57 protein-coding genes (2 of these 57 only partly in view) are annotated in these 55,494 nt (G+C 68.1%); 34 read left to right on the top strand and 23 right to left on the bottom strand.

The window, feature by feature from the left end:
• Both ASD42_RS14370 and ASD42_RS14375 read left to right on the top strand, forming a co-directional pair.
• A protein-coding gene (locus ASD42_RS14370) for a phytoene/squalene synthase family protein (RefSeq protein ID WP_056816531.1) crosses the window boundary here: on the top strand, positions 1-712 show its 3' portion. The gene continues 278 nt to the left of window position 1, outside the view; the window shows 712 of its 990 coding nt (coding positions 279-990); its start codon lies off the left edge, out of view; the stop codon is at positions 710-712.
• A 59-nt stretch (positions 713-771) separates the two neighbouring features.
• A complete protein-coding gene (locus ASD42_RS14375) occupies positions 772-1,080 on the top strand; it encodes a PIN domain-containing protein (protein ID WP_056816534.1) in 309 nt (102 codons plus the stop codon).
• 3 nt (positions 1,081-1,083) lie between these two features.
• Here ASD42_RS14375 and ASD42_RS14380 read toward each other — a convergent pair whose 3' ends face one another.
• A complete protein-coding gene (locus ASD42_RS14380; RefSeq protein ID WP_056816842.1) occupies positions 1,084-1,452 on the bottom strand; it encodes an Rv2175c family DNA-binding protein in 369 nt (122 codons plus the stop codon).
• Positions 1,453-1,577: 125 nt separating this feature from the next.
• Between ASD42_RS14380 and pknB the strand changes: the two genes are divergently transcribed.
• Positions 1,578-3,497, top strand: coding sequence for a Stk1 family PASTA domain-containing Ser/Thr kinase (pknB, locus tag ASD42_RS14385; RefSeq protein WP_056816845.1), 1,920 nt, complete (start codon positions 1,578-1,580; stop codon positions 3,495-3,497).
• Positions 3,498-3,757: 260 nt separating this feature from the next.
• Here the strand turns inward: pknB and ASD42_RS14390 are convergent, their stop codons facing one another.
• Positions 3,758-5,143, bottom strand: coding sequence for a class II 3-deoxy-7-phosphoheptulonate synthase (locus ASD42_RS14390; protein WP_056816537.1), 1,386 nt, complete (start codon positions 5,141-5,143; stop codon positions 3,758-3,760).
• A gap of 183 nt (positions 5,144-5,326) precedes the next feature.
• On the opposite strand from ASD42_RS14390, the gene ASD42_RS14395 reads away from it, so the two are divergent.
• On the top strand, positions 5,327-5,824 hold the full coding sequence (locus ASD42_RS14395) for a polyadenylate-specific 3'-exoribonuclease AS (RefSeq protein WP_056816848.1): 498 nt from the start codon (positions 5,327-5,329) through the stop codon (positions 5,822-5,824).
• 60 nt (positions 5,825-5,884) lie between these two features.
• Here the strand turns inward: ASD42_RS14395 and qcrB are convergent, their stop codons facing one another.
• Genes qcrB through ctaE form a run of 4 tightly spaced genes read right to left on the bottom strand, consistent with a single transcriptional unit; the run spans position 5,885 to position 10,169 of the window.
• A complete protein-coding gene (gene qcrB / locus ASD42_RS14400) occupies positions 5,885-7,495 on the bottom strand; it encodes a cytochrome bc1 complex cytochrome b subunit (protein ID WP_056816539.1) in 1,611 nt (536 codons plus the stop codon).
• Entirely contained in the window at positions 7,492-8,631 is a 1,140-nt protein-coding gene (qcrA, locus tag ASD42_RS14405; RefSeq protein WP_056816851.1) for a cytochrome bc1 complex Rieske iron-sulfur subunit, read from the bottom strand. Before qcrA ends, qcrB begins: the two co-directional genes overlap by 4 nt.
• A complete protein-coding gene (gene qcrC / locus ASD42_RS14410; protein ID WP_165610270.1) occupies positions 8,628-9,500 on the bottom strand; it encodes a cytochrome bc1 complex diheme cytochrome c subunit in 873 nt (290 codons plus the stop codon). The genes qcrA and qcrC overlap by 4 nt, the downstream gene beginning before the upstream one ends.
• Positions 9,501-9,557: 57 nt before the next feature.
• Positions 9,558-10,169, bottom strand: coding sequence for an aa3-type cytochrome oxidase subunit III (gene ctaE, locus ASD42_RS14415; RefSeq protein ID WP_056816546.1), 612 nt, complete (start codon positions 10,167-10,169; stop codon positions 9,558-9,560).
• A 179-nt stretch (positions 10,170-10,348) separates the two neighbouring features.
• On the opposite strand from ctaE, the gene ASD42_RS14420 reads away from it, so the two are divergent.
• Complete coding sequence (locus tag ASD42_RS14420; protein WP_056816549.1) at positions 10,349-10,765, top strand: hypothetical protein; 417 nt, start codon at positions 10,349-10,351, stop codon at positions 10,763-10,765.
• An 88-nt stretch (positions 10,766-10,853) separates the two neighbouring features.
• The gene (gene trpD, locus ASD42_RS14425) at positions 10,854-11,915 is read left to right on the top strand and encodes an anthranilate phosphoribosyltransferase (protein ID WP_056816551.1); all 1,062 of its coding nucleotides are present in this window, start codon (positions 10,854-10,856) and stop codon (positions 11,913-11,915) included.
• Between the two features lie 10 nt (positions 11,916-11,925).
• Here trpD and ASD42_RS14430 read toward each other — a convergent pair whose 3' ends face one another.
• The 5 genes from ASD42_RS14430 to ASD42_RS14450 form a co-directional block, all read right to left on the bottom strand.
• A complete protein-coding gene (locus ASD42_RS14430) occupies positions 11,926-12,201 on the bottom strand; it encodes an Lrp/AsnC family transcriptional regulator (RefSeq protein ID WP_056816554.1) in 276 nt (91 codons plus the stop codon).
• 4 nt (positions 12,202-12,205) lie between these two features.
• On the bottom strand, positions 12,206-12,757 hold the full coding sequence (locus ASD42_RS14435) for a phosphoribosylanthranilate isomerase (protein ID WP_056816557.1): 552 nt from the start codon (positions 12,755-12,757) through the stop codon (positions 12,206-12,208).
• Between the two features lie 132 nt (positions 12,758-12,889).
• Complete coding sequence (locus ASD42_RS14440; protein ID WP_056816560.1) at positions 12,890-14,692, bottom strand: DEDD exonuclease domain-containing protein; 1,803 nt, start codon at positions 14,690-14,692, stop codon at positions 12,890-12,892.
• Positions 14,693-14,846: 154 nt separating this feature from the next.
• On the bottom strand, positions 14,847-15,857 hold the full coding sequence (locus ASD42_RS14445; protein ID WP_056816563.1) for a tetratricopeptide repeat protein: 1,011 nt from the start codon (positions 15,855-15,857) through the stop codon (positions 14,847-14,849).
• A gap of 16 nt (positions 15,858-15,873) precedes the next feature.
• Positions 15,874-17,148, bottom strand: coding sequence for an ATP-binding protein (locus ASD42_RS14450; RefSeq protein WP_056816566.1), 1,275 nt, complete (start codon positions 17,146-17,148; stop codon positions 15,874-15,876).
• A gap of 673 nt (positions 17,149-17,821) precedes the next feature.
• On the opposite strand from ASD42_RS14450, the gene ASD42_RS14455 reads away from it, so the two are divergent.
• From ASD42_RS14455 to ASD42_RS14515, 13 genes are all read left to right on the top strand, one after another.
• On the top strand, positions 17,822-18,391 hold the full coding sequence (locus ASD42_RS14455; protein ID WP_056816570.1) for a C40 family peptidase: 570 nt from the start codon (positions 17,822-17,824) through the stop codon (positions 18,389-18,391).
• Between the two features lie 224 nt (positions 18,392-18,615).
• Entirely contained in the window at positions 18,616-19,680 is a 1,065-nt protein-coding gene (locus ASD42_RS14460) for an NlpC/P60 family protein (RefSeq protein WP_082844246.1), read from the top strand.
• Between the two features lie 9 nt (positions 19,681-19,689).
• Complete coding sequence (locus tag ASD42_RS14465; protein WP_056816573.1) at positions 19,690-20,697, top strand: peptidase MA family metallohydrolase; 1,008 nt, start codon at positions 19,690-19,692, stop codon at positions 20,695-20,697.
• A 63-nt stretch (positions 20,698-20,760) separates the two neighbouring features.
• Positions 20,761-21,888 (top strand): glycosyltransferase family 4 protein, encoded by a 1,128-nt coding sequence (locus ASD42_RS14470; protein WP_056816578.1) that lies wholly within the window; start codon positions 20,761-20,763, stop codon positions 21,886-21,888.
• A gap of 43 nt (positions 21,889-21,931) precedes the next feature.
• Positions 21,932-22,321 carry a hypothetical protein gene (locus ASD42_RS14475; RefSeq protein ID WP_056816580.1) on the top strand — a complete coding sequence of 130 codons (390 nt, stop codon included), beginning with the start codon at positions 21,932-21,934 and terminating at the stop codon, positions 22,319-22,321.
• A gap of 104 nt (positions 22,322-22,425) precedes the next feature.
• A complete protein-coding gene (locus ASD42_RS14480; RefSeq protein WP_056816585.1) occupies positions 22,426-22,863 on the top strand; it encodes an SRPBCC family protein in 438 nt (145 codons plus the stop codon).
• Between the two features lie 26 nt (positions 22,864-22,889).
• Positions 22,890-24,140: an ArsA family ATPase gene (locus tag ASD42_RS14485; RefSeq protein WP_082844245.1), complete on the top strand. Its 1,251-nt coding sequence runs from the start codon at positions 22,890-22,892 to the stop codon at positions 24,138-24,140.
• Positions 24,130-24,834, top strand: coding sequence for a hypothetical protein (locus ASD42_RS34915; protein WP_174555380.1), 705 nt, complete (start codon positions 24,130-24,132; stop codon positions 24,832-24,834). The genes ASD42_RS14485 and ASD42_RS34915 overlap by 11 nt, the downstream gene beginning before the upstream one ends.
• Positions 24,831-25,826: an ROK family protein gene (locus ASD42_RS14495; protein ID WP_056816591.1), complete on the top strand. Its 996-nt coding sequence runs from the start codon at positions 24,831-24,833 to the stop codon at positions 25,824-25,826. Before ASD42_RS34915 ends, ASD42_RS14495 begins: the two co-directional genes overlap by 4 nt.
• A 118-nt stretch (positions 25,827-25,944) precedes the next feature.
• On the top strand, positions 25,945-26,673 hold the full coding sequence (locus ASD42_RS14500; RefSeq protein WP_056816594.1) for a lysophospholipid acyltransferase family protein: 729 nt from the start codon (positions 25,945-25,947) through the stop codon (positions 26,671-26,673).
• Between the two features lie 242 nt (positions 26,674-26,915).
• On the top strand, positions 26,916-28,295 hold the full coding sequence (locus ASD42_RS14505; protein WP_056816597.1) for an ABC1 kinase family protein: 1,380 nt from the start codon (positions 26,916-26,918) through the stop codon (positions 28,293-28,295).
• 97 nt (positions 28,296-28,392) lie between these two features.
• Positions 28,393-29,946, top strand: a complete 1,554-nt coding sequence (locus ASD42_RS14510) for an alkaline phosphatase D family protein (protein WP_084787140.1) — start codon at positions 28,393-28,395, stop codon at positions 29,944-29,946.
• A 51-nt stretch (positions 29,947-29,997) separates the two neighbouring features.
• A complete protein-coding gene (locus ASD42_RS14515; protein ID WP_056816601.1) occupies positions 29,998-31,269 on the top strand; it encodes an FAD-binding oxidoreductase in 1,272 nt (423 codons plus the stop codon).
• A gap of 58 nt (positions 31,270-31,327) precedes the next feature.
• On the opposite strand, the gene ASD42_RS14520 is transcribed toward ASD42_RS14515, so the two are convergent.
• Positions 31,328-31,744 carry a cytochrome c oxidase subunit 4 gene (locus ASD42_RS14520; RefSeq protein ID WP_056816603.1) on the bottom strand — a complete coding sequence of 139 codons (417 nt, stop codon included), beginning with the start codon at positions 31,742-31,744 and terminating at the stop codon, positions 31,328-31,330.
• 10 nt (positions 31,745-31,754) lie between these two features.
• Positions 31,755-32,744 (bottom strand): aa3-type cytochrome oxidase subunit II, encoded by a 990-nt coding sequence (gene ctaC, locus ASD42_RS14525; protein WP_371852128.1) that lies wholly within the window; start codon positions 32,742-32,744, stop codon positions 31,755-31,757.
• Positions 32,745-33,227: 483 nt separating this feature from the next.
• Between ctaC and asnB the strand changes: the two genes are divergently transcribed.
• On the top strand, positions 33,228-35,171 hold the full coding sequence (gene asnB, locus ASD42_RS14530) for an asparagine synthase (glutamine-hydrolyzing) (RefSeq protein ID WP_056816862.1): 1,944 nt from the start codon (positions 33,228-33,230) through the stop codon (positions 35,169-35,171).
• A gap of 56 nt (positions 35,172-35,227) precedes the next feature.
• Here asnB and ASD42_RS14535 read toward each other — a convergent pair whose 3' ends face one another.
• Both ASD42_RS14535 and ASD42_RS14540 read right to left on the bottom strand, forming a co-directional pair.
• Positions 35,228-36,154: a carbohydrate kinase family protein gene (locus ASD42_RS14535; RefSeq protein ID WP_371852127.1), complete on the bottom strand. Its 927-nt coding sequence runs from the start codon at positions 36,152-36,154 to the stop codon at positions 35,228-35,230.
• Between the two features lie 221 nt (positions 36,155-36,375).
• Positions 36,376-36,732, bottom strand: coding sequence for a HesB/IscA family protein (locus tag ASD42_RS14540; protein ID WP_056816608.1), 357 nt, complete (start codon positions 36,730-36,732; stop codon positions 36,376-36,378).
• 314 nt (positions 36,733-37,046) lie between these two features.
• Between ASD42_RS14540 and ASD42_RS14545 the strand changes: the two genes are divergently transcribed.
• Positions 37,047-37,646, top strand: a complete 600-nt coding sequence (locus ASD42_RS14545; protein WP_235569551.1) for a DUF3043 domain-containing protein — start codon at positions 37,047-37,049, stop codon at positions 37,644-37,646.
• 58 nt (positions 37,647-37,704) lie between these two features.
• Here ASD42_RS14545 and ASD42_RS34385 read toward each other — a convergent pair whose 3' ends face one another.
• Entirely contained in the window at positions 37,705-37,872 is a 168-nt protein-coding gene (locus tag ASD42_RS34385) for a hypothetical protein (protein ID WP_156677469.1), read from the bottom strand.
• Between the two features lie 85 nt (positions 37,873-37,957).
• Between ASD42_RS34385 and ASD42_RS14550 the strand changes: the two genes are divergently transcribed.
• On the top strand, positions 37,958-38,911 hold the full coding sequence (locus ASD42_RS14550) for a helix-turn-helix domain-containing protein (protein WP_056816610.1): 954 nt from the start codon (positions 37,958-37,960) through the stop codon (positions 38,909-38,911).
• A gap of 8 nt (positions 38,912-38,919) precedes the next feature.
• Here the strand turns inward: ASD42_RS14550 and ASD42_RS14555 are convergent, their stop codons facing one another.
• Both ASD42_RS14555 and ASD42_RS14560 read right to left on the bottom strand, forming a co-directional pair.
• Positions 38,920-39,375 carry a hypothetical protein gene (locus ASD42_RS14555; protein ID WP_056816613.1) on the bottom strand — a complete coding sequence of 152 codons (456 nt, stop codon included), beginning with the start codon at positions 39,373-39,375 and terminating at the stop codon, positions 38,920-38,922.
• Positions 39,372-39,854: a MarR family winged helix-turn-helix transcriptional regulator gene (locus tag ASD42_RS14560; RefSeq protein WP_235569522.1), complete on the bottom strand. Its 483-nt coding sequence runs from the start codon at positions 39,852-39,854 to the stop codon at positions 39,372-39,374. Before ASD42_RS14560 ends, ASD42_RS14555 begins: the two co-directional genes overlap by 4 nt.
• Before the next feature lie 255 nt (positions 39,855-40,109).
• Between ASD42_RS14560 and ASD42_RS14565 the strand changes: the two genes are divergently transcribed.
• From ASD42_RS14565 to ASD42_RS14585, 5 genes are all read left to right on the top strand, one after another.
• Entirely contained in the window at positions 40,110-41,000 is an 891-nt protein-coding gene (locus ASD42_RS14565; protein WP_235569523.1) for an alpha/beta hydrolase, read from the top strand.
• Positions 41,001-41,037: 37 nt separating this feature from the next.
• Entirely contained in the window at positions 41,038-41,559 is a 522-nt protein-coding gene (locus tag ASD42_RS14570; protein ID WP_056816874.1) for a bifunctional adenosylcobinamide kinase/adenosylcobinamide-phosphate guanylyltransferase, read from the top strand.
• 39 nt (positions 41,560-41,598) lie between these two features.
• On the top strand, positions 41,599-42,714 hold the full coding sequence (gene cobT, locus ASD42_RS14575; RefSeq protein WP_056816616.1) for a nicotinate-nucleotide--dimethylbenzimidazole phosphoribosyltransferase: 1,116 nt from the start codon (positions 41,599-41,601) through the stop codon (positions 42,712-42,714).
• Positions 42,715-42,739: 25 nt separating this feature from the next.
• Positions 42,740-43,486, top strand: a complete 747-nt coding sequence (locus ASD42_RS14580; RefSeq protein ID WP_056816618.1) for an adenosylcobinamide-GDP ribazoletransferase — start codon at positions 42,740-42,742, stop codon at positions 43,484-43,486.
• Positions 43,487-43,622: 136 nt separating this feature from the next.
• The gene (locus ASD42_RS14585) at positions 43,623-44,336 is read left to right on the top strand and encodes an MBL fold metallo-hydrolase (protein ID WP_056816620.1); all 714 of its coding nucleotides are present in this window, start codon (positions 43,623-43,625) and stop codon (positions 44,334-44,336) included.
• A gap of 37 nt (positions 44,337-44,373) precedes the next feature.
• On the opposite strand, the gene ASD42_RS14590 is transcribed toward ASD42_RS14585, so the two are convergent.
• Together ASD42_RS14590 and gcvT are read right to left on the bottom strand one after the other, a co-directional pair.
• Complete coding sequence (locus ASD42_RS14590; RefSeq protein ID WP_056816624.1) at positions 44,374-45,471, bottom strand: branched-chain amino acid aminotransferase; 1,098 nt, start codon at positions 45,469-45,471, stop codon at positions 44,374-44,376.
• A gap of 54 nt (positions 45,472-45,525) precedes the next feature.
• A complete protein-coding gene (gcvT, locus tag ASD42_RS14595; protein WP_056816627.1) occupies positions 45,526-46,626 on the bottom strand; it encodes a glycine cleavage system aminomethyltransferase GcvT in 1,101 nt (366 codons plus the stop codon).
• A gap of 111 nt (positions 46,627-46,737) precedes the next feature.
• Between gcvT and ASD42_RS34390 the strand changes: the two genes are divergently transcribed.
• The 3 genes from ASD42_RS34390 (at position 46,738) to ASD42_RS14610 (ending at position 49,373) form a co-directional block, all read left to right on the top strand.
• On the top strand, positions 46,738-46,935 hold the full coding sequence (locus ASD42_RS34390) for a hypothetical protein (protein WP_063056819.1): 198 nt from the start codon (positions 46,738-46,740) through the stop codon (positions 46,933-46,935).
• A 108-nt stretch (positions 46,936-47,043) separates the two neighbouring features.
• Positions 47,044-48,636, top strand: a complete 1,593-nt coding sequence (locus ASD42_RS14605; protein WP_235569525.1) for a bifunctional phosphatase PAP2/diacylglycerol kinase family protein — start codon at positions 47,044-47,046, stop codon at positions 48,634-48,636.
• An 83-nt stretch (positions 48,637-48,719) separates the two neighbouring features.
• A complete protein-coding gene (locus tag ASD42_RS14610) occupies positions 48,720-49,373 on the top strand; it encodes a nucleotidyltransferase domain-containing protein (protein WP_056816632.1) in 654 nt (217 codons plus the stop codon).
• On the opposite strand, the gene ASD42_RS14615 is transcribed toward ASD42_RS14610, so the two are convergent.
• Positions 49,340-50,374, bottom strand: a complete 1,035-nt coding sequence (locus ASD42_RS14615) for a hypothetical protein (protein ID WP_056816636.1) — start codon at positions 50,372-50,374, stop codon at positions 49,340-49,342. The two genes, ASD42_RS14610 and ASD42_RS14615, sit on opposite strands and share 34 nt — an antisense overlap.
• A 115-nt stretch (positions 50,375-50,489) precedes the next feature.
• On the opposite strand from ASD42_RS14615, the gene ASD42_RS14620 reads away from it, so the two are divergent.
• Positions 50,490-50,738, top strand: a complete 249-nt coding sequence (locus tag ASD42_RS14620) for an excalibur calcium-binding domain-containing protein (RefSeq protein WP_056816637.1) — start codon at positions 50,490-50,492, stop codon at positions 50,736-50,738.
• A gap of 54 nt (positions 50,739-50,792) precedes the next feature.
• On the opposite strand, the gene ASD42_RS35270 is transcribed toward ASD42_RS14620, so the two are convergent.
• Both ASD42_RS35270 and msrA read right to left on the bottom strand, forming a co-directional pair.
• Positions 50,793-51,881 (bottom strand): hypothetical protein, encoded by a 1,089-nt coding sequence (locus ASD42_RS35270; RefSeq protein ID WP_063893640.1) that lies wholly within the window; start codon positions 51,879-51,881, stop codon positions 50,793-50,795.
• A 108-nt stretch (positions 51,882-51,989) separates the two neighbouring features.
• Positions 51,990-52,505, bottom strand: a complete 516-nt coding sequence (gene msrA / locus ASD42_RS14630) for a peptide-methionine (S)-S-oxide reductase MsrA (protein WP_056816640.1) — start codon at positions 52,503-52,505, stop codon at positions 51,990-51,992.
• A 168-nt stretch (positions 52,506-52,673) separates the two neighbouring features.
• On the opposite strand from msrA, the gene ASD42_RS14635 reads away from it, so the two are divergent.
• The 3 genes from ASD42_RS14635 to ASD42_RS14645 form a co-directional block, all read left to right on the top strand.
• On the top strand, positions 52,674-53,144 hold the full coding sequence (locus ASD42_RS14635; RefSeq protein WP_131816768.1) for a carboxypeptidase-like regulatory domain-containing protein: 471 nt from the start codon (positions 52,674-52,676) through the stop codon (positions 53,142-53,144).
• Positions 53,145-53,255: 111 nt separating this feature from the next.
• A complete protein-coding gene (locus ASD42_RS14640; protein ID WP_056816645.1) occupies positions 53,256-55,211 on the top strand; it encodes an FAD-dependent oxidoreductase in 1,956 nt (651 codons plus the stop codon).
• Positions 55,212-55,397: 186 nt separating this feature from the next.
• On the top strand, positions 55,398-55,494 hold the beginning of the coding sequence (locus tag ASD42_RS14645; RefSeq protein ID WP_056816650.1) for a MarR family winged helix-turn-helix transcriptional regulator. Its footprint extends 371 nt past the window's final position; only the first 97 of its 468 coding nucleotides appear in the window; the start codon lies at positions 55,398-55,400; the stop codon falls past the right edge of the window.

Here is a 55,494-nt window from a genome sequence, read left to right on the forward strand (position 1 = left end):
CCTCGTCGAGAGACAACTGCGCGCGGCCCTCGAGCACCGTGACGTCGCCACCACCGACGCGCGCCGCCGCCAGATCGTCACCGCGGCCGCCGACACCATCGCCCGCTACGACATCGCGCACACTCACATCTGGACGTTCCTCGACGCCATGCGCATGGACGTCCCCGGCACGGCCACCCACCGCGCCCGCTACGCCACGATGAGCGAGCTCCGCGAGTACATGCGCGGATCCGCTGCCGCTATCGGCCTGCAACTGCTGCCGGTCCTCGGCACCGTCGTCCCCGTCACCGAGGCCGAACCCGCGGCCGCCGCCCTCGGCGAGGCCTTCCAGCTCACCAATTTCCTGCGCGACGTCGCCGAGGACCTCGACCGCGACCGCATCTATCTGCCCACCGACGAACTGCGGGCCTTCGGCGTGGACGAAGCACACCTACGCGCCTGCCACCATCGTGGCCACACCGACGCACCCCTGCGACGCGCGCTGGCTCACCTGATCGCCGTCAACCGCGACATCTATCGGCAAGCCGTGCCCGGCATCGCCCTGCTCGCCCCCCGGGTCCGTCCGGCGATCGCCACCGCGGCCACCCTCTACGCCGAGATCCTCGACCGCATCGAAGCAGCCGACTACCAAGTCTTCACCAGCCGCGCCACGGTCTCCCACCGTCGCCGAATCCTGGTCGCCGCCAAAGGCTTGACCACCGGCCTCCGCTAGTCGCCGGTCGACCGGACCAGCACCGCACACCAGTCGTCGCGCAACCGCACCAACGAGATGTGGTTGAGCGTGATCACGTCGGCGAACTTCGTCGCGGCGTCGCACTGCTACGCGCGCGGCGGGAGAGCGCCCGCGCGGACCGGATCGAGGCTGCCGTCGACGAGATCGAGGGCAGCTACACGCAACGCATTCTGGCTGTCGATGTCCCCGTCATCCATCGATGGGCGCTCATCCCCGCCACCGTCGACGTCAGCGATGGTCTGATCGCGGCAACGGCATTGACACACGGGCACACCGTGGCGACCCGAAATACCAAGCACTTCAAGGGTTCCGGTGCCGCTCTGGTGAACCCGTTCGATCCGGTCTGACGATCAGAAGGGTTCGGCGTGGGCGCGGCGCACTACCTCGCGTGCCAGGTGGCCGTGGAGGGCGTCGACGGGGCGGCCGGGAAGGGAGGGGTCATCGGTAAAGAGCCACTCGAGGATGTCCTCGTTGCTGTACTTGCCGTCACGCATCACGGTGATCACGCCGGGGAGCATGCGGACGATCTCGTCTTCGGAGTCGAAGAAGCGGGAGGGAATGCCGGGGACGCCGTTGCGGCGGATCGCCAGGATCTGGTGGTCACGCAGCAGTTGGTGCACCGAGGTGACCGGGACACCGAGTATGTCGGCCGCCTCGGGGAGCGAGACGATGGTTTCGGTGTCGGGCAGCACGTCGTTGCTGCAGGGAAAGGCACTCACCCGCACAACGGTAGTACGTGTCGGCACGCACGCATCGTCTGGCATGCCCACACCACCCGGTTACCATCGTGGTGGCCGCACACGGCGGCCGGTTGAATGCCGGAGGACATCACTTGATCGGCCAGATGCTGGAAGGGCGCTATCGCATCGATGCGCCGATCGCTCGTGGCGGGATGTCGATGGTCTTCCGCGGGACCGACACCCGGCTCGATCGCCCCGTCGCGATCAAGGTGATGGACCCGAAGTTCGCCGGCGACCCGCAGTTCCTGAGCCGCTTCGAGTTCGAGGCGCGCGCGGTGGCCAAACTCAAGCACGCGTCACTTGTCGCGGTCTACGACCAGGGGGTCGACGGCGAATACCCGTTCCTGATCATGGAATTGGTCGAGGGCGGCACGCTACGTGAGCTCCTGCGCGAACGCGGGCCGATGCCGCCACACGCCGTGCGGGCCGTGGCCGAGCCGGTGCTGCGCGCGATCGGCACCGCGCACGACGCCGGCCTGGTTCACCGCGACGTGAAGCCGGAGAACGTGCTGATCTCCGACGCGGGCGAGGTGAAGATCGCCGACTTCGGCCTGGTCCGCGCCGTGGCCGCGGCCAACACCACCTCCGCGAGCGTGATCCTCGGCACGGCCGCCTACCTCTCCCCCGAGCAGGTCACCACCGGTACCGCGGACGCCCGCAGTGATGTGTACTCCTTCGGCGTCCTGATCTTCGAACTGCTCACCGGGCGGGTGCCGTTCACCGGCGACAACTCGCTGTCGGTGGCGTGTCAACGGGTCGAGAACGACGTGCCCGCGCCGAGCAACTTCATCGGCGGCGTGCCGCCCGAATTCGACGCACTCGTCGCCAAGGCGACCTCCCGCGACCCCGCGCAACGCTTCGCCGACGCCAACGAGATGGCGGCGACACTGCAGTCGATCGCGATGGAGCTGAACCTGCCGCCGTATCGGGTGCCCGCACCCCGGGATTCGGCCGAACATCTCAGCGAGAGCTATCAGACCGGCGCCGCGCATCATCCCGGCGAGCGCCCGATCACCTCGCCGCCGCTGGCCGCGCACCATTCCCCCGCACCAGAGCCACACCACACCAGGGTGGTGACCGCGCCACGCCCACGGCCGGAGGAGTACGCCCCCGCACCGGCGGCGACCGCGTTCGGCACCGGCGACAGCCATGCTCGCCGAACAGGCTTGGTGTGGGTGGGCATCGTCACCGCGCTGACCCTGTTGGTCGGCATCGGCGGCTGGTGGCTCGGGGTCGGGCGCTACAGCTCGGTGCCCCCGATCGCGGGCATGGACTCCGAACGGGCCGTCGCCGTGCTGCAAGAGGCCGGTTTCGACACAGAGCTGCGGCAGAAAGCTTCCGACACCATTCCGGTGGGCGGGGTTGTCGGCACCGATCCGTCGGCCGGGTCGCGGGTGACCAAGAGTTCCACGATCGCGGTACTGATCTCGAACGGCAAACCGCGGGTGCCCGATATCAAGGCGGGCGATCAGATCAGCGCCGTCAACCAGGCGATCCGCGACGGCGGTCTGCAACCGATCGACGCCGGTGAAGCGGCCAGTACCGCACCGAAGGGCTCACTGGCGAAGGTGGAGCCCGCGCCGGGCACGATCCTGCCGATGGGCGGCCAGGTGAAGGTGTACCGCAGCAAGGGATCTCAGCCGGTCAATGTGCCCGATGTGCGTGGCAAGACCGCCGAGGAGGCGGCCAGCGCGCTGACCACCGCGGGCCTGGTCGTTCGCGATACGCGCGTGCAGTTCGACAAGAGCATCGAGGGCGACAAGGCCATCGCCACCGAGCCCGCCGTCGGCGCCACCCTGCAATCGGGCGACACCGTGACACTGATCCTGTCGAACGCGGTGAAGGTGCCCAATGTGATGGGTCAAAGCGTCGGCAGTGCCCGTTCGAAGCTGCAACAGCTCGGTCTACGAGTAGAGGTCAAATCCCTCACCGACTCCGACAGTTCGCTGGTGATCGGCCAGGTTCCCGGTTTCAACTCGAACGTGGAGGCGGGCAGCGTCGTGACGCTCACCGCCCTGCCTTGAAGGGGCAAGGATCCCGAGAAGGACAAAGAAAAACCCGGACGCGGCCCTCGCTGACCACTCCCGGGCTCACCGACCGTACACCTCGAGTCCGCCATGACCGCACTACCAGCCAGTTGCGACCCGACCTCGAGGAGGGTCCGCCGCGCAGCGGCGGTTCGCGGCCGTCCCGCTGTTGCGGTGCCGTTGCGTAGGCGACGAAGGAGCAAGCAACGGTGCCGCAACAGCAGGGCCGCGAACTCGAGCGCGCCAGCGCTCCGAAATTACCGCAGCATCTCCGCGACCAGGAACGACAGCTCCAGGGACTGCTGGGTGTTCAGGCGCGGGTCGCAGGCCGTTTCGTAGCGGCCGCTGAGGTCGAGATCGGAGATGTCCTGGGCGCCGCCGAGGCACTCGGTGACGTTCTCGCCGGTCAGCTCGATGTGCAGGCCACCGGGGTGGGTGCCGAGGGCGTGGTGGACCTCGAAGAAGCCCTGGACCTCGTCGACGATGCGGTCGAAGTGGCGGGTCTTGAACCCGGTGGACGACTCGTGGGTGTTGCCGTGCATCGGGTCGCACTGCCAGATCACCTGATGGCCGGTGGCCTGCACCTTCTCGATGATCTGTGGCAGCACATCGCGCACCTTGCCGTTGCCCATGCGCGCGACCAGGGTGAGCCGGCCCGGCTCGTTGTTCGGGTCGAGCCGCTCGACGTATTCGACAGCCAGATCCGGCGTGGTGGTCGGCCCGATCTTGAGGCCGATCGGGTTCGCGAGGAGTTCGGCCAGCGCGATGTGGGCGCCGTCGAGCTGACGGGTGCGCTCACCGATCCACAGGAAGTGCGCGGACAGGTCGTAGAGCAGCGGTTCGCCGGTTTCGGACTCGCTCAGCCGCAGCATGGCGCGCTCGTAGTCCAGGACGAGTGCCTCGTGCGAGGCGTAGATGCGCGCGGTCTTCAGGCTCGGGTCGTTGACCTGACAGGCGGCCATGAAACGCAGTCCGCGGTCGATCTCCTCGGCGAGGGTCTCGTAGCGCGCACCCGCGGGCGACTGGGCGACGAAATCGCGGTTCCAGTCGTGCAGGCGGTGCAGGTCGGCGGTGCCCGCGCTGGTCAGGGCGCGAACCAGGTTCATCGCGGCGCTGGCGTTGGCGTAGGCGCGGACCAGGCGTGACGGGTCGTGGCGGCGCAGCGCCTCGTCGGCGACAAGGGAATTGACCATGTCACCGCGGTAGGACGTCAGGCCGAGCGCGTCGGTGTCGGACGAGCGCGGCTTGGCGTACTGTCCGGCGATCCGCGCCACCTTCACCACCGGCATACTCGCGCCGTAGGTGAGCACCACGGCCATCTGCAGCAGCGTGCGGATATTGCCGCGGATGTGGGGTTCGGTGTTGTCGGCGAAGGTCTCCGCGCAGTCACCGCCCTGCATGAGGAACGCCTCGCCGCGAGCCACCTGTGCCAGCTGCGCCTTGAGGTCCTCGACCTCGGCGGGCAGGCAGATCGGCGGCACGCTCTCGAGCACGGTCCGCATGGTCGCGGCCTCGTCGGCATCCCACGACGGCTGCTGCAGGGCCGGGCGGGCCAGCGCAGCGTCGAGGCGACCGCGTAGGTCGTCGGGCAGCGGCGGCAGTTCCGGCAGGCGGTCAATGGGTACATCGACGGTCCAGGTCACCAGTTAAGAATACGGCCCCGAGCCACTGGCGTATATCTGGCGCACCTACAGCGGGCACCGCCGACCCGTGCGCGGTACGCGCGACGTACCGACATAAGGTTTCGTCGACCCGTCGTGGGTCTCTCGCCCGCCGCGTCGAGACGGACCCCACGAGCAACCTACCGACACGAAGAGGCGATCTCCCTGCGATATTTCTACGACTCGGAATTCATCGAGGACGGCACGACGATCGACCTGATCTCGATCGGCGTCGTCTGTGAGGACGGGCGCGAGTATTACGCGGTGTCCACCGAATTCGATGCGAAGCGGGCAGGGCCGTGGGTGCGCAAGCACGTGCTGCCGAAGCTGCCGAGTGCCGGGTCGCCGCTGTATCGCACCAGGGAACAGATCCGCGACGACCTGTTCAAGTTCTTCCTTCCCCGGCCGAGTGTGCAGCCCGAGCTGTGGGCCTGGGTCGGCGCGTACGACCACGTGGCGCTGTGCCAACTGTGGGGCGACATGACCGCGCTGCCCAAGGGCATGCCGCGCTACACCAACGAACTGCGCCAGCACTGGGCCGTCAACGGCAGCCCCGCCCTGCCGCCCATCCCCGACGACGCCCACGACGCCCTCGCCGACGCCCGCCACAACCTGGCCAAGTTCGAGGCCATCGAGACATACCGGCGCACCCCGCGGCTGTAGGACGAAGCGAAGGCCCCGAGTCGAATTCGACTCGGGGCCTTCGTGCTTCGTGCGGTTCGGTCAGTGACCGGACGGCTCGCTGTTGTTGGCGATCGCCTGCTGCTCGGCGAGGACGGTGAGCATCCGGTGCTCCTCGTTCTCCTCGATCTCGGCCCAGCTGTCGCCCTCGGCCTTGGGGTCGGCCTTGAGGAAGCTACCGGTGCCCGGCTTGCCCGCCGAACCCAGCTTGTTCATCTTCTTGGGCACCGGGGCGCCCTGGTATTCCAGCGGGATGGCGTGGCCGTGTGCGTCCACACCGCCCAGCGGCTGGTGCACCTCGATGTACTCACCGTGCGGCAGACGCTTGATCACACCGGTTTCGATGCCGTGCTCGAGCACCGCCCGGTCACTGCGCTGCAGACCGATGCAGAACCGGTAGGTGATGAAGTACGCGATCGGCGGCAGCAACAGCAGACCGATACGACCGATCCAGGTGGTCGCGTTCAGCGAGATGTCGAACTTCAGCGCGATGATGTCGTTGACACACGACAGCGTGAGCACCACGTAGAACGCGATGGACATGGCACCGATCGCGGTACGCACCGGCACGTCGCGCGGACGCTGGAGCAGGTTGTGATGCGCCGTGTGGTCGTTGGTGAGGCGCTTCTCGATCCACGGGTAGGCGATCAGCAGCGTGAACACCAGACCCATGACGAGCGCGACCCAGAACGCCGCCGGGATCGTGTATCGACCCAGGTAGAGCTCCCACGGCGGCATCAGACGCGCCATACCGTCGGTCCACATCATGTAGAAGTCGGGCTGTGAACCCGCCGACACCTGTGACGGGTTGTACGGACCGAGGTTCCAGATCGGGTTGATCTGCAGGACGCCGCCCATGATGCCGACGATGCCGAGGGTGAACGCGAAGAACGCGCCCTGGTCGGCGGCGAACACCGGGATGATGCGCGCGCCGACCACGTTGTGCTCGGTGCGGGCCGGCCCGGGGAACTGGGTGTGCTTCTGGTACCAGACCAGCGCGACGTGCGCGCCGATCAGCGCCAGGATGATACCGGGCAGCAGCAGCACGTGCGCGATGTAGAGGCGCGGGATGATGATGTCGCCGGGGAAGTCGCCGCCGAACATCAGCCAGTGCATCCAGGTACCCATGATCGGGACACCGATGGTGATACCCGAGAACGCGGCACGAAGACCGGTACCGGAGAGCAGATCGTCGGGCAGCGAGTAGCCGAAGAAGCCTTCGAACATCGCCAGGATCAGCAGCAGCGAGCCGATCACCCAGTTCGCCTCACGCGGCTTGCGGAACGCGCCGGTGAAGAAGATGCGGAACAGGTGGATGATGATCGACGCCGCGAACAGCAGGGCCGCCCAGTGGTGGATCTGCCGGACGAACAGACCGCCGCGCACCTCGAAGGAGATGTTCAGCGCGGTCTCGTACGCCCGTGACATGCCGACGCCGCGCAGCGGCTGGTAGGCGCCGTCGTAGACCACGTGGGTCATCGACGGGTCGAAGAACAGCGTCAGGTACACACCCGACAGCAGCAGGATGATGAACGCGTACAGCGCGATCTCACCCAGCAGGAACGACCAGTGGGTCGGGAAGACCTTGTTGATCGACCGCTTGACGAACGCGGCGGCGCGATACCGCTCGTCCATCTCGTTTACCTGGCTCATGAACGACGCTCCCAGAAGGCCGGGCCGAGCGGCTCGATGAAGTCGCCCGCGGCGACCAGGAAGCCCTCGGAGTTGACGGTGATCGGCAGCTGAGGCAGTGCACGGGCGGCGGGACCGAAGATCGGCTTGGCCCACTCGGTCGCCAGGAACTGCGACTGGTGGCAGGGGCACAGGATCCGGTTGGTCTGCTGCTCGAACAGCGAGGTGGGGCAGCCGAGATGGGTGCAGATCTTCGAGTAGGCGAAGTAATCGCCGAAGTTGAAGCTCTCCTGGCCTTTGCGCTTGATCGCCTTCTCGGCGTCTTCGGTGCGCAGGCGGATCATCATGACCGCGTTGCGGATACCGCGCAGCGACTGCAGGGTTTCGTGCTCGTCCCCGCGCCACTTCTCTTTCCACGGGAACACGGTTTCCATCGAGCCCGCGTCCAGGTCTTCCGGACGCACCAGCACGATGTCACCGGGGCGACCGGTGTCGCGGCGGATGTAGACGGTCTCGCCCGGGTAGTCCGGGGTCCAGCCCGATACCCACAGCGGCGACTTGTCGCCCTTGGCCCACGGGTTCTTCACCATGCCGCCGATGAACACCAGCGCGGCACCGATACCGAGCACGCCGACACCGGCGCCCGCGGTACCGAGCATCATCTTGCGACGACCGAGGGTGGAGGTGTCGAGCGCGTCCTGCAGCTCGGCCGCCAGGGTACGACGCTCGACCTCGTCCGACGGGCCGTCGTGGCGCTGCTGGATGGAGATCTCGGCCGGGATGAACCTCTTACGGATCAGCACGACCGCGATGCCGATGACCAGCACCGAGATGCCGAAGGTCAGGCCGACGAGCGGGGTGTACAGCGAGTAGGCGGCGTGGCCTTCATCGCCGTAGCCCTTCCACTCCCACGGCCAGAACAGGAAGACACCGATGAGCGCGGCGGCGGCAAGGCCGGAGACGGCGAACCAGAACGTGACCGCACGTTCGGCGCGCTTCTCTGCCTTGGTGCCCGGCACCGGCCACCGCTCGTTGCGGTAGACGACATCGACGTCGTCGCGATTGGTGCCGAGCTCGACCAGCTCGTCACGCGACATCGCGTCCAGTTCGTCTTCGGTGGGTTCGCGACCCATGTCGCTGTGCTCCTGTCCACTCATGATCGGGATCCGATCCACATCGCGGCGCCGACCACGGCGGTGATGCCGATGACCCAGATCGCCAAACCTTCGGTCGCCGGACCGAAACCGCCGAGGTCCCAGCCGCCGGGCGACTTCTCCTCCGCGGAGTTCTTGACGTAGGCGACGATGTCGCGCTTCTCCTCCGGCGTCAGCTGCCGGTCGGAGAACTTCGGCATGTTCTGCGGGCCGGTGATCATCGCGTCGTAGATCTGCTGCTCGTTGGCCTCGGCCAGCGGCGGCGCGAACTTACCGCCGGAGAGCGCACCACCGCGACCGGTGAAGTTGTGGCAGGAGGCGCAGTTCATGCGGAACAGCTCCGAACCACGGGCGATGTCGTCGCCGCGCAGCGATTCCTGGGCGATCTCACCGTTGGCGTCACGGATCACCGAGGGGCCACCACCGTTGGCGGCGACGAAGGCGCCGATCGCATCGGTCTGGTGCGCGTCGAACTTCTCCGGCTTGCGCACCGCCTGGGCGCCGTTGACGGCCATCGGCATACGACCGGAGGAGACCTGGAAGTAGACCGCGGCCTCGCCGACACCGATCAGGCTCGGACCACGATCGGCGACACCCTGCAGGTTTGCGCCGTGGCACGTGACGCAGGAGGTCTCGTAGAGCTGCTTGCCCTCGCGAATGAGCGCGGACTGGTCCTCGTGCGCGGTCGCGACCTGGGCCTGCGGGGTGAGCGCGGTGGCCAGGAAGCCGGCTCCGACCAAGCCGATCATCAGCGCGAGAGCACCCGCGATACGACGGCGGGCGCGGCGCTGCTTACGCGCCTTGGCGGCCTGTGCGTCCTGCCCGGCGCCGGGGCCGGCGGGCTCTTGGGCCGACGGGGGAGATGAACTCATCTGTGTCCCTTTGGAGTAGACGGAACCGACTTGTGCAAATGCTGTGCGCGCCGCGCGCTAACGGACGAAGTAGATCGTGGCGAACAGCCCGATCCAGACGATGTCGACGAAGTGCCAGTAGTACGACACCACGATCGCGGCGGTGGCCTGGGCGGGGGTGAACTTGCTCAGCGTGGTGCGGACGAGCAGGAACACGAACGCGATCAGACCGCCGATCACGTGCAGACCGTGGAAGCCGGTGGTGATGTAGAAAACCGAGCCGTACGAGCTGCCGGCGATCGAAGTTCCCTCCTCCACCAGGTGGTAGTACTCGTAGCCCTGCCCGGCGACGAAGAACGCGCCCATTATCAGGGTGATCGTGTACCAGCGGCGAAGGCCGAACACGTCGCCCTTCTCCGCGGCGAACACACCCATCTGGCAGGTGAACGAGGACGCGATCAGGACGGCCGTCACCGGAATCGCGAGCTTCATGTTCAGCTCGGTCGGCTCCGGGGGCCAGTTCCCGTGCGCCTGCGCGCGAGCAACGAAGTACATGGCGAACAGGCCGGCGAAGAACATCAGCTCGCTGGACAGCCAGATGATGGTTCCGACGCTGACCATGTTGGGCCGGTTCAGCGAATGCACACGCTGAGTAATGGCCGATCCTGGGGTGCCTACTGCGGTCGTCACGGGGTAAGTATGACTCTTCGTAGTACGACACATGTACCCGGGTACGAAAGTTTGTGGCGCAAGTCGGAAAACCCACGCACAGAGGGGGTCTACGACATCCGTCGGCGTGTTGGCGACGATCGCGCGACAACCCATTGTGACAGCGTTGGATGTGGATAGGCTGAGACGAGGAGGCGACGATGGTCGTGGTGCGGATGTGGCGGCGACTGTTCGGTGGGTCGACGCGGAAGTTGGACCCGGAGCGCGACGATCTCGTCGTGGTCGCATCGAGTTTCGACGATGTCGAGGCTTGTTCGACCGCGCTGGACCGCGCCGGTGAGCTGGACCGGGAGGCCGACGCGGTGTTGCGCCATCATCTGCGGCTACCCGTCGGCCAGATCGAGGCCGCGTGCGAGATCGCCGGATACGACGGATACGAACGCGCCGAGGCCACCGCTACCGCGCCGGACCTGGTTCCGATCATCTTGCAGCGGGTACAACGGCTCGATCCGCTGACCTGTTCGCAGGAACGCTCGCGGATGGCCGGGCTCGCCCAGCGTCACGACGGCGTCGCCGACGGTTGGGACGCGCTGCAACCGCCGCGCACCGCCCCGTAAACTTGCCCGACGGCGCAAATATCCTTGCGCCCCCTCCGCCTGCCCGATCTACTGTGGCGCAACGGTGTCGTTTAAGGAGAAGCAGCAGATGAGCGTGCGCAGCTGGCCCCAGGTGCTCGGAACCCTCGCCGACGGTGGCGACCTGGCCGCGGACGACACCACCTGGGTGATCGACGAGATCTTCACCGACAACGCCACCGCCGCCCAGATCGCGGCGTTCGGCGTCGCCATGAAGATCAAGGGCCCCACGCCGACCGAACTGGCGGGCATGGTGGCCGGGATGCTCGGGCACGCGCGCCTGGTTCGCATCGACGGGGACGCGGTCGATGTCGTCGGTACCGGCGGCGACCGTTCGGGGTCGGTGAACATCTCGACCATGTCCTCGGTGGTCGTGGCCGCGGCCGGGGTGCCGGTGGTCAAGCACGGGAACCGGGCGGCTTCGTCGAAGGCCGGTGGCGCCGATGTGCTCGAAGCGCTGGGGGTCAAGCTCGCGCTCGGACCCGAGTCGGTGGCGCGGTCGGTGCGCGAGACCGGGATCGGATTCTGTTTCGCGCCGCTGTTCCATTCCGGACTGCGTTTCGCCGGGGCCGCGCGCAAGGAGATCGGCATCCCGACCGTGTTCAACGTGCTGGGGCCGCTGACCAATCCGGCGCAGCCGCGGGCCGGGCTGATCGGGTGCGCGTTCGCCGATCTCGCGCCCGTGATCGCGGGGGTGTTCGCGGCGCGTGGGGCGAGTGCGCTGGTCGTGCGTGGACGTGACGGGCTCGACGAGATCACCACCTCCGACCTCACGGATGTGTGGGTGGTCAGTGGTGGGCGGATTCGTCAGACGGTGCTCGACCCGACGCGGCTCGGCATCGTCAGGGTGGATCTGGACGACCTGCGCGGCGGGGATGCCGAGGCCAACGCCCGCGTCGCACGCGATGTGTTCGCGGGAACGCCGGGGCCGGTTCGTGATGCGGTGTTGTTGAACTCGGCCGCGGCGATCGTGGCCTACGACCTGTCCCGCGGGGTCGGCGATGTCGATTCCGATCTCGACGCGGCGCTGGTCGGCGGGCTCGAGCGCGCCGCCGCCGCGGTGGACAGCGGGGCGGCGGCCAAATTGCTGCAGAGCTGGGCCGAACTCACCCAGGTGCTCGACGAGCGCTGAGCCCGAGGGCTCACTCCCCCAGCGAGAATCCGGCTTCCACGTCGGCGCTGGAATAGGACTTGAAGGCGATGTGGGTGGTGGTGCGAACCACGCCGTCCACCTTGTCGATGCCCGAGGTGACCACCTCCGCGATGTGCGCGTGGTCGCGGACGCGCACGATCGCGATCAGGTCCACGTCGCCCGCGCAGGAGTACACCTCGGCGACTCCTTCGGTATCGGCGAGGGCCTGCGCGGTCTCGGGGATGCGAGAGTTCTGCGCCTGGATCATCACGATCGCGGTAATCATGGGATCACTCTAGAACTTCCGGCCCCTCGGTGGCCGCTTTGAACCGTCGCATCAGGTCATAGCTCTTCACACCGGGCGCCGATTCCACCGAACTGGACACGTCGACACCGTAGGGCCGATGCCGGGCGATCACGGCGGCGACGTTGTCCGGGTCGAGGCCGCCCGCCAGCACGACTCGGCCCGGCTGCGCGCGCACCCAGTCGGGGAACTCCTCGAACACGCCGGAGCCCGCGCTGGCGTCGTAGAAGAAATATTCGCTGGCCTGCTCAGATGCGGGCGGGTTCGAGGAGCAGAAGGCCAGGTTCGGCAGGTCGGCCCACTGGTAGAGCTGCACGACGTCGAACGCGTCGGCCACCTCGGCGACCTCGCGTGCCTCGAGGGCGACGGCGAAGGTCGTGATGCGACCGCGTGCGTAGTCGGCGAGGGCGCGCGCCTGCGCGGGGGTGCGGTAGCGCTTGCTCTTTGCCGTCACCATGACGCCGATCGCGGAGTACCCGAGCTCGATCGCCCAGTCGATCTGCTCCTCGGTGGTCAGACCGCACACCTTCACGAACATCCGCCGCTACTCCTTCATTCATAGGACCCGCCACACGGAATCCCGGTCCATGATCCCAGGACGCCGGAGCGCACCCGCCGAGTAGTGCCTCGACCGGGCCGAGTCGTCCATCGAGCGGGCGATCTCGCTTCGTCATCGTTCGGCGAGGTACTGCTCCTGTTCGCTCCTGGTGGTCGCGGCGGTTCGCGCGAGCTGCGCCCAGCCCACCCACCGCGCGGCGCCGTGCAGCGGTTCGCGGTAGCCGTCGCTGGTTCGCACGATCCGGGCACCGGGTTTGGCAAGCCAGCGAGCGATGACGCCGATTTCCTCCGGTGGGGCTCCGCGCAGGGGTGGGATGTGGTCGTCGGCCTCGCCCAGTGGAGGCTGGGTCCCACTCCCCGACGACGCGATGCCCAGGTCGGGAACAACTGTTTCGGCGGCGGCGACGATCTGATCGACAACGGCCATCGGTGGAGTGCCGCGGGCAGCGGTGGCCGCGGCGGCGAGGCGGCCGTAGCGGATGACGGAGAATTCCCAGCCGCCCGCGCCGTCGGGCAGCGCGATGATGAGTTCGGCGAGGCGAGCCAGGGCCGCGAGACGCTGGGTGCGGTGCAGTTTTGTGACAACGGTGGCGGTGCGGTCACGCAAGCGCGCAGCTGCCTCGAAATGCTCTGCGGTGGAATGGGATTCGATTCGATCGATCATCGCGCGGAGCAGGGTGTCGGCGCGTCCGGTGAACAGGTCACGCACCGCTTCGACGGCCGGAGCGTAGCTCGTCGCGTCGTGGTCACCGTCGTGGCGGGCGGCGGGGCAGCCGCCGACGACCGCGGGTGGGCAGGTGTGTTTCGCCGTGCGGGTGAGGCGAGTGGCACAGGTTCGCATCCCGGCGAATTCGGCGATCGTCGACGCCACGTCGACCGCATCGATCCGAGAGTTGAACGGTCCCAACGCTGTTCGGGTCGGAGTGCGCACGGCTACCAGCCGAGGGAAGGCCTCGTCGCTCAGCGTGAGCCACCACCCACGCCGGGGAAACTTCGAGCGACGGTTGTACGGCGGGGCGTGTGCGGCGAGCAACCGGAGCTCGCGCACACCCGCTTCGAGGCCGTGCGCGCACACCACATGGTCGACCCGAATCGCCAGTGCCACCATCTCTTTCATGCGGCCACGGGTCTCCGAACCGGTGAAGTAATTGCGCACGCGACGGCGCAGATTCACCGCCGTCCCTATATAGAGGACTTCCTCCGACGGCCCACGGAAGAGATAGACCCCGGGCGCGGCGGGCAGGTCGGTCGCGAAAGTGCGCTTGGCACGCTGGGTTCCGGTGACGCCGGGCAGATAGTCGAGCAGTTCGGACAGGCTGTGCACGCCCTGATTGCCGACCCGCCCGATCAACGCGTGCAGGACGTCGACGGTGGCGCGGGCATCATCGAGCGCGCGGTGCGTCGGTGTGGTCGACGCACCGAGGATCTGCGCGAGCACCCCGAGCCGCGCCGACGGGGCTTCGTCGCGCGTGAGCACCCGCCGCGCCAGCTTCACGGTGCACAACACCTGCGGATTGGGCCACGCGATGTCCTGACGCGCCGCGGCCGCTTTGAGAAACGCGGTGTCGAATCGCGCGTTGTGCGCCACCAGCACCGCCCCCGCCGCGAACTCGAAGAACCCCGGCAACACCCCCTCGATCCGCGGCGCGTCGTACACCATCGCCGTGGTGATCCCGGTGATCTGCACGATGGCGGGCGGAATCGCGTAGCCCGGATTCACCAGTGTCGCGAACTCTCCCAGTACCTCTCCCCCGCGCACCTTCACCGCCCCGATCTCGGTGATCGCGTCCCGATCAGCGCTCGTCCCGGTCGTTTCGAGGTCGACGACGACGAAAGTGGTGGCATACAGCGGGGTATCGAGCTCATCGAAGGCCAACTGCCGAGCGGCAGCCGGGAGCGGAACGGGATCGGGCACGGCGAGCAGCGTAGGACGAGGGTCCGACAAGCTCGCCGCGTCGAATCACTACCCACCCGACGGCTACCGGTTCTGCTGGGGTTCAGGCGAGCCGCGCCACCGTGCGACGGCACGGACTCCGCGGTGCGCGAGAGGACGTGTCGGCACAGCCGATTCAGCCGCCCTGCGGCGGAGGCAGCGGCGCGGGCGTGAGGTACTGACGCGGTGGCGTCGGCCAGGGTTTTCCGGTCGGCCAACGGTCCGACGGAAATCTCGGCGGAGTCGGCAGCGGCAGTTGCTGAAAGTAGCTGGGCGGCGGCCGGTAATACGACGGCAGTGTCGGTGCGGGGGTCCGACGTGAGGGCGCCGCCGGATCCGACTCCTCGCCGAACACTGCCGACAGCATCACCGACACGACGATGACGGCCGCGATCGCCCACCCGGCACTCACCCGGCCACGGCCTGGCTTGCCGAGGTATTCGGCACGCCACGCGGATTCGCGCGAGAGCAGTTCGCGCACCTGCGGACCATAGGTAGGATTCAGTTCCGCTGCCCGGCGCAGCAGCCGACGAGCCTCGGCCCAGCGCGAGTTGCGCACCGCGTCGAACCCGAGGAGATAGAGCGCCTCGGCGCTGCCTGGATCGATGCGCAGCGCGTGCGCGAAGGCCGCACGTGCCGACTCGGTCGGTCGTGACGCGGCGGACGCGTCGTCCCACAGCACTTCGCCGCGCATCAGATGCAGGTCGACGTTCTCAGGATCGAGCGCCAGCGCGTGGTCGAGCACCGCGAGGGCCGCGCGCCGGTCGCGATAGCGCAGCACCGTCGCGCGTAGCCGATGGCACTCCGCGGACATCGGATCCAGGTCGACACACCGGTCCGCGGCCCACAGGGCGCGATCACTGTGCGCGGCGGCGATCTCCCTGTTCGCGGCCGCCGCACCGAGCTGGTTCTCGGCCAGCACAGTGACCTTCCACGCGAACAGGTTGACCGGCTCGATCCGCAGCGCGGTGCGCGCCGCCTCGGCAGCGCGCACCGCCTCGCCCTCACGCGCCCAGGCGTAGGCGAGCAGCGCCCAAGCCGTCCCGTTGTCGGGTTCGGCGGCCAGCAGCGGACCGAGCAGGTCACGGGCGGCTGCCTCGCGACGGAGATCGATGAGGATCTCTGCCTTGTGGAGCTGGTCGCTCATCGGAGGTCGAACGCGCTCAGCGCTTCCTCATCCCCTTCAGATATCGCGCCAGCTCGTCGTAGCTACCGTCCCCGTTGGCGAATTCGACCACATTGCGGGCGGATTCGAACCATGCCCCGGTGCTCGGCCTGGTCCGGGCCAGTGCCGCCTCGACATCGGCCATACCGACCGGGCGCACCTCCCCCGACCGCATCGAGTCGGCCATGGCCAGCTGGGTGGCCGAGGTGCAGACGTGGGCGAGGTCGGCGCCGGAGAGGCCGTCGGTGTGGGTGGCGAGCGCGTCGAGGTCGATGCCCGCCACGGGGCGGTCGCGCAGGTGGTAGTGCAGGATCGACTTGCGGGCGGCGAGGTCGGGCAGGCCGACGAAGATCATGCGGTCGAAGCGGCCGGGCCTGCGCAGCGCGACGTCGACATCCCACGGGTGGTTGGTCGCGCCGAGCACGAACACCCCTTCATTGCTGTGGGTGGCCGAATCCATTTCGGTGAGCAGTTGGTTCACCACCGTGCGCATGGTCGCCGACGCCTGCATCTGGCTGCGTTTGTGGCCGAGCGCGTCGACCTCGTCGAGGAACAGCACGCACGGAGCGTTGCGACGGGCCATCTCGAAGATGCTGTGCACATTGCGTTCGCTGGCGCCGGTGTAGATGTCGAGGATGTCGGTGATCTCGATCGGATAGAAGTTGGCGCCGAGTTCGCCCGCGACCGCTGAGGCGATGAAGGTCTTGCCGCAACCGGGTGGGCCGTAGAGCAGCAGGCCGCCGCGCGCGGAGGTACCGAACGCCTTGGCCAGTTCCGGATTGCGCAGCGGGCCGAGCAGGGTGAGGTCGAGTTGCTGTTTCACCTCGGACATCCCGCCGACATCGGCCAGGCGCAGGGTCGGGCGTTCGACGGTGGCGGCGTCGTCGTCGGTGACGAACTCGGTGGGGACGCCGTGCACGAACGCCGGTTCGATGATGTCGCCGACCTCGTCCTCGGCGGCGGCCCAGTCGAAGTCCGGCTTCGCCGCGGCGGGTGCGCCGTCGGAACCGGGCGAGGGAGTGCCGGGGACGGGCGCCGGGGTGGCAGCAGGCACGGGAGAACCGCCGGACAACGCTGCCGTGCACCGCGTCATCAACCCCAGGACCTGGGCATTCCCCGAATCCTGGCCGAGCGCGGTGCCGCAGTGGGCGAGCGCGTCGGCATAACGCCGCCGCTCGATCAGCAGCTCGATGACGCACACGCGCAGCGCGAGCACCCCCGGACTGCGATCCAGCATCGTCAGCATGTCGGTCAAAACCTGGTCGTCGGCCACCCGCGCCCCCTTCGAACTGCGAACATTCGGCCGTACCCTAACCGCCACAACAGCTTTCCCGCCAAGCGGCGAGCATGCGAATACCACGAAACGGCCCGTCCCGCGACTCGGCACAACGTGGACCCGCGAACTCCGAAGCCGACAATTCGGCGCGAGACTTTCGTTCTGATGCGAACAAAATGACCGAGAGCAAACACAATAGTGACTGGGCTCACATACTTATCGAATTCACATGAGTTCATCAGATTTCAACGGGTAAGTGGCCTTACCAATCTGCGCGCGCCGCAGCTTACGGCGCGCCGCCCGCGAGGCGAACCTCGCGGCGAACCGGCGATCATCACCACGAGCACGCACCACCTGCGGATTTGCCGTTTCGAGAGGCGAAAACCACCGCGCGGGCCCTATTGGCGACGCGCCGGTAGCACTCGAAATCGAGATCGGCGCGACCTGGCGTTATCGTTTCGTGATCGAGTGTGACCCAGCTCGCACACTTTCCCCGGTGATATCGCCTCAAACCCCCATTGGACCGATGTCCGACTTTACAAACCCCCGTGATGTCTTCGTAACCTTTTTGAGACCTCACGGAGTCCCGCCGATCGGAAACGGTCAGCGAGACGAAGCCCGCCGCGTCAAACGGACACGGCGTCGTGGGGCAGATTGGAAGTTCCGCATCATGGCGAACAACACCGTCAAGCGTCAGGCGCAGCGTGCCGTTGCCGTCGGAGCCGTCGGCGCTGCCACCATCGGCGCGTTCCTCCTGCCGGCCGCCCCGGCATCGGCCACGCCGGTGACCGTGCCCGGCATCGGCACGTTCGAGGTTCCGAACGAGATTCCGCTGCCCCAGGGTGTGCCCGGTATCGAGATCCCGGCCGCACCGCAGGTCTTCACCGCACCGCGCGCCACCGCCGCCGACATCGCCCTCGATGCCGCGCTGAGCAAGATCGGCTCGCCCTACGTCTACGGCGCCGCGGGCCCGAACGCCTTCGACTGCTCAGGTCTGGTCCAGTGGGCCTACTCCCAGGCGGGCATGGACATCCCACGCACCAGTGACGCCCAGCTGAGCGCCGGCGCCCCGGTCTCGATCGACGAGCTCCAGCCCGGCGACATGGTGTCGTTCTACGGCGGCGGCCACTCCGGCCTGTACGCGGGCGACGGCAACGTCGTGCACGCCTCCACCGCGGGCACCCCGGTCCAGATCGCGTCGCTGTCGTCGATGCCGTTCGCGGGTGCTCGCCGCTTCTGATCTGTCGGGCACGGTGCGTCGTTCACGGGGAAGGGCGCACCGAAGCCGCAGTGATCGTCCGGGTATATGCGCCGTCCACTGGGTTGGACGGCGCACGTACCTTTTACTGGACACGCATGCATGCGGTTCCGTAACCTGATCGAGACCTTCTCGGCTGACGAGGAGATCGCGCTCAGGTATTGCGCTATATCGGCGGACAACGAGAGAACGGGGCACGGGCCACTGTGACTGCACACCACCGGAATTCGCACGCTACGCGTGGTTTCGCCGGAACCCTGTCCGCCGCGATCCTGGTGTGCGCGATCTACACCGCCGGTCCCTCCGGCGCCGACCCTGTCGCCCTGCCGACCACCGCGACCGACGCGATCTCCCGGATGGTCGACCTTTCGCGCCAGTCCGAACAGCTCAACCAACAAGCGCTCACCGCGCAGATCGACCTCGACGCCAAGCTCGCGCTGCAACGCGACGCCGACGACAAGGTCGCAGCCACCTCCGCGGTCGTCGAGGCCGCCCGCGCCGAGGTGCGCAAGTTCCAGCCGATGATCGACCGCACCGCTGTGGCCGCCTACACCGGCGTGCGCACCAACAGCATGTTCGCCGTGCTGTCGAGCGGTTCACCGCAGCAGTTGCTGGACAAGATGTCGACGCTGGACGTGCTGGCCCAGCAGACCACCGAGACGGTCCGCCAGTTCAAACAGGCCGCCGACGCCGCCACCGCGGCCGACACCGTCGCCCGCACCGCCGCCGAGGGCGCGCATGCCGCGACCACCGCCGCCGACGCGGTGCGCGCCGATGTCGAACGCAAACGCCAGGATCTCGCCGCGTCGACCACCTCCGTGGTCGAGGCGTGGAGCCAGCTCTCGGCCAGGGACAAGTCGACCCTGGCCGGTTCGCCGTTCCCACCCGGCTTCGACCGTGATTCGTTGCTGGCGGGCCTGGTTCCCGGCAGCGGCACCAGCGCGCTGGCCGCCGCGCTCACCCGCGTCGGCGATCCGTATGTCTGGGGCGCCACCGGGCCCGACCAGTTCGACTGCTCCGGCCTCGTGCAGTGGGCGTTCAAGCAGGTCGGCAAGAACGTGCCGCGTACCAGTTCCCAGCAGGCGGGCTACGGCACGCCGGTGTCCAAGGACGAACTGCTGCCCGGCGATGTGATCCTGTTCTATCCCGACATCACCCACGTCGGCATCTACGCGGGCAACGGAATGATGGTGCACGCGTCCACTTTCGGTGTGCCGGTCGCTGTCGCGCCGATCAACACCACCCCGTATCACTCGGCCCGGCGATACTGAGCCGGACCGGTGACCGATCCGTTCCCCCGTGCGGGCCTGCGTTCGTGGTTCTCGTCGAACGGCCGCCTCGAATTCTGCATCACGCTCGCCTCGGTCACGCTGCTGACCGGAGCGTGCGTCGCACTGATCCTGCTGCCGCGCAACGCGGGCTCGTTACAGCTGGCCACCGACGAGGCCGAGGTGCTCGACACCTCCGAGGGCCTCGACAATCCGCGTCTGAGCCCGGTGCGCCGCGAGCTACAGCCCTACGGCCCGATCCTGGTCCGTGAAGTCGCCGACGGTGCCGCCTCCCCGGCACTGCTGGTGGCGCATCCCAGCCATCGCGCCGACCTCGATGTTCTCGAACATCAACTGGGCCGAGCTATTTCGGATGTGAGCGCGGTGTGGGGCACCGACTGGAATCGCGCGCCCGTCGTGGTCGTGGCGAGCACGCCCGCCGAATTCACCGCGCTCACCAGGTCCGCGGGCGCCACCGGCACCGACGTGGCCGCCGTGTCGCTCACCGGGTCCTACGCTCCGGGCACCCAGCCCACCGACCAGCGCATCGTGTTCAACCCCGACGCGCGGCGGCGCGTCGGCACCGAGGGTCTGGCCACGCTGCTGCGCCACGAGCTCACCCACCTCGCCACCAGGGCCGACACCACCGACGGCGCACCGTTGTGGATGCTGGAAGGCTTCGCCGAGTACGTCGCCCAGCGCGATCAGAAAACCACCTTCTCCCAGATCGCGCCCACGCTGACCACTCGGTTGCGTGCGGGCACCGTGCCCACCGAACTCGTCGCCGATGCCGACTTCACCGGTGTCGACGCGGCCTACGCCTACGAAAGCGCGTGGAGTACCTGCGCGTTCCTCGCCGACCGCTACGGCACCACCGCCCTCACCACGTTGTACAAGCGGCTGGCTACCGGCCCGCAGTCCCCCGCGGCGCAGGACGCCGCGTTCACCGCCGTGCTCGGGGCCTCGCGCGCCGAGGTGCTCGACGGGTGGCGGGCCTGGCTGCGCGGTCGCGCTGCATGACGAGCGCGGGTACGCCTGACCACGTCCGCCCACCTGTCAGCCGACCGATTAGGTTGTTCTCTTATGGCCCGAACTCTGCTGGTTACCAACGATTTCCCGCCTCGGCCGGGCGGAATCCAGTCGTATCTGCAGGCACTGTCGAATCAGCTGCCGCCCGAGGACCTGGTGGTGTACGCACCGCGCTGGCGCGGTGACAGCCACGAGAAGTTCGACGCCGCGCAGAAGTTCCAGGTGGTGCGTCATCCGACCACGCTGATGCTGCCGACCCCCGCGGTCATCAAGCGAGCGAGCGCGCTGCTGCGCGAACACCGTTGCGACACAGTGTGGTTCGGTGCGGCCGCACCCCTGGCAGTGATGGCGCCGATACTGCGACGCGCGGGCGCCGAGCGCATCCTGGCCAGCACCCACGGTCACGAAGTGGGCTGGTCGATGCTGCCGGGATCGCGCCAGGTGCTGCGTTCGATCGGCGAGCACACCGATGTGGTGACCTATGTCAGCAAGTACACCCGTGGCCGCTTCGCCTCGGCCTTCGGTCCGCGCGCGGCGCTGGAGCACCTGCCGCCGGGCGTCGACCCCACCGAATTCCGGCCCGACCCGGCGGCCAGGGAAGAGCTGCGCGCCCGCTACGGACTCGGCGAGCGCCCGACCGTGCTCTGCCTGTCGAGGCTGGTCCCGCGCAAGGGCCAGGACATGCTGATCGTGGCGATGAGCGAGATCCGCGAGCGCGTCGACGGCGCGGTGCTGGTGATCGCGGGCGGTGGACCCTACGAGACACGGCTGCGCGCGCTGGCCGAGGCCCTCGGCGTGCAGGACAGTGTGGTGTTCACCGGGCGGGTGCCCTCGGGCGAGCTGGCCGCCCATCACACGATCGCCGACGTGTTCGCGATGCCGTGCCGCACGCGCGGGGCGGGCCTCGACGTCGAGGGTCTGGGGATCGTGTTCCTCGAGGCGTCGGCCTCCGGGGTCCCGGTCGTGGCCGGCGATTCCGGTGGCGCCCCCGAGACCGTGCGCGAGGGCGAGACCGGCATCGTGGTGCACGGCCGGTCGGTCTCGCAGATCAGCGACGCCATCGTCGAGCTGCTCACCGACCGGGACAAGGCCGCCCAGATGGGCGCCGCGGGCCGGGCCTGGGTGGAGCAGAACTGGCATTGGGACCGTCAGGGCGCCCGCTTGCGGGAACTGCTGCGGTGACACCCTGCCCGGACCCGGTGTGGCGTCCACTACGCTCAGCCGGGTGAGCAGTATCCAGGTCGCTGATCAGACCTTCCTCGCCGCACCGGGCGCCGCGATCGCCGAGGTGCTGAGCGCCGCGAACAACTGGCGCCGCTGGTGGCCCGATCTGCGCCTCGACGTGCGCGAGGATCGCGGCGACAAAGGCATCCGCTGGACGGTGGCAGGCGCGTTGACCGGCACCATGGAGGTATGGCTCGAGGCAGTCCCCGAGGGGGCGATCCTGCACTACTTCCTGCACGCCGAACCCGCGGCCGAACCGAAGTCGGCGCGCGTGCTGGCCGCGGCCAATCGGTCCCGCCGGGTCGCGGGCCGCGCCATGGCGTTCGAACTCAAGGCACGGCTCGAAGCCGGTCGACCCGCGGGCGTCGCACCCGCGGTCGCCGCCCCCTGACGCACGTTCTCGGCGCGCCTTCGCCGATGGACCGACCGGCACGGGTGCGACAAAGGAGAACCGCGGCACCAGCCGCCATAAACAGAGAAGAGGGCTTGGGCGCCATGGCTGACCGGACTCAGAGATCGATCCTGATCGACGCACCGTCGCAGCAGGTGATGGCCGTCATCGCGGATCTGGAGTCCTATCCGGAGTGGGTGGCTGCCGCGAAGTCGGTGGAGGTCATCGAGCGGGACGCGCAGGACCGCGCGGCCACCGCCCGGTTCGTGCTCGACGCGGGCGTCGTCAAGGACACCTACGTGCTGTCCTACACCTGGCGGGCCGACGGCAAAGCCGTGTCATGGCGTCTGCTCAGCGGTGACCTGCAGAAAGCCCAGGACGGCAGCTACGAACTGCTCGACCGGCCAGGCGGCGGCACCGAGGTGGTCTACGAACTCACCGTCGATCTGAACATCCCGATGATCGGCATGTTCAAACGCAAAGCAGAGAAGGTCATCACCGATACCGCGCTCAACGAGCTGAAGAAGCGGGTCGAAGGCTGAGCGCCCCGGGCGGTACCCGCGTCGAACTGTTCGTCGGCAAGGGTGGTGTCGGGAAGACGACGCTGGCCTGCGCGACGAGTATGGCCTATGCCCGCTCGGGTCAGCGCGTGCTGATCGCCTCGCTGGATCAGGCCCATTCGCTCGGTGACGCGCTCGGTTTCCGTTTCCCGCACGATCCGGGCACCGTCGCCGGAGTGGCCAGGGTGGCGCCCGGTATCGAAGTGATCGAGATCGACTCCCTCGCCCTGCTCGAAGACCGTTTCCGCGATGTGGTGGCCATGCTGGCCACGGGCGGCGGCCACGATCACGGCTTCGACCTGGCGGCGCTCGACCCGGCCGAGCTCACCGGACTACCCGGTGTGCAGGAACTGTTGATGCTGGTCGAGATCGGCCAGTACGCCGAGGAGAACGACTGGGACGTCATCGTCGTCGATTGCCCGCCCTCGGCCGACATGCTGCGCATCGTCACCGCTCCCGACACGCTGCTCAACTACCTCGAACGGCTCTGGCCCAAGCACGCGCGCACGATGAGCGCGATCGGGCTCGACCTGCGTAAGGCGGTGCTCGCGGCGGCGGTCGAACGGATCGTGGTGGCGGTGACCCAGGTTCGCGACCTGCTCGCCGACCGCACTCGCACCAGCGCCCGCCTGATCACCGGCCCCGAACAGGTCGCCGTCGCCGAGGCGCGACGGGTGCGCTCGGCGGCCGCGCTGCTCGGCCTGCGGATGGACGCGGTGGTGGTGAACAAGGTGCTGGCCCCGGTGCCGCCGCCCGGCGACAACGCCCACCCGGCCGTGCACTGGTATCTCAACCGCCGGGCCGAGCAACTCGAGGTGGTGGCCCGGCTCCACGAACAACTCACCGATGTCCCGATTCTGATCGCCCAGCACGCCGGTGCCGAACCGGTGGGGGTGAATTCGCTGTCGGCGTTCTCGCATTCGGTCGACACGCCGCCCGCCCCACACGCGCAGGGCACGGAATCAGGCGAACCGGTGGTTCGATGGGAGTCCGGCTCCGGTGTCGACTCCGTGTACGCGATGCGGATGCGGCTACCGGTGGTCGATCCCGGCACCTTGCGGCTGGGCCGAGTGGAGGACGATCTGATCGTGGGAGCCGACGGGGTACGCACTCGCGTACGGCTCGCGCCGGTGCTGCGACGCTGCACGGTAGCGGGCGCCGAACTCGACACCGGTCACCTCGTGGTCCGCTTCCGGCCCGATCCGCGGGTGTGGCCCGCCGATCCGAACTACACGAAGGCCACCGCAGATGAGCACTGACTCCCAGTCCGAGCGCCACGGCCACGACGGCTTCGCCGAGTTCACCGAGGAACTGCGCCTACTCTCCGAAGTCCTGCTCGCCCGAGTCGAACCGGTGCTGCGCCGCACCGCCGCCGACGGCCGAGCCGACCTGGGCGGCTGCGCCTGGTGCCCGGTCTGCGCGGCCGCGGCCCTGGTGCGCGGCGACCACCACGACGTCGTCGCGGCCCTCGCCGAACACGGCACCTCCCTGGTGACGGTCCTGCGCGAAGCCCTCGCGGGCATCCCCGTGGAACCGGTCATGCCCCCGGAGTGGGCCGATCACGCTGCGGGCCACCCGGATTCGACCGACGGTCCCGGTACCCCAGAACATGCGGCACACCCCGATTCCGACCCCACCGCAGCCGGTCCCACGGGTGCGGACCCCGTCTCCCCGCAGCAGCGCACCGCCGCCGCGCAGGCCGACGCCGAAGGCGGTCCGAGGTGGGGCACATCCCGCAAGAACGCCGCCGCCCCGCGCCCCCGCCGGGTCGACGAGTACTCCGCGCCACGCACCTCCCGCACACCGCAGGCCCCCCGCATCGCCCCCGAATCGGCCGATACCGCCGCGAACGCTTCGGGCACGGGCGCTTTCGCCACCACCGAGGATCGCTCGGCCACCGCTCGCGCGCCACGCTCGCACTATGTCGACATCCCGGTGACGATCCGGGGATGACCAGCCGGATCGACCCTCAACACCTGCTCACCGTCGGCATCGACGTGGGTGGCACGAACATTCGCGCCTCGGTGGTCGACGCCGAGGGCGAGGTGCTCGACACCGTGCAGGCGCCGACCCCGCATTCGGCGCGTGCGCTCGAGGACGCGATCGACCGCTCGGTGCGCGAGCTGGCCCGGCGCCATCCGATCGCGGCGGTCGGGCTCGCCGTCGCCGGTTTCATCTCCACGGATCAATCGACGGTCCTGTTCGCGCCGCACCTGCCGTGGCAGAACGCCCCCGTCGCGCAACGGCTCACCGCGCGTCTGGGCCTGCCGGTGATCCTCGAACACGACGCGAACGCCGCGGGCTGGGCCGAGTACCGCTTCGGCGCGGCGGCGGGCGGGCAGACGGTGGTGCTCGTCGCGATCGGCACCGGCATCGGCGCCGCGCTGCTCATCGACGGTCGGCTCTATCGCGGCAGCCACGGCATCGCCCCCGAACTCGGCCATCTCCAGGTCGTCCCCGAGGGCCGCGCGTGCCCCTGCGGCAAACACGGTTGCTGGGAGCGCTACTGCAGTGGAACGGCACTGGCCGACACCGCCATCGAAATGCTCGCCACCGACCCCGTGCGCTCGGTGCTGGCCCGTGACGTGATCCGTGATCCCGGCTCGCTCACCGGCCGACGGGTCGCGAACGCGGCCCAGGACGGCGACCCACTCGCGGTCCGGGTGATGGCCGACTTCGCCCGCTGGCTCGGACTCGGCCTCGCTTTCGTCAGCGATCTGTTCGATCCCGACCTCGTGGTGATCGCGGGTGGCGTGAGCAGTTCGGCGCCGTTGTTCCTCGACGAGGCGCGCGAACACTACGCGAGCGCGGTCACCGGATCCGGGCATCGGCCGCTGGCCAGACTGCGTACCACCCTGCTCGGAGAGGCCGCGGGAATGATCGGCGCCGCGGAGTTGGCCAGGGTGTCGATCGACACGCCGGTGGCCGGTCGCGCGGCGAGATAAGGGTCACAGCCATGTGTGCCAGCTACCATCCTGGGTTGGTTGTGACCTGCGACCAGCGGTAAAGTCGTTGTCCGACGAGGCTCTACACAATTATCCCGGTCCCTGGGGAAAGGACGCCATGTTCTACTGGCTGCTCAAGTTCGTTCTCGTGGGACCGTTCATGCACATGTACAACCGGCCCGAGGTCGAAGGGGTCGAGAACATCCCGACCGACGGCCCGGCCATCATGGCGGGTAATCACCTCTCCTTCTCCGACTGGCTCTTCGCTCCTCTGCTGAGCCCGCGCCGGATCAACTACCTGGCCAAGGCCGAGTACTTCACCACCCCCGGTTTCAAGGGCCGCCTGCAGAAGTTCTTCTTCAGCGGCACCGGCCAGTACCCGATCGACCGCAGCGGCGCCTCGGCCGCCGAGGACGCGCTCAACGCGGCCACCAAGCTCCTCGACGAGGGCCGTCTCGTCGGCCTGTACCCCGAGGGCACCCGCTCCCCCGACGGCCGCCTGTACAAGGGCAAGACCGGCATGGCGCGACTCGCGCTCGAGACCGGCGTCCCGGTGATCCCGGTCGCGGTGATCGGCACCGATAAGGTGAGCCCGCCCGGACCGTTCAAGTGGCGTCGTCAGAAGGTCACCCTGAAGTTCGGTGCGCCCCTCGATTTCTCGCGCTACGAGGGGATGAGCGGCAACCGCTTCGTCGAGCGCGCCGTCACCGACGAGGTGATGTACGAACTGATGCGCCTCACCGGCCAGGAATACGTCGACGTCTACGCGCACAGCCTCAAGAAGGGCGTCGCCCCGACCGACAATCAGCTCGACGCCACCCGGATCCCCGAAACCAAGGCGAGCTGAGCCGAAACCTGTTCCGCCGCATGATGAACTGACGCACGGGGCAGCACGCTCGCGAGCGCGAGCGATTGCCGGTAGGCACCGGGACACCATCGCACTGTTCACGCGCTGATCGACTGGACGTCTGCGCATCCACGGTCGTTGCCCGGACGCTCGCGCGCCCGATTGGTACCCTGTGCCAGGCACGGGCCGATGGGCGGGCAGGCCACCAGAGGTGGCGGGCGTCGGCGGACAGCGAGGTAGGCATGGCCGGAGGCGAATCCGACGAGGGTCGCGTCATGGCGTTCACCCGCCGTACGACACCGCGCGACGGTAATCCACCCACCGGCCGAGTAGTACGCAGCGCCCGCCTGGCCGCGGTACCGGTCGCCTACGCGGGCCGGCGCATCGCAGGCTTCGGCAAGCGCGCCGCGGGCCGCGACCCCGCCGACGTAGACCGCGACATCCGCGTGCGCACCGCCGAACACCTCTTCCAAGTGCTCGGCGAACTCAAGGGCTGCGTCGCGAAGCTGGGCCAACTCCTCGGCCTGCTCGAACTCGGGCTGGCTCCCGATCTGGCCGAGCCGTACCGCCAAGCCCTCGCTCGCTTGCACGATTCGGCACCCGCCATGCTGCCCGGCGCGGTCCACGCGGAACTCGCCGCCCATCTGGGCCCGCACTGGCGCTCACTGTTCCTCGAATTCGAGGACCGCGCCTCCGCCGCCGCCTCGGTCGGCCAGGTCCACCGCGCCCGCTGGCACGACGGCACCCAGGTGGCGGTCAAGGTGATGTATCCCGGTTCCCGCCGCGCGGTACTGGCCGATCTCCAAGCTCTGCGTCGCGCGACCCCGCTGTTCACCGCGCTGCTGCCCGGCGCCGATACCCGCCCGGTGGTGGAGGCGCTGTGCGACGAGATCCGCGACGAACTCGACTACGCCCGTGAGGCCGTGAACCAGCGCGCCTTCGCCACCGCTTTCGCCGACGACCCCGACGTGGTGGTGAGCCGGGTGATCGCCCAGCACGGCGACGTCCTGGTCACCGAATGGCTCGACGGCGTTCCCCTGTCCCGGTTGATCGTTCGCGGCAACGCCGACGAACTCGATCGCCTCGGCGTGCTGATCATGCGCTTCCTGTTCTCCGCCCCCGCCCGCGCCGCCCTGGTCTACGGCGACCCCCACCCCGGCAACTTCCTTCGCATGCCCGACGGCCGCCTCGGTGTCGTCGACTTCGGCGCCTGCACCCCCTGGCCCGCCACGTTCCTCGACGTGGCGAGCGACATCGGCGCCGCCGTCATCGCCGACTCCCCCGCCGACCTCGAGGCAGCCATGCGCCGCCACGGCTTCGTGGCCCCCGACCGCGAGCTCGACATCGCCACCGTCGCCGCCCGCCTGCAACCGGTCCGCGAAGCCCTCCTCGCCCCGACCTACCCCCTCTCGGCCGACTGGCTCCGCGAACAAGTCCGCCTGGCCACCGACCTGCGCCTGTCCAACGTCCTACGCCAACTGACGATGCCCCCCGGCCACACCCCCATCCTCCGCTCCTTCCTCGGCGGCGTAGCGGTCCTGTGCCAACTCCACACCGCCGTCCCCCTCCGCGCCGAATGCACCCGCTGGTACCCCGAAACCGCCGCCGCCGCAGGGCTCTAGACGCGTCAGCCGAGTTCGGCCCGTCGTACGGCATCGTTCATGTTCCGTTGCCTTGCTAACGACCGGGTGTTACGACCGGTGGCGCACCGTGAGGCTCATGGCTGTCTCGGATTTCGCGATGTCTCGGCGCACGCTGCTGCGCGCAACCGCACTCGGTGTGGTGACTGCTCCTGCCCTGGTGGCCTGCGGTGATGACGGGCCCGCGCTCGTGCGGGCCAGGCCCGCACTCACACACGGGATCGCCGTCGGTGATCCGCGCAGCGACGGCGCGCTGATCTGGGCCCGGTCGGATCGGCCTGCCACGCTGGTGGTGGAGACCTCGGCGACCGAGAAGTTCAGCGACGTCAAGCGATTCACCGGGCCGCTGCTCACCCCGGCCACCGACGGCACCGGGCGCGTGCGAGTGAACGGTCTGCCCGCGGGGCAACTCGTGCACTACCGGGTGCGCCTCGACGGGGAAGACGGGGCGAGCTCGGAGACTCTCACCGGTGTCTTCCGCACGGCGCCGACCGCGCCCTCCGACATCTCGCTGCTGTGGTCCGGTGACGTCGCGGGCCAGGGTTTCGGCATCAACCCCGACCTCGGCGGTATGAAGGTGTTCTCCACCATGGCCGCCCGCGACCCGCACCTGTTCCTGCACTCCGGCGACTGCATCTACGCCGACAACGCGCTCAAAGAGTCCGTAACGCTACCCGACGGCCGGGTCTGGAAGAACATCACCGCCGAGGCGAAGAACGCTCCCGCGGAAACCCTCGACCAGTTCCGCGGCAACTACGCCTACAACCTCACCGACGACAACTATCGCCGGTTCAACGCCGCCGTCGCCCAGATCGTCCAATGGGACGACCACGAGACGACCAACAACTGGTCGCCCGGCGGCACGGTCGCCGCCGACAAGGGCTACACCGAGCGCAGCATGGACACCCTCGCGACACGTTCCTGGCAGGCCTTCCACGAGTGGATGCCCCTGGAGCCGAAGGAGGCCGTCGACGGCCGTCTCTACCGCAAGATCTCCTACGGCCCACTGCTCGACGTGTTCGTCCTGGACATGCGCGCCTACAAAGACGCCAACACGGCCAATACCGCGCCCCAGGGCCAGATCCTCGGCGCCGCCCAGATCAAGTGGCTCACCGAGGGCCTGAAGGACTCAAAGGCCACCTGGAAGATCGTGGCCGCCGATCTGCCGCTCGGCGTTGTCGTCCCCGATGGCAAGACCGCCTTCGAAGGCCCCGCCAATGCCGCCCCCGGCGCACCCTCCGGCCGCGAAACCGAGATCGCCCAGGTGCTCTCGGCGATCAAGGCGAACAGGGTCGTCGACGTCGTGTGGCTCACCGCCGACGTCCACTACACCGCCGCGCACCACTACTCCCCCACCCGCGCCGCCTTCACTGATTTCGACGAGTTCTGGGAGTTCGTCTCGGGCCCGCTCAACGCCGGCGCGTTCGGCCCCAACCCCCTCGACCCCACCTTCGGACCCGAAGCGGTCTACGTCCACGCGCCGCCCACACCCAACGCCTCCCCGCTTGACCCGGAGTACCAGCACTTCGGTGAGGTGAAAATCGACGGACGCACCGGAGAAATGACCGTCAACTTGTGCGACGCGACCGGAAAAGTCCTGTTCACCAAGCAACTCGCGCCCACGCGGAAATAGGTGCGAAGTACCCTGCGCAAGAACCGCCCACCTGTGGTTAGCTATGCGGTCATGGGCACGCCGCATACCGTCATCTCCGAAGAATATCTCCCCACCGACACGGCGGATGTCGTTCGCACTGTGCGTGATTCACGCGGCCGGTCGGAACGGTTGACGGTGCGCGGCGGTGAACAGACCGAAGAGTCCTACGGTCTGGCCGATCAGCGCGGCGTGCTCTCGCTGCGCAAGATGAACTCGGTGCTCGACATCAACCTGGGCAGGCGCACCGTGCGGGTGCAGGCGGGCGCGAAGCTGTCCGAGATCGACCGCCGCCTCGGCGCGCACAGTCTCGGTCTGCCGGTGGTCGGCGATCATCGCGACATCACCGCGGGCGGCTTCGCCTCCGTCGGCGGGGTGAGCACCGCCTCGCACCGCTACGGCATGTTCATCGACCAGATCGTCGACCTCGAGTACGTCGACCCCGACGGCCGGATCGGCACCTGCGGGCGTGGCCATCACACCGAGCGTTTCCACCGCATTCTCGGCGCGGGCGGTCGCGCGGGCATCATCACCGCCCTCACCCTCGATGTGGTCGAGGTCGACAAAGACCACACCATGCTCACCACCGACGCCGACCGGTTCCTCGACTTCGACTCCTTCGTCGAGCACGCCACCAACGAGATCACCAACCCCGGCAGCGCGGCGCTCCAGGTCGGCCGCTGGGTCGATACCGCCCCGCTGAAGGTGGCGCGCCCCGTCGGCGCGGGCCAGGTGACCCTCGGCGCCGTGCGCTTCGGTCAGTGGTCGAGTCTGTACCCCACCGCCCCCACCCGTGGCCTGCGGGCTCGGCGTGAGGTCGGCACCCGTACCCGGAAGTCGTTGGGCGCCATCGCGTCCGCGGCGGGCGGGCGCGCGGGCATGCCGGTCCGCAACGCGGCGGCGGGCGCGCTGATGTTCGCGCCGAAGGTGCTCACGATGCGCGACGCCGAGTACCTGGCCGACACCGTCATCAACTCCTCCGAGCGCGGCCCCGCCTACCGCGTGGGCGTGTTCGCTCCCCTGGCCAACTACGGTTCGGTCTTCTACGGCCTGCACGACCTGTTCTCGGCCCACCGTGAACGCTCGGGCTGCTTCACCGTCATCTCCGCGATGACCTACGGCGTGCGCTCGGAGTACCTGCGCGCCGAAGCCGCCGCCCGCGGCCTCACCCCCGCCGACTACGGCCTGATCACCTTCACCTGCCGCCTGCGCCCCTCAGCCCTGCCCTCGGAGCAGCTGCGCGAGATCGTCTCCGGCATCGACGACATCTGCCGCTCCGAACAGGCCCTGCGCTATAGCGTCTAGACAGCCGAAAAGGAAGGCCCCCACCGAATCCCGGTGGGGGCCTTCCTTGTGCTCGATGTCAGTGCTTTTCGGCGCCGAGGTAGTACTCGAACACCAGGCCGGCTGCGGCGGCGAGCACGAGCACCACGCCGAGACCGATCAGCCAGAACTGGAAGAACGCCAGGCCCAGCGCGGTGACCGAACCAGCGCCGGCCAGCAGGATGGGCCAGAAGCTACCGGGCGAGAAGAAGCCCAGGTCACCGGCGCCGTCCACGATCTCGGCCTCTTCGTAGTCCTCGGGCCGCAGGTCGATGCGGCGCGCGACGAACCGGAAGTAGGTGCCGATGATCAGCGACAGGCCTGCGGTCAGCACGATCGCGGTGGTGCCTGCCCACTCGATGCCGGTGCGCGACTGCGCGGTGAAGAACCCGTAGACGATGCCCACCAGGATGAAGAAGGCCGTGAGCAGTTCGAAGATCCGCGCTTCGATCCTCATATCAGAATCCTCACTTGCTCTCGTTCACCGAAGCGCTCTTGGCATCGCGCTTGGTGTTGAAGGGGTACGTGGAGGTGGCCACCGGCGACTCGCCGATCGATGCCAGCGCCTCACCATTGGTCTTGCCCTCGATGCGCGCCTGCATGTACTTGGCGTACTTCTCCGGCGAGACCGCGCGGACCTCGAAGTTCATCATCGAGTGGTAGGTGCCGCACATCTCGGCGCAGCGGCCGACGAACGCGCCTTCCTTCTCGATCTCGGAGATCTGGAAGACGTTGTCGGACTGGTTTTCCTTCGGGTTCGGCATCACGTCGCGCTTGAACAGGAACTCCGGCACCCAGAAGGCGTGGATCACGTCCGCGGCGGCGAGCTGGAACTCGATGCGCTTACCGGTCGGCAGCACCAGCACCGGAATCTCTTCGCTGGAGCCGAAGGTCTCGACCTTGTCGTAGTGCAGGTACGAGAGGATGTCGTTGGCTGGCTTGCCGTGCAACGGACCCGGCTGCGGGTGACCCTTGTCGTTCTTCAGCTCTCGGTACTCGGCGAGCTGCTCTTCGTTCAGCAGCTCTTTCTCGGTGTCGATGCCGTTCCAGGTGAGACCGCCGACATTGTTGATGTTGCGGTAACCGAACTTCCAGTTCCACTGGAAGGCGGTCACGTCGACGGTGACATCCGGGTTGTCGGTCTTCTCGTGCACGTAGTTCTGCACGACCACGGTGAAGTAGAACAGCACCGCGATGATCACGAACGGGATCGCCGTGTAGGTCAGCTCGAGCGACACGTTGTACCCGGTCTGACGCGGGAACTCCGGGGAGTTCTTGCGCTTGCGGTGGAAGATGATCGTCCAGAAGGTCAGACCCCAGACCAGCACGCCCATGGCGAGCGCGGCCAGCACCGACCAGGTCCACAGCTCGCGCATCCGGGTGGCCTGCGGGGTGATACCCGATGGCCAGCCGAACCGGAGCCAAACATTGTCGATCGAGCAGCCCGAGACGAGCATCGCGGTGATCCCCAAGGACACCGCCAGCCCGGCCCGCCGAAGGATCCGGCCCTGCCGACCCTTAACGGGTCGTGCCCCGATCTCTTCGCTCGCCTTGTGCGCCACGCTCACGCCTTCCTGGTCGCCACACATTCCGACACATTGCGTCGTTCGGGCGGCGATTCGCCCGTCCGACACCTCTTCAAAGCAGTTTCAGGCCGTCCCGAAGTATTGCCGCTGTGACGCCTGCACACCTGAGAAGGACCTGAGTACTACGCAGCGTAGACCAAAGCGGGCACTGTCTTGTCGCGGGGTCACTTTCGACACTCCGCCGTGACCGCCCGGATCGTCGCGACCTGCGGTTTGACTCCCGTCCGGTTGCCGCGCACCCCGAGCGAACGGGCGAGCGCGGCGTGTCGGGCAGGTGTGCGGCATACTCGGACACAGCGTTTCGGCCCGTTTGTGGCCACCCCATCATCGAACGAGAGAAGGTTGGGCGACACCGTGTGCGGACTGCTCGGATTCCTGACAGCTGACACCGCGACGACCGCGGTGGTCGATCAGGTGTACGACGCGCTGCACTGCCAGCGGCATCGTGGCCCGGACGAGAAGGGCACTTGGCACGACGATCACATGATCTTCGGGTTCAACCGGCTGTCCATCATCGATATCGAGCACTCGCACCAGCCGTTGCGCTGGGGCCCCGCGGACAACCCGCAGCGCTACGCGATGACCTTCAACGGCGAGATCTACAACTACCTCGAACTGCGTGAGCAGTTGGCCGCCGAGCACGGCGCCGCATTCCCCGATGGCAAGATCTTCGCCACCGACGGTGACGGCGAGGCCATCGTGGCCGCCTTCCACTTCTGGGGTCCCGAGGCCGTGCGCAAGCTGCGCGGCATGTTCGCCTTCGCGATCTGGGATACCGAGACCTCGGAACTGTTCCTCGCGCGCGATCCGTTCGGCATCAAGCCACTGTTCATCGCGACCGGCCCCGGCGGCACCGCCTTCGCCAGCGAGAAGAAGAGCCTGCTGGAACTGCTGAGCCCGCTCGGGGTGTCCGACGAGCTCGACCCGCGCGCGCTCGAGCACTACACGGTGCTGCAGTACGTGCCGGAGCCCGAGTCGCTGCACCGCAACATCCGCCGCCTCGAATCCGGCAACTACGCCACGGTGAAGGTCGGCCAGGAGCCGGTCGCGACCCGCTACTTCCGCCCCGACTTCCGGGTCCGCCCGTTCGCCGGGGGGTCGGAGAAGGCCCGCTACGCCGAGATCGCCGCGGCGCTCGAGGACTCGGTCGCCAAGCACATGCGCGCCGACGTCACCGTCGGTTCGTTCCTGTCCGGCGGCATCGACTCCACCGCCATCGCCGCGCTGGCCATGCGCCACAACCCGAAGCTCATCACTTTCACCACCGGCTTCGAGCGCGAGGGGTACTCCGAGGTCGACGTGGCCGCCGAGAGCGCCGAGCTGATCGGCGCCCGCCACATCGTCAAGGTGGTCTCCCCCGCCGAGTTCGCCGCCGCGATTCCCGAGATCGTCTGGTACCTCGACGATCCGGTCGCCGACCCCGCCCTTGTCCCGCTGTACTTCGTGGCCAAGGAAGCCCGCAAGCACGTCAAGGTGGTGCTCTCGGGCGAGGGTGCCGACGAACTGTTCGGCGGCTACACGATCTACCGGGAACCGTTGTCGCTCAAGCCCTTCGAGTACCTGCCCGCCGGTGCGCGCAAGCTGCTCGGCAAGCTCGGTGACAAGATCCCCGACGGCAAGCGCGGCAAGTCGCTGTTGCAGCGCGGTTCGCTCAGCCTCGAAGACCGCTACTACGGCAATGCCCGCAGCTTCAACGACGCCCAGTTGCGCGCGGTCCTGCGCGACTTCCGTCCCGAGTGGACCCACCAGGACGTCACCGCCCCGATCTACGCCCAGTCCGCGGGCTGGGACCCGGTCGCGCGCATGCAGCACCTGGACCTGTTCACCTGGCTGCGCGGCGACATCCTGGTCAAGGCCGACAAGATGACCATGGCCAACTCCCTGGAACTGCGCGTGCCGTTCCTGGACAGCGAGGTCCTGCGCGTCGCCGAGGGCATCCCGTTCGACCAGAAGATCACCAAGGAAACCTCGAAGTACGCGCTGCGCCAGGCCCTGGACGGGATCGTGCCCGATCATGTCCTCAACCGCGCCAAGCTCGGCTTCCCGGTCCCCCTGCGCCACTGGCTGCGCGGCACCGAACTCTACGACTGGGCCGAAACCCAGATCGCCGAGTCCCAGACCGACCACCTGCTGAACAAGCCGGCCATCCTCCAGATGCTCCGCGACCACAAGGCGGGCCTGTCCGATCACAGCCGCCGCCTCTGGACCGTTCTGGTCTTCATGGTCTGGCACGGCATCTTCGTCGAGGACCGGATCAAGCCCGAGATCCAAGAGCCGGTCTACCCGGTCTCGCTGTAACCCACGAAAAACGCCCCCTGGATCGAAAGATCCAGGGGGCGTTCGTGTTCCGCAGGTCAGAGCAGTGCAGCCAGTTCGTCGGCGGCGTCGCTGCCGTAGGCCTTGGTGAGGCGCTCGAGCGCGTCTTCGGTGTTGAGAGTCCACTCCTGGGTGCCGGTGGTCTCCAGGATGAGCACGGCGACGAGGGAGCCGAGCTGGGCGGCGCGTTCCAGGCTCAGGCCGGCGCGGTGGGCGGTGAGGAAGCCCGCGCGGAAACCGTCGCCGACGCCGGTCGGGTCGACCTTGGCCACCTCGGGCACCACGCCGACGCGGACCTCGGTGCCGTCGGCGTCGACCACCAGCACCCCTTCGGAGCCCAGCGTGGTGACGCGGATGCCGACCTTGGCGGTGATGTCGGCTTCGCTCAGACCGGTCTTCTGCTGCAGCAGGGCCCACTCGTACTTGTTGGTGAACAGGTAGGCCGCGCCGTCGATCAGTTCGCTCGCCTGCTCGCCGTCGAGGCGGGCCAGCTGCTGGGACGGATCAGCGGCGTAGGCGATGCCCTGCGCCTTGGCCTGGCGGGTGTGGGCCACCATCGCATCGGGATCGTTCGCCCCGACCAGCACCAAGTCGACGTCGTGCGCGGCGGCGATCGCGGCGATGTCGATATCGCGCGCCTCACTCATCGCACCCGGATAGAACGACGCGATCTGCGCCATCGTCTCATCGGTGGTGCACACGAACCGCGCGGTGTGCGACGTCGCGGAGACATGCACCGCGGAGCAGTCGACGCCGCTGTTCTCCAGCCACTGCCGGTACTCGGCGAAATCGGCGCCGACGGCGCCGACGAGCACCGGGCGCTGCTTCAGCAGACCCATCGCGTAGGCGATGTTGCCCGCCACTCCGCCACGGCGGATCTGCAGATCGTCGACGAGGAAGCTCAGGGACACATGATCGAGTTGATCAGCGAGCAGCGCATCGGCGAACCGGCCGGGAAAGCGCATGAGGTGGTCGGTGGCGATGGATGCGGACACGGCAACAGGCACGAGGCAGGGCCCCTTCGACGCTAGAGGTAGGAAAACACAGAAGTCCGGGATCACCGGATCCCGGACTTCAACGTTAGCAAGCGCTACCGCCTGTGGTTCACCTGTTCGCTACCTCGCCACGCAACGACAATGTTCCCGGGCGTGGCACGGAAAGCACGGCTAACTCGCAGCTCCGTACGTCAGTTGAAGCTGTCGCCGCAGGCGCAGGAGCCCGTGGCTTGCGGGTTGTCGATGGTGAAACCCTGCTTCTCGATGGTGTCGACGAAGTCGATCGAGGCGCCGTCGATGTACGGGGCGCTCATGCGGTCGACGGCCAGCTTCACGCCGGAGAACTCGACGACGATGTCACCGTCGAGGATGCGATCGTCGAAGAACAGCTGGTAGCGCAGACCGGCACAGCCACCGGGCTGCACGGCGATCCGCAGGGCAAGGTCGTCGCGACCCTCTTGGTCGAGCAGCGCCTTCGCCTTGATGGCGGCAGCGTCGGTCAACGTCGCACCGTGGGTCTCGGTGGCGGTCTCGTTCTGCACAGTCATGGACACTCCTAGTTCGACTCAGCCCGTCAACGGACCTCAGGTGCACAGCGCACGACTGATTTCAACGCTGTCGCAGCAACTGCTATTCCTATTTTGCCACCCTCGGCGCAGCCAGTAGACGCCACCTGGGTGCTTGTGCCCACACTACGCCCTGTGACGGCGTGATCTGTGTCGTAGCCCGCGCGAGATGAGACCGGGCTCACCGCTGAGCGGACCGCATTTCCCGATGCTCGGCATCATCGAATAGCCTGGTGAACGTGAAATTGTTTCGTCGTGACGAGTCCAGCACCATCGACGAGTCCGTCGACCCGTCGGTGTCCGGCTCCGAACAGGCCGCCACTACCGCTTCGACCACACCCGGTAAGGGCAGGCCGACGCCGAAAAGGCGTGAGGCCGAAGGCAAGCGGCGCGGCCCGGTCGCACCCGCCCCGCTGACCGCCAAGGAAGCCCGCGCCCGCCGCAAGGCTGTCAAGGGCACCAAACAGGACCGCAAGGCCGCCGCCGCCGACCGCCGCGCCGCCGTGCAGGACCGCCGCGCGCGCATGTTGGCCGGCGAGGACAAGTACCTGCTGCCCCGCGATCAGGGCCCGGTCCGCGCGTACGTGCGCGACCTGGTGGACGCCCGCCGCAACCTGGTCGGGCTGTTCATGCCGATGGCGCTGGTGCTGATCCTGTCGATGTTCGTGGCCCCCGGCCTGCAGACCATCGTCACGCTCGCGATGCTGGTGATGATGGTCTTCATGATCATCGAGGGCTTCGTCCTCGGCAAGATCGTGAGCAACCGGGTGATCGAACGCTTCCCCGACACCACCGATACCGGTTTCAAGCTCGGCTGGTACGCCTTCGTGCGCGCCTCCCAGATCCGCAAGATGCGCGCTCCGAAGCCCCGGGTCGGCCCCGGCGACGCGGTCTGAGTTCTTCCCGACTCCGCAATGCCGTCTCATCCCTCCGGATGGGGCGGCATTCGCGCTTTCAGTGGTGAATGGGGCGGATGTAGTCGGCATAGCCCGCGATGGCCTTGAGCTCGGTGTCCATGCGCTGGGCGTCACGGTCGACGATTCCGGTGGATCCGGCGGTGCCGCGACCGATCAGTACGGCGAGTCCGATGATGACGGCGAGGACGATCAGAAAAGTAAGCATGGCAGTAATTTTGCGCTCGATGATTTTCAGCCGAAAGTGGCTGTTCCGTCATTGTGCGTAAAGATTCAGCCAGCTACGATGAGGCATGCTCTCGAAGGTTGCCGTGGTCCTCAGCGACCGGCTCGCCATGTTCGAATTCGGCGTGGTCTGTGAGGTTTTCGGCCTCGACCGCACCGCCGACGGCCTGCCCGGCTTCGACTTCCGGGTCTGCGGCGCCGACCCCGGCACGCCGCTGCGCTCCACCACCCCCGGCATCTCCGTCACCCCCGAGTTCGGCCTCGACCAACTAGCCAAGGCCGACCTGGTGGCCATCCCCGCCTCCCCGATCGACCAGTACGACGACCGGGTGCTCGACGCGGTGCGCGGCGCCGCCGCCGCCGGCGCGACCGTGCTCACCGTCTGCTCGGGCGCCTTCCTGGCCGGTGCGGCCGGCCTGCTCGACGGCCGCAAGTGCACCACCCACTGGCGTTATGTCGACCGACTCGCCGCGATGTTCCCCGAAGCCACCGTCGACCCCGACGTCCTGTTCGTCGACGAGGGCAACCTGATCACCAGCGCGGGCACCGCCGCGGGCATCGACGCCTGCCTGCACCTGGTCCGCCGCGAGATCGGCACCGCCGCCGCCAACGGCATCGCGCGCCGTATGGTCGTCCCGCCGCAGCGCGACGGCGGTCAGCGCCAGTTCATCGAACAGCCGGTCCCCGAGTGCAGCTCCATCGGCCTGTCCACCACCCTGGCGTGGCTCACCGAGAACCTCGCCCACCCGCACACCGTCGACGAACTCGCGGCCCGCTCCAGCATGTCCACCCGCACCTTCGCCCGCCGCTTCGCCGCCGAGACCGGCACCACCCCGGTCAAGTGGCTCACCACCCAGCGCGTCCTGTTCGCCAAGCACCTGCTCGAAACCACCGACATGGCCCTGGAGCGGATCGCCGACGAGTCCGGCTTCGGCTCCGGTGCCCTCCTACGCCACCACTTCCAGCGCCAGGTCGGCCTCGCCCCCACCGAATACCGTCGCCGCTTCGGCGCGGCCGGTTGAGCCGACGTTCACTCCGTCACGGAACTCCGCTTTCCGAGGCGGCCGGTGACGCGCAATCCATCACGAGCATTGAGTGACATGAGCACGATATTGGTCGCACCGGCGAGCAATTCCAGCGTCTGCACGCCGTAGAACAGCGGCCCGAACTCGTCACGGCCGGCGAGCACCGCCAGGGTGATCGCCGAGGGGATCAGCACGAGTAATCCGTTACCCGCGATGAAGGGCATCCGTCGCTTCTTGGCGAGAAGGTCAGGCATCGCCGAATCCCCGGCCGACCGGAAGCCGGTGGCGCCGGTGACGGCGAGCGCGAGGATTAGAATCGGCAGGGCCCACGGGATGGCCTGCTTCACCGCGATGATCGCGGCCTTGGATCCACTGAGCTCGCTCACCACCGTCGAGGTCCAGAAGATGACAACGGTGAGCAATCCGACCCCACCCGCGATGGGATGGATCCGAGAAGTCATGATGTACCCCTTTTCGACGATCCCGCTCCACGATGGGCCTCGAGGTTGCCGATCGACTGTCGAACCATGCGGATGAGTTCGTCACCGTCCACGTCGGAAAAACCTTCGGTAGCAAGGTCGTTCACCTCGCGGGCGGCCGTGGTGAGCGCGGCGCGCAGTGCTCGGGATCGGTCGGTGAGGTAGATCAGTGTCCGCCTGCCGTCGCGCGGGTCGGCGATGCGCTGAACGAGGCCGTCCCGCTCCATCCGTTTGAGCGTATGGGCCATCGTCGACTGGTCGATGCGTACCTTCTCGCAGAGCTGCAGCTGCGAGATCCCCTCCTCCTCGTACAGCGCGAGCAGTTGGGCGAATTGCCCCGGCACCACCCCGTGCTCGGCGATGCGATCGCGCAGCGCCTGTTCCATGAGCCGGGCGAGGTGATTGATCACGTAACCCAGCGAGTCGCTCCGACCCATCGGAAGCCGCTCGATCTGTTCCATCCCCGACCTCCGTCGTCGTTTCTGCCGCCGAACCCATATTACATGGCAAGCCATGTAATATGGGCCGCCCGGACGGGTTGGTGCGGCGCGGCGCGGCACTGTCGGGATGCTGTGAAGCCGCACAATCGGCTTGACTCGATCGACGGAAACTGGTCGGCTAGCAGGGTGTTCGATGCTGGGTGGGGTAGTTTTCGTCGGCTGAGCAGAGCTCTCTCGATAGTCGCGGCGGCCGTGGTCGTGTCATCGTCGGTCGGCATGTCCACGGCCGTTGCCGTGCCGATCGCGGCGCCGGTGATGCGGACGCCCGCGGGCGGTGTCGAGGATCTGATCGTTCCGTCGAGCATGGGTCCGATCAAGGTCCAGGTGCAGTGGGCGGCGCGCGGCGGCAGTTCCGCGCTGTATCTGCTCGACGGTCTGCGCGCACCCGCCGACCACAGCCAGTGGACCACCGACACCGACGCACTGCGCCAATTCGCCGGTGACGACGTCACTCTGGTGTTCCCGATCGGCGGCAACTCCAGCTTCTACACCGACTGGTACCGGCCGAGCAGCACCAATGGTCAATCGACGACCTACAAGTGGGAAACGTTCCTCACCCGCGAACTGCCCGACTTCCTGGCCGGATACGGCGTCTCCCGCACGAACAACGGCATCGTCGGCGTCTCCATGGGCGGCAATGCCGCCATGACACTGGCCGCCCACCATCGTGACCAGTTCCGCTTCGCCGGATCGTTCTCCGGGTTCCTCAACCCGGCGGCCCCGATGTGGAACCAGGTGATGCGCGCGGCCATGTTCGATGAGGGTCGCTTCAATATCGATGACATGTGGGGCGGCGCGGGCGATCCTGCGTGGAATCGCAACGACGCCATCGTCCAGGCCGAACTGCTGCGCGGCCTACCGCTGTACGTGACCAGCGGCAACGGTGTCCCCGGCCCCCTCGACCTCCCGAGCGGCGTCGGTAACACGGTCAACGCGGCGGCGATCGAGGCCTTCGCCGTGATCACGGCGAGCACTTTCCGCGACCGCACCGCCGCCCTCGGTATCCCCGCCCGCGTCGACTTCACCAACGGCACCCACACCTGGCCGTACTGGCAACGGTCGCTCGCTACCGCCCGCCCGATGATCCTGGAAGCTCTTTCCGCCTGATGTTCCTGCGAAATCAATGGGCGGCTACGGTGCTCGGATGTCCACTCGCATCCTCGTTCTCGGCGGTGCGCGGTCCGGCAAGTCGGCCTATGCCGAGGCCCTGCTGACCGACGCACCCGCGGTCCGCTATCTGGCTACCGCTGTTCTCGACGCCGCCGATCTCGACTTCGCCGACCGGATCGCCGTCCACCGTGATCGTCGTCCCGCGCACTGGACCACCGTCGAGAACACCGAACCCGCAACGGTTCTCGCCACCGAGACTCCCGCGACACTGCTCGACGACATCGGCACCTGGATCACTGCCCGCCTCGATGCTCGCATGGCGTGGGATGCTCCGCGCGGCACCGTGGCCCCGGACTGCGACGAGCTCGTCGCGGCTGTCGCGGCGTATCGGCAGCGGCTGGTGATCGTATCGCCCGAGGTCGGGATGGGCGTCATCCCCGCGACCCGCTCGGGGCGACTGTTCCGCGACGAGATCGGCACCCTCAACCAGCGTCTCGCGCAGGCCTGTGATGAGGCGTATCTCATCGTCGCCGGGCTGCCGATTCGATTGAAATGAGCCGGGTCGGTCGGCGCCGCGCACCGTGATCCGGGCAAGATGAGCGTCGAACACCATGTACCACCTCCGAAAGGCTTGCCAGTGACTCACGGATTCGACCCGGTCGCGGCCCCGGACGCGCAGGTGCGCGCGGCGGCCGAGCAGCGCCAGACGCAGCTCACCAAACCGGCCGGATCGCTGGGACGGCTCGAGGAACTCGGCAACTGGGTCGCCGCGTGCCAGGGCGTGTGCCCGCCCGCGCAGTTCGAACGCGCAAGGGTGGTGCTGTTCGCGGGCGATCACGGCGTGGCCGCGCACGGCGTTTCGGCGTACCCGAGTGAGGTCACCGCGCAGATGGTGGCCAATTTCCTGGCGGGCGGCGCGGCCGTGAACGCACTGGCCGCCGTGGCGGGCGCGACCGTGCGGGTCGTCGATATCGCCGTCGACGGCGACACCGAGCCCTCGGTGTCCCAGCACAAGGTGCGCCGCGCGAGCGGTTCGATCGACCGCGAGGACGCCCTCACCGAGGCCGAGGTCACCGCCGCGCTGGCCGCGGGCCGCGCGATCGCCGACGAGGAGATCGACGCGGGCGCCGACCTGCTCATCGCCGGTGACATGGGTATCGGCAACACCACCCCCGCCACCGTTCTCATCGCCATCCTCACCGGCACCGAACCCGTCGCCGCCGTCGGCCGCGGCACCGGCGTCGACGACCAGGGCTGGATTCGCAAGGTCGCCGCGATCCGCGACGGCATGCGCCGCGCCCGCCCGGTGGCCACCGACCCCGTCGACCTGCTCCGCGTCGCCGCGGGCGCCGACTTCGCCGCCATGGCCGGTTTCCTCGCCCAAGCCGCCATCCGCCGCACCCCCGTCCTGCTCGACGGCGTCGTGGTGACCGCCGCCGCCCTGGTCGCCGAAGACCTCGCCGCGGGCGCGAAGGCCTGGTGGCTGCCTGCCCACCGCTCCACCGAACCCGCCCACGACCTGGCCTTGAAGCACCTGCGCCTGACCCCGCTGATCGACCTGGAGATGCGCCTCGGCGAAGGCTCCGGCGCCCTCACCGCGCTGCCGATCCTGCGGGCGGCCGTCGCCACCCTCGCCGAGATGTCGACGTTCGCCGACGCGGGCGTGAGCACCTCGGCCGAGGAATCGGACACCGTCGACCTGGCCAAGTGAGCGAACCGAACGTGGGCGGATCCTCGTGAACGCGCTACGGCTGGCCGTCTCCTGGCTGACCGTCGTCCCGGTCCGAGGCCCGGCGGCGGTCGACCGGCGCACAGCCGGCCACGCGATCACGCTCGCCCCGGTGATCGGCCTCGCACTCGGGGCCTTCGCGGCTGCTGCCCTCTGGCTGCTGGTCAGCGCGGATCTGACCACCCTGCTCGCAGGTCTGCTCGTCGTCGGCCTCCTCGCGCTGCTCACCCGGGGCATGCATCTCGACGGCTTGGCCGATACCGTCGACGGCCTCGGCAGCTACGGCCCGCCCCAGCGCGCCCGCGAGATCATGAAGTCCGGCGGTGCCGGCCCGTTCGGCGTCGCCGCTCTCGTTTTCGCCGTCGCCATCCAATCGGTGGCGTTCGCAACGCTGGCCGATCAGCACCGCTGGCTCGCGATCGTCCTCGCCGTCACCGCGGGCCGGGTCGCCGTCGTCCTCGCCTGCCGCAGCGGCATCCCCGCCGCCCCCGACGCGGGTTTCGGCGCATTGGTCGCGGGCACCCAGCCACGCACCGCGGTGTTGATCTGGCCGGCGATCGCCGTGATCACCGCTGTCTGGGCGACACCAGACAACCTCTGGCTCGGCCCGGTTGTGGTGATCGCCGCCCTCGCGCTGACCGTAGCGATCACCCGCCACTGCGTCCGGCGTTTCGAGGGCCTCTCCGGCGATATTCTCGGCACTGTCGTGGAAATCACGGTTTCGATTGCCGCAGTAGGCTTCTCACTGGGGTGATAGCTGCTCGCACGGTTACAGCAAACTCGGACTGGTCACAAGTCCAAGATATCGGCGATTGTGTGCTCCCACAGACCGTCCGGTCAACGGTACTCGGGTGCGTCGCCAGCACACCGGTGGCAATACAGTGGACCGCATGTCATCCGAGCGCCTCTACTTCCGCCAGCTGCTGTCCGGCCGGGACTACGCCGTCGGCGATCCGATCGCCACGCAGATGCGCAACTTCGCGTATCTGATCGGCGACCGGGAGACCGGCGAGACCCTCCTGGTCGACCCCGCCTATCAGGCAGCCGACCTCGTCGACGTCGCGGAGGCCGACGGCATGCGCGTGTCCGGCGTGCTCGCCACCCATCACCATCCCGACCATGTCGGTGGCACCATGCTCGGTTTCACCCTCGGCGGTGTGGCCGAACTGCTCGAGAAGACCAACGTCCCGGTGCACGTCAACAAGCACGAACTCGAGTGGGTCGCCCAGACCACCGGCATCGCCCCCGGCGACCTGACCGGCCACGACCACGGCGACAAGGTGACGGTCGGCGCGTTCGACATCGAGTTACTCCACACACCCGGCCACACGCCGGGCAGTCAGTGCTTCCTGTTCGACGGCCGCCTCATCTCCGGCGACACCCTGTTCGTCGACGGCTGCGGCCGCACCGACTTCCCCGGCGGCGACTCCGACGAGATGTTCCGCAGCCTGCGCCGACTCGCCGCCCTCGACGGCAACCCGGTCGTCTACCCCGGCCACTGGTACTCCGAAGCACCGAGCGGCGCACTGGCTTCCCTGCGTGACAGCAACTACGTCCTGCGCCCGAAGTCCCTCGGCGAGTGGCAAGCACTGATGCCGGGCTAGCCCCCGAAGGGGCCCGCCCGAGCGCCAGCGCTCCGGGTTAGAGCGTCCGCATCCAACCGTGCGTATCGGCGAACGTACCGCGCTGGATTCCGGTCAAGGTGTCGCGCAGCGCCATCGTCACCTCACCGGGTTCCCCACCGCCGATGGTGAATTCACCGTCACCGGACTTCACCCAGCCGACCGGCGTGATCACCGCGGCGGTCCCGCACGCGAAGACCTCACTGATCTCACCGGATTCGGCGCCCTTGCGCCATTCCTCCACCGAGATCTTGCGCTCCTCCACCGGGTAGCCGGAATCGGCGGCCAGGGTGAGCAACGAGTCGCGGGTGATACCGGGCAGCAGCGAACCGGACAGTTCGGGAGTCACCAGGCGTGCTTCGGAGCCGGTGCCGAACACGAAGAACAGGTTGTTGGTGCCCATCTCCTCGACATAGCGACGCTCGCAGGCGTCCAGCCAGACAACCTGGTCACAACCCTGGTCGGTGGCCTGCGCCTGCGCGAGCAGCGACGAGGCGTAGTTGCCCGCCACCTTCGCCTCGCCGGTGCCGCCGGGGGCCGCGCGCACATATTCGGTCGACAGCCACACCCGCACCGGCTTCACACCGCGCGGGAAGTAGGCGCCGGCGGGCGAGGCGAGCAGCAGGTACTTGTACGCCGAGGCAGGCTTCACGCCGAGGCCCGCTTCGGTGGAGAACATGAACGGCCGCAGGTACAGCGAGTCCTCGCCCCCGGCGGCAGGCACCCAGTCGGCGTCGACGTCGAGCAGCTGGCGCACGGATTCGATGAACAGTTCCTCGGGTAGCTCCGCCATCGCCATGCGCGCGGCCGAGCGGCGGAAGCGCGCGGCGTTGGCATCGATGCGGAAGGTCGCGATCGCGCCGTCGGGCTGGCGGTAGGCCTTGAGCCCTTCGAAGATCGCCTGACCGTAGTGGAACACCATCGTCGCCGGGTCCATCGAGAGCGGGCCGTACGGTTCGACGCGCGCGTTGCCCCACTGGCCGTCTGCATAGTCGATCGAGACCATGTGATCGGTGAAGAACCGTCCGAAACCGGGGGCCGCCAGTACCTCTGTCCGCTGCTGCGCCGAAATGGGCGCGGGGTGCGGAATACGGGTGAACTGTGCGGCGACTGTCATGGTGCGATCCTATCCGGGCAGATTCGGTGCTGTCTCGCCCCCACTACGGGGGAGTTACTTGGTCTTGGTGTCGACGAACGGCGGCTTCACGACCGTGGCGCGCAGTTTGCGTCCGCGCACGTCGACCTCCACCTCGTCGCCGGGTTCCAGCTTCGCGTCGGTGTCGAGCAGCGCCAGCGCGATGCCGACCTTCAGCGACGGTGAGAACGTCCCCGAGGTGGTCTCGCCGACCGGCGCGCCATCGCGCAGCACCGTCTGGCCTTGGCGCAGCACGCCGCGATCCAGGGCCCTGAGCCCCATCAGCGTGCGGCGCGGGCCGTCGGCCTTCTCCTGCTCGAGTGCTGCCTTGCCCCAGAATTCCGGCTTCTTCCAGCCGACGGCCCACCCGGTGCGGGCCTGGTTCGGGGTGATGTCGAGGGAGAGTTCGTGCCCGTGCAGCGGGTAGCCCATCTCGGTGCGCAGGGTGTCGCGCGCGCCGAGTCCGGCCGCCTGGCCGCCGGCCGCCTCGACCTCGGTGATCAGCGCCCGGAACACCGGCTCCGCGTCCGCCCACTTCGGCAGCAGCTCGTAGCCGTGCTCACCGGTGTAACCGGTGCGGCACACGCGCACCGGGCGGCCCTCCCACTCGGCGTCGGCGTAGGCCATGTACTCCATCTCGGTGGGCAGGCCGAGGGCGGTCAGCACCTCGGTGGCCTTCGGCCCCTGCACCGCGAACACCGCGTAGTCGCGATGCTGGTCGGTCACCGTGATCCCCGCGGGCGCCGCCTTCCGCAGCTCCGCGACGACCGCCGCCGTGTTCGCCGCGTTCGGCACGAGGAACACCTCGTCGTCGCCGACGTAGTAGGCGATCAGGTCATCGATCACGCCGCCGTCTTCGGCACAGCACAGCGTGTACTGCGCCTTTCCCGGCTGGATCCGGCCCAGATCGTTGGTCAATGCCGAGTTCACGAACGCCGCGGCGCCGGGTCCCGACACCGTCGCCTTGCCCAGATGGCTCACATCGAACAGCCCGACCGTGGTGCGGACCGCGGTGTGCTCGCCGACCGTGCCGCCGTACTGCACCGGCATCTCCCACCCGCCGAACGGCGCGAAGGTGGCTCCGAGCTCGACATGGACGGCGTGGATGGGGCCCTCGAGCAGCGCGGTGTCGGTCATGGGCCGAAGTTTATCGGTCGCGTGCAGCCGGTCGAATCGGCACCATGCCCCTGCAATTGGGGGGCGGTCCGCGGGGTTCGATTTCCGCGCTTCGGTGCGAAGATCGACGGCATGATCGTTCGCACAATCACCGCAGGCACCCTGTTGGTCGCCGCTTCCTTGTTCGTCGCCACACCCGTCGTGCAGGCCGCCGAGACCGGCAGCGGCAATTCGGCTTCCTCCTCGATCAACATCGGCTGCCTCATCCAGGCGCTCCAGGGGATTCCGCCCACCGCCGACTGCAACCCGCCCTCGATTCCGGCGCAGTAATACGGCGTCCTTCCACCGACAGCGCGCCGCGCCTGCCATCGAGGGGTGCAGGGGTGGCGCGGTTCGAGTCCAAAGAGTGTGATGCCCAACGGCTGTAGGGTTCATACTGTGAGTGAGTTGCCCCGAGCTCGGTTCGGCCATGTCGCCCGGATGGACGACACGATGAGCCGCGCGGTATCGCGTATCCCGGAAACCGCAGTCGATCGCGGCATGCTGCGGTTGACCCGATCCGCCAACACCGGTGGCCTATGGCTCGCGGTCGCGGCGGCGCTCGCGGTGAAGCCGGGTCCCCCACGCCGCGCCGCGCTGCGCGGTGTCATCGCACTGGGTGGCAGCAGCTTCGTCGTGAACCTCGTGCTCAAGACGCTGATCCCGCGCCGGCGGCCACCGGCCGAACTGATGCCGCTGGGCCGCAGGCTGGTCGCCGCACCGGTGTCGTCGTCCTTCCCATCCGGCCACAGTGCCAATGCCGCCGCCTTCGCCACTGCCGTCGCCCTGGAGAGCCCGCGCGCCGCGCTCGCCATCGCACCGGTGGCCGCGGCCGTCGCCTATTCCCGCATCCACACCGGCGCGCACTGGCCGTCCGACGTGCTGGTCGGCGCTGGCGTCGGCACCGCTATCGCGCTGACTACCCGCCGCTGGTGGCCGATCCGCGAATCCGACGAGGCCGACGCGCACGTCGTGCACGGCGCACCGATCCTCGCCGACGGCAAAGGCCTTCTGCTACTGGTGAATCCGCGCTCGGGCGACTCCAGCTACGACCCCACCGACGACATCGCCGAGGCACTGCCCGCCGCGACGCTGGTGCGCACCGAACCCGGTCGTGACGCCGTCGAACTCCTGCAAGAAGCCCTCGACGCCGCTGTCGGCGGCGCGGCCGACGACGCTGCCACCGACCGCACCACGGTCCTCGCGGTCGGTGCCGCGGGCGGCGACGGCACGATCGCCGCGGCGGCCGCCGTCGCGGTCGGCAACGACCTGCCCCTGGTCGTCATCCCCGCGGGCACCCTGAACCACTTCGCCCGCGATCTCGGCGTCTACGACCTGCGCGAGGTGGCCGACGCCACCGGCACCGGCGAAGCCGTCGAAGTCGATATCGCCGCAGTCGGATTCGACACCCCCGACGGCCCGTACACCCACCACTTGATCAACACCGCGAGCATCGGCGCCTACCCGGAGCTGGTGCGCCTGCGGGAGAAGTGGGAAGACCGCTGGGGCAAGTGGCCCGCCTTCGCCGCGGCACTCGTCGTCACCCTGCGTCGCGCGGAGCCGATCCACATCCGGCTCGACGACCGCTGGCACGACATGTGGTTCCTGTTCATCGGCAACGGCCCCTACCACCCGCACGGCGCCGTCCCCGCCTTCCGTTCGCGCCTCGACGAGGGCCTGCTCGACGTCCGCTGGCTCCGCGCCGACGTCCGCTTCTCGCGCACCCGCGCTGTCATCGCCCTGATGCTCGCCGCTATCGGCCACAGCCGCGTCTACGGAGAACGCCAGATGCACGAACTCACCGTCACCTCGCGAACTCCTGTCGCCGTGGCCGCCGACGGCGAAGTGGTCGGCATCGCAACCACTTTCCGATTCTCCGTCGCAGGTCGGATCCCGGTCTACCGCCGCAACGAGGACAACCCCCGCTGGGAAAACCGCCCGCGACCGCACCACCGCCGCCCCCTGGCCTGGCTCACCGACCGCCGACGCTGACTTCTTCACAAACCCGTCTCGTCTCGATCACCATCGCCCACAACAACCTTGCGCCCCGGGCCACCGGTGCCGAGGATGGATGGATGAGCTCGCCGGACGGTGGACGTCCGATCACCGCAACCGAAGCCGATCGTCGCTGGGACCCGTGGACCCCGAGTGTGGTCGCCGCTCGCCTGGCGACCTGTCCCGCGCCGTGGGCCGTCGCCGGCGGCTGGGCCCTCGACCTGTTCGCCGGTGGCATCTCCCGCGCCCACGACGACATCGAAATCACTGTCCCCCGAGCAGATTTCCCCCATATCGCGGCCGAATTTCCCGAGTACGAGTGGGACATCGTCGGTGACGGCGAGCTGTGGCCCTATCCCCTGGCCGAGACCCGCCTCGACCTCCACCAGACCTGGCTCCGCGATCCCTTCACCGGCGCCTTCCACCTCGACGTGTTCCGCGAGCCGCACGACGGCGATACCTGGATCTGCCGCCGCGACCCCACCATCACCCTCCCGTACACCGAACTCATCCGCACCACCACCAACGGGATCCCGTATCTGATTCCCGAGGTCGTGCTGCTGTTCAAGGCGAAAGCCAACCGCCCCAAGGACTACAGCGACTTCCACCGCGTCGTCGGGCTGCTCCCGGAGCACCGGCTCGCCCGCCTGAACTCCTGGCTGACCGTGCTCTACCCGGACCACCCGTGGTCGACCGAGATTCAGTCGGCCATCCGACACCAATCTCTTCGATAGTCGGCCCAATCCTGGGGTGTGGCGGCGAAATCCACGTACATCGCCACACCGAAGTCCACCCGATCCACGTCGGTCCGAGTCAGACCGAGTCGGATGCCCCGCACCGCCGCGGCGACGGTCTCGGCGGCTCCGCGATGTCCTCGATCGTCGGCCCAGAACGCGGGAGCTCCCATCAGCAGGTCGACGCCATCGGGTGTCACCTCGGCGGCCAGCTCGGTCTGTTGCGCCACATACCCGCTGTACAACGCTCGCGTCGGCATCGCCGTGTCGTAGGACATCACCGCCACCTGATCGGATCGCCGCGCCACCTCGGCAAAATAGGCCTGGCTCCACCATTTTCCGTGATCGGCCACCGCCGAGCCCAGCGAATGCAGACCCGGAAGTGGATCGATCACCGGCGCCGACACCGACAGCCGCACCCGCGCTGCGGAAGTCACCGACCGCGTCGCGTCGAGCAGCGCGAGAAATCCCGGCGATCCCGATCGAATGGGTTCGAGGTCGTAGTGCACGCCGTCGAACCCGTAGTCGAGTACGCGCAGCGCCGACGCCACTACTCGCGCACGCGAGGCCGCCGATTCCACATCCAGCCCGTCGAATTCGGGCCGCACGATATCGCCCAGCCACGATTGCACCCGAATTCCCGGTAGTCGCGCGTGCACCGCCTCGACGAACCATCGCGCACGCGGAGCCAGATCGTCGCGCAGACTCCCGTCGTGCTCCAACGGACCCGTGTGGACAAACAGATCCCGAACGCCGGTACCTGCCAGCAACTTCCCGAGCCCGTCGATATCGGCATCGGTCTTGCGCCCGTCCACCCAGGCATGCCCGAGCCAGACCGCGTCCTTGCCCCGGGTCCGCGCCTGGTCGGACTGATCGCCGATGTTGTGCACCAGCAAGGCCGTGACCACCCCCGCCACCGGCAGCGACACGACGACGACCACCACGAGCGCGATCACCGCACCCCGCGCCCACCACGACCACGCCCGCCATCTCCCCCGCATCACTCCCCCTTGTTCGAGATGCCCCGATACTACTGACACGTACCGACAAGCAAACTTCCGACAAATCCCCCACCCGTGAAACACTGTGCGCCGCTGAACAATTGAATGGAGCACAATGAAATACGTCGCAACCCTCGCTTCCGCCGCCATCGCGGCCTTCGCGTTCGCGATCGCCACGCCGACCGTGGCCGCCGCGCAGCCCTCGAAGTGCCACGGCTCGTACACCCCGTGCCTGCCCATCGTCAGTGATGTCGACTGCGAAGGCGGCAGCGGCAACGGGCCCGTCTACACCGGCCGCGTCACGGTGATCGGACCCGACGACTACGGCCTCGATCGTGACGGGGACGGCATCGGCTGCGAGTGAACAGCACGAGGGGCGTGCGATGAACGACATCGCACGCCCCTCGGGATCAACTGCTCAGCGGTTGCCTTCAGGTCCCCAGCCCTGGTCACCGGGCTTGCCCAGATCAGGACCATCGGGGTGACCGGGACCACCCGAACCCGGACCACCCGAACCCGGACCACCAGAGCCCGGACCTCCGTAGCCGGGGCCACCAGCGCCCGGACCGCCGTAACCCGGTCCACCAGCGCCCGGACCGCCGTAACCCGGTCCACCAGCGGGTCCGCCGTAACCCGGTCCACCAGCGGGTCCGCCATAACCCGGACCGCCGTAACCCTGTCCACCTTCGGGACCGCCGTAACCGGGGCCGCCGTAACCCTGTCCGCCTTCCGGACCGCCGTACCCCGGCTGCCCACCGAATCCACCTGCGGGCCCGCCGTATTGCTGCGGGTAGCCCGGCTCAGGAGCCTTCGCCGCGCCGGCGACCGGCCCACCGGTGACGACCCGGTACGCATAGGTCGAGGCGATGATCGTCAACGGGATGGTGACGAGCAGGCCGATGCCGCAGAGCAGCGCACCGACGACGTTGATGCCGAACAGCGCCAGTGCCAGCAGCAGCAGCGGGCCCGCGTTGCTCGAGATCGCCGCGAAGCTCGACTTGATCGCGGTGACACCGTCCTGGTCGCGGTCGATCACGAATTGCATTGTCCACCAAGTGAAGAACGCGATGACCAGGCCGGGAAGAATGCACAGCAGCAGGCCGATGCCGGTCGCCAGACCGACCAGCAGGCCGGCCACGATCACCGCACCCACATTGGTGAACTGGAAGAACGCCCCGAATCCGGGCTTGTTCCCATCCGTTTCGTGCAGCGCGCCACGCACGAATGCCGCCGAGATCAGATATCCGATCACGGTGCTCACGATGGTGCCGATGATCTGCCAGAGCCCGAACCCGAAACTGACACCGCCGTCATAGTCGGTGTCGGTGTTGTTGCCGAGGCCGAACAGGAAGCTGATCACCGCCTGGATCAGGAAGGAGACGACCACCATCCCGATCCAGACGAGCGCGTTGTCTTTGAATTTCGTCCACCCGTACCCGATGGCGTCACCGACACTGAGCGTCGGTCCCGCCGGGGGATAACCGGGTTGCTGCTGTCCATATGTCATCCGAATCGCTTCCCCTCATCGTTCGAGACGGCCGATGCCGCTCATATGAGTACTCCGATCCGACGTCACGGTCACGCCGACACAGCCGATCATGACATATGGAAAACGCTACTTGTCGGTGTTCTCGCGCTTCGGGAGTTTCCAGCCGGGGCGCGGAAAATGGCAGGTGTAGCCATCGGGGTAGCGAATCAGGTAGTCCTGGTGCTCGGGCTCGGCATCCCAGAACGCACTCGCCGGGGTCACCTCGGTGACGACCTTGCCCGGCCACAGGCCGGAGGCGTCCACATCCGCGATGGTGTCGAGCGCGATACGGCGCTGATCGTCGTCGAGATAGAAGATCGCGGAACGGTAACTGTCACCGAGATCGTTGCCCTGCCGATCCTTGGTGGTCGGATCGTGGATCTGGAACAGGAACTCGAGCAGCGCGCGGTAGTCGGTCTGCGCCGGGTCGTATTCGATCTCCACGGCCTCGGCGTGGCCCGGATGATTGCGGTAGGTCGGATTGTCGTTGGTTCCGCCGGTGTAGCCGACCCTGGTGGCCAGCACGCCGGGCTGACGACGGATCAGATCCTGCATCCCCCAGAAGCATCCACCGGCCAGAATTGCCTTACGAGTGTCGCTCACACATCCTCCTTCATGAGTGCTCAACGGTCGCACAAATCGGCCACAACCGCCTCTATGGAACACCGGTTTCAGCGACAGAATTCCCGTCAGTATTGTTCCGCCCGAGCGTTACCTCAGCAATGTCCACGTGCACTTTCATGTCAGGCGAAGCAGGAGGAATACGGCGCAATGCCACGGTTTGTCATTTCCCAGTGTTTGGCGATCGGATTGGCGGCAACAGCTCTGATGGGCACGGCGGTGGGCAGCGCGGGGGCGCATCCCGGTGCCGACGACACGATCGCGCAGAACGCGGCGCCCTGCGAGGAGTTACGACAGGCACGTCAGAACAACCAGGGAGTCCGCGCGGCGACCCCGGCTGCGGGCCAGATCGACGCGGTGTTGATCACCGCGACGACCCGTACGCCGATCGCGGGCGGAAGGATCGTCCTCACCGGCATCGACGCGTGCGGCGACAAGATCCACCGGCACATGTCCACCGGCGCCACCGGCCAGGTGAGTTTCCGCGGACTGCTACCCGGCCGCTACCAGCTCACCGCATACCGCAACGACTCGTCGGCGAAGTCGATCACCAGGGCCGATGTCGACCTGTCGACGCCCTCGCTCAAAACGATCCAGTTCACCGCGGGCTCCGCCGACTGATCGAGGCGGGCGGGCCGGGCACTCGCTGCCCAGCCCGAAACCCGATGACCCCAGCGCGGTCTCGTGTCCCGTGATACAACTCACCCCAGAATGAAAAGGGGTGGTTTCCGCATGGAACCAACAGCCGAACAGCGGGCCGCGCTGGGCATGATCTGCGATACGTTTCTCCCTGCCGGCGGGCCCGGATTGCCCGCCGCGACCGAGATCGGCGCGGTCGACACAATCTTCCGCATCCTGGGGCGCAACCCCCGCGAAGCCGAGCAGAAGCAGCTGGCAACCCTGTTGGGGCTCTGGGATTCTCGTGCCTTCGGCCTGATCACGGGCAGCGGCCTGCGCCGGTTCTCCACGCTCTCGCAGGAGCGACGCGAGGCCGCCCTACTGCGCCTGGCCGATTCCGGCCTTGCCCCGGCCCGAGCGATTTTCCAGGCCCTCAAACAGGCATCTCTGCTCGCCTACAACGTGAGCCCCGGCCCCACCGGGGCCAACCCGCTGTGGAAGGAGATCGGTTACCCGGCGCCGGTGGGCCGCCTCGCGACCGCCCCGAAGCCGGCGCTCTCCCCACTGCGGTTCACTGAATCCACCGCGCTCGACTGCGATGTCGTAGTGGTCGGCTCCGGTGCCGGTGGTGGCGCCGCCGCGGCCGTCCTGGCCGAAGCGGGCCTGAACGTGATCGTGCTCGAACGCGGAAACTACTACGACGACCAGGATTTCGGCAACGGCGAACTCGACGCGCTGACCAGCCTGTATTCACCCGGCCCCGCCGCGTCGGCGGAAGGCCAGATCACCCTCGTAGCGGGTAGCTGTCTGGGCGGCGGCACCGTGGTCAACTGGAGCACCTCGCTGCCGACACCCGACTCGGTGCGCGCCGAATGGGCCGAGTCCGGCGTTCCGCAGTTCGCCTCCGACGAGTTCGGCGACGCGCTGGCCGCCGTGCAGAAGCGGATCAGCGTCACCGACGCCAAATCGCCGCTCTCGGCACGCGACGGCATTCTCGAGCGCGGCGCGCGTGCGCTCGGCTGGGATGTGGACACCCTGCCGCGCAACGTCACCGATGCCTGTGACGCCGGGATCGAGTGTGGACGGTGCGGTTACGGCTGTCGCGTCGGCGCCAAGCAGTCGGCGACCAAGACCTGGCTCGCCGATGCGGCCGAGCACGGCGCGCGCCTGGTGGTCGACGCCGACGTCCGCGCGATCACCGTGAAAGCGGGTCGGGCCGAATCGGTGTCGGCGGTCACCGCCTCCGGGGTCGAGATCACGGTGCGCGCCAAGGCGGTCGTTGTCGCCGCGGGGGCGATCCAGACGCCGGCGCTGCTGCGACGATCCGGCTTGCGCAACAAGAACATCGGACAGCACCTGCGCCTGCATCCGGCCGCCGCGGTGTTCGGATTGTTCGAAGAGGAGATCCGGCCGTGGGAGGGCGCGCTCCAGGCCCGTATCAGCAGGCACCACGCGAACCTCGACGGCAACGGGTACGGCGTCATCTACGAGACCGGCCCCAACCACCCCGGCCTGGCGACCGGGTTCATGAGCTGGCGCGGTGCGGACGAATATCGCACCCGGCTGCTCGATTTCGCGCGAACGAGTTCGGTCGGCGTCATCACCCGCGACCGGGATCCCGGCACCGTTTCGATCGACAGCAGCGGTGAACCGGTGGTGAAGTACAAACTGTCCGACTACGACGCCAAGCATCTGCACACCGGCATCGTCGGCGCGGCCTCGGTACTCGAAGCCGCGGGCGCGCGACAGATCTACTCGGGACATCAGGCGGGCGTTTCGTTCGAGCCGGGTACGCGCGGCTCGCTGGCGGAGTTCGGCGCCGCCGCCGAGAAAGCGGGCTACGGACCCGGCCAGTGTTCGATGGGCGCCCTGCACATCATGGGCTCGGCCAGGATGGGCGGCACGCCGGAGCTCTCGGCGACCGATCCGGACGGCGCCACCTGGGATGTGCCGAACATCGTGGTGGCCGACGGGTCGAGCTTCCCCACCGCACCCGGCGTGAACCCGATGGTCAGCATCGAGGCGATCGGCTACATGAACGCGAAACGGCTCGCGGCCCGACTGAGCTGAGACCCGCGCCGTCGGCGACCCCCGGGCCGTCGGCGGCGCGGCTGTTACCGTGCCGACCACACCGCATCACGCGCTGAATACCGGGTGATGCGGCGCTCTGATGTGTAGTGGACACGTAATGTGGTCGGTACATATGTGGTGGATCCGCCCGTGGCCGGGCAGGTGCGAATTCGCGGAAGGGCTGAGATGGACAAGGCGACCCAGTTGGTCGAGTTCGAGACCATGCTTCTCGGCCGTCACAGTCTGCGATCGCGCCGTGGGCCCGACGCCATGGACCGCAGCG

It is taken from the genome of Nocardia sp. Root136, from assembly GCF_001427185.1.
GTDB lineage: Bacteria > Actinomycetota > Actinomycetes > Mycobacteriales > Mycobacteriaceae > Nocardia > Nocardia salmonicida.

What these genes read in the sequence shown, in the direction of transcription:
- pknB (WP_056816845.1), top strand. Translation starts at nt 1,578, where the DNA reads ATGCTGGAAGGGCGCTATCGCATCGATGCGCCGATCGCTCGTGGCGGG.
- qcrB (WP_056816539.1), bottom strand. Translation starts at nt 7,495, where the DNA reads ATGAGCCAGGTAAACGAGATGGACGAGCGGTATCGCGCCGCCGCGTTC.
- qcrA (WP_056816851.1), bottom strand. Translation starts at nt 8,631, where the DNA reads ATGAGTGGACAGGAGCACAGCGACATGGGTCGCGAACCCACCGAAGAC.
- qcrC (WP_165610270.1), bottom strand. Translation starts at nt 9,500, where the DNA reads ATGAGTTCATCTCCCCCGTCGGCCCAAGAGCCCGCCGGCCCCGGCGCC.
- ASD42_RS14420 (WP_056816549.1), top strand. Translation starts at nt 10,349, where the DNA reads ATGGTCGTGGTGCGGATGTGGCGGCGACTGTTCGGTGGGTCGACGCGG.
- trpD (WP_056816551.1), top strand. Translation starts at nt 10,854, where the DNA reads ATGAGCGTGCGCAGCTGGCCCCAGGTGCTCGGAACCCTCGCCGACGGT.
- ASD42_RS14430 (WP_056816554.1), bottom strand. Translation starts at nt 12,201, where the DNA reads ATGATTACCGCGATCGTGATGATCCAGGCGCAGAACTCTCGCATCCCC.
- ASD42_RS14435 (WP_056816557.1), bottom strand. Translation starts at nt 12,757, where the DNA reads ATGTTCGTGAAGGTGTGCGGTCTGACCACCGAGGAGCAGATCGACTGG.
- ASD42_RS14445 (WP_056816563.1), bottom strand. Translation starts at nt 15,857, where the DNA reads ATGAGCGACCAGCTCCACAAGGCAGAGATCCTCATCGATCTCCGTCGC.
- ASD42_RS14455 (WP_056816570.1), top strand. Translation starts at nt 17,822, where the DNA reads ATGGCGAACAACACCGTCAAGCGTCAGGCGCAGCGTGCCGTTGCCGTC.
- ASD42_RS14470 (WP_056816578.1), top strand. Translation starts at nt 20,761, where the DNA reads ATGGCCCGAACTCTGCTGGTTACCAACGATTTCCCGCCTCGGCCGGGC.
- ASD42_RS14480 (WP_056816585.1), top strand. Translation starts at nt 22,426, where the DNA reads ATGGCTGACCGGACTCAGAGATCGATCCTGATCGACGCACCGTCGCAG.
- ASD42_RS34915 (WP_174555380.1), top strand. Translation starts at nt 24,130, where the DNA reads ATGAGCACTGACTCCCAGTCCGAGCGCCACGGCCACGACGGCTTCGCC.
- ASD42_RS14495 (WP_056816591.1), top strand. Translation starts at nt 24,831, where the DNA reads ATGACCAGCCGGATCGACCCTCAACACCTGCTCACCGTCGGCATCGAC.
- ASD42_RS14500 (WP_056816594.1), top strand. Translation starts at nt 25,945, where the DNA reads ATGTTCTACTGGCTGCTCAAGTTCGTTCTCGTGGGACCGTTCATGCAC.
- ASD42_RS14505 (WP_056816597.1), top strand. Translation starts at nt 26,916, where the DNA reads ATGGCCGGAGGCGAATCCGACGAGGGTCGCGTCATGGCGTTCACCCGC.
- ASD42_RS14510 (WP_084787140.1), top strand. Translation starts at nt 28,393, where the DNA reads ATGGCTGTCTCGGATTTCGCGATGTCTCGGCGCACGCTGCTGCGCGCA.
- ASD42_RS14515 (WP_056816601.1), top strand. Translation starts at nt 29,998, where the DNA reads ATGGGCACGCCGCATACCGTCATCTCCGAAGAATATCTCCCCACCGAC.
- ASD42_RS14520 (WP_056816603.1), bottom strand. Translation starts at nt 31,744, where the DNA reads ATGAGGATCGAAGCGCGGATCTTCGAACTGCTCACGGCCTTCTTCATC.
- ctaC (WP_371852128.1), bottom strand. Translation starts at nt 32,744, where the DNA reads ATGCTCGTCTCGGGCTGCTCGATCGACAATGTTTGGCTCCGGTTCGGC.
- ASD42_RS14535 (WP_371852127.1), bottom strand. Translation starts at nt 36,154, where the DNA reads ATGCGCTTTCCCGGCCGGTTCGCCGATGCGCTGCTCGCTGATCAACTC.
- ASD42_RS14540 (WP_056816608.1), bottom strand. Translation starts at nt 36,732, where the DNA reads ATGACTGTGCAGAACGAGACCGCCACCGAGACCCACGGTGCGACGTTG.
- ASD42_RS34385 (WP_156677469.1), bottom strand. Translation starts at nt 37,872, where the DNA reads ATGCTTACTTTTCTGATCGTCCTCGCCGTCATCATCGGACTCGCCGTA.
- ASD42_RS14550 (WP_056816610.1), top strand. Translation starts at nt 37,958, where the DNA reads ATGCTCTCGAAGGTTGCCGTGGTCCTCAGCGACCGGCTCGCCATGTTC.
- ASD42_RS14555 (WP_056816613.1), bottom strand. Translation starts at nt 39,375, where the DNA reads ATGACTTCTCGGATCCATCCCATCGCGGGTGGGGTCGGATTGCTCACC.
- ASD42_RS14560 (WP_235569522.1), bottom strand. Translation starts at nt 39,854, where the DNA reads ATGGAACAGATCGAGCGGCTTCCGATGGGTCGGAGCGACTCGCTGGGT.
- ASD42_RS14565 (WP_235569523.1), top strand. Translation starts at nt 40,110, where the DNA reads ATGTCCACGGCCGTTGCCGTGCCGATCGCGGCGCCGGTGATGCGGACG.
- ASD42_RS14570 (WP_056816874.1), top strand. Translation starts at nt 41,038, where the DNA reads ATGTCCACTCGCATCCTCGTTCTCGGCGGTGCGCGGTCCGGCAAGTCG.
- cobT (WP_056816616.1), top strand. Translation starts at nt 41,599, where the DNA reads ATGAGCGTCGAACACCATGTACCACCTCCGAAAGGCTTGCCAGTGACT.
- ASD42_RS14585 (WP_056816620.1), top strand. Translation starts at nt 43,623, where the DNA reads ATGTCATCCGAGCGCCTCTACTTCCGCCAGCTGCTGTCCGGCCGGGAC.
- ASD42_RS14590 (WP_056816624.1), bottom strand. Translation starts at nt 45,471, where the DNA reads ATGACAGTCGCCGCACAGTTCACCCGTATTCCGCACCCCGCGCCCATT.
- gcvT (WP_056816627.1), bottom strand. Translation starts at nt 46,626, where the DNA reads ATGACCGACACCGCGCTGCTCGAGGGCCCCATCCACGCCGTCCATGTC.
- ASD42_RS34390 (WP_063056819.1), top strand. Translation starts at nt 46,738, where the DNA reads ATGATCGTTCGCACAATCACCGCAGGCACCCTGTTGGTCGCCGCTTCC.
- ASD42_RS14610 (WP_056816632.1), top strand. Translation starts at nt 48,720, where the DNA reads ATGAGCTCGCCGGACGGTGGACGTCCGATCACCGCAACCGAAGCCGAT.
- ASD42_RS14615 (WP_056816636.1), bottom strand. Translation starts at nt 50,374, where the DNA reads ATGCGGGGGAGATGGCGGGCGTGGTCGTGGTGGGCGCGGGGTGCGGTG.
- ASD42_RS14620 (WP_056816637.1), top strand. Translation starts at nt 50,490, where the DNA reads ATGAAATACGTCGCAACCCTCGCTTCCGCCGCCATCGCGGCCTTCGCG.
- ASD42_RS35270 (WP_063893640.1), bottom strand. Translation starts at nt 51,881, where the DNA reads ATGACATATGGACAGCAGCAACCCGGTTATCCCCCGGCGGGACCGACG.
- ASD42_RS14635 (WP_131816768.1), top strand. Translation starts at nt 52,674, where the DNA reads ATGCCACGGTTTGTCATTTCCCAGTGTTTGGCGATCGGATTGGCGGCA.
- ASD42_RS14640 (WP_056816645.1), top strand. Translation starts at nt 53,256, where the DNA reads ATGGAACCAACAGCCGAACAGCGGGCCGCGCTGGGCATGATCTGCGAT.